The following is a 53,115-nucleotide window of genomic DNA, read 5'->3' on the forward strand; positions in this document are numbered from 1 at the left end:
GGCGTAGCGCACCGGCCGCCGGCTGCGGTCGTCCAGGGCATGCAGGCCCTGTTCCTTGTACCGGTTGAAGATCTTGTAGCCAGTCTTTCGGGAGATGCCGAACTCTCGGCAGACGTCCGACATGGCATCTCCATCGAGAAGCTTGCCAACAAAGCGAATTCGCTCATCCATGACCGAACATTCCTTCCACGGCATAGACACTCCCCCTCGTGAGAGGGGAAAAGTGTTACCCATGTGTCCGGTACGCTATGTCACCTATCTCTCGGGCCGCTCAAAGGGAAGGGCGCTACTAAATCAGTAGCGGTATTTTTCTTGGTGACAGTCTGGTGACTTCTCCCCCACCACTGAGCTACTGTTAGCCCGCAACCAGTCCGTGGCTCGCAGGCTGTCGTAGCGCGCCGTGGGTGAGCAGGACTGTCCCATGCACTCAGGTCATTGCATCGGATTAACATCAAGAAGTCCGACCTATGGAGCTCAAGACCGCGCGGCTCACCGTTCTGATGGATCCCGGAATGAAGTCGGCATTCGAAGGAACCTGTAGGGCGATGGACATGACACCATCTCAGGTAGTGCGGCGGCTCATTCGCGAGTTCAGGGACGTGAACAAGCGAGAGACCCCAAGAAGGCAGGAGCGCAAGTCGAAGCGACAGTGATGCGCGTTATGCCGGAGAGGGGCTTGGTGCGCCTGTCGCTCTCCTTGGCACTGGGTACATCTCGGTGGCCGGCGTCCGCCAGATGTGCTTCCTCGATGAGGCTTAGGGAAGGTCTGAACAAGTTTACCGATCATGCCGCGGCGCGTTGAGTGATGCAAAGGAGCCTGTGCGCGATGAGCCAGATCAGTTTCTCGGACGCGGAGTACGCCCGCAAGCGGAAGGAGACGCGGCGGGAAGTGTTCCTCCAGGAGATGGAGCTGGTGGTGCCGTGGAAGGTGCTGCTCAAGATCATCGAGCCGCATTACCCGGTGGCCGGCCGCGGTCGCCGCCCGTACTCGCTGGATTCGATGCTGCGGGTTCACCTGATGCAGAACTGGTTTGCGCTGAGCGACCCGGCGATGGAGGAGGCGCTCTACGAGATCGCCTCGCTTCGCAGCTTCGCGCGTCTGAACCTGAACGAGCTGATTCCGGACGAGACCACCATCCTGAACTTCCGGCATCTGCTCGAGGCCAACGACCTGGCCGACGACATCTTCAGGCCGGTCAACGCGCTGCTGGCGTGCAAGGGACTGCTCCTCAAGCAAGGCAGCATCGTGGATGCGACGATCATTGCCGCGCCCAGCTCCACGAAGAATGCCGAGGGGGAACGCGACCCTGACATGCACCAGACGAAGAAGGGGGAGCAGTGGTTCTTCGGAATGAAGGCGCACATCGGCGTGGACGCGCTGACAGCGGCCTGGTGCACACGGTCACGACGACCGCAGCCAACGAGTCGGACGTGGAGCAAGTAGCCGATCTGCTGCATGGAAAAGAGGAACAGGTCTGGGCCGACTCCGGCTATCGCGGAGCCCCGAGCCGCGTGGAGCGCAAAGACCTGCAATGGAACATCGCTGCGCGGCCCAGCGACATTGCCAAGATGCCCGAGGGCAGAGCGAAGAAGCGGGTGCAAAAGCAAGAGCACCGCAAGGCCAGCATCCGCGCCAAGGTGGAGCATCCGTTCCGCGTCATCAAGCGCCAGTTCGGATTGGTCAAGGTGCGGTTCCGTGGCCTGGCCAAGAACACGGCGCACGCCGTGACGCTGTTCGCGCTGTCGAATTTGTGGATGGTGCGAAAGCAGCTGATGGCGATGACGGGAGTGGTGCGTCCGAAAGCAGCATGAGGGCGCGGAAGGCGCCCGAAAATCACCTCGGACGGTCGCGAAATCATGAATTCGGCGAGCTTCCGCGAATCGCGCCAGCATGAGCGACCTGCGATCTCGAGTTGTTCAGACCTTCCTTAGGTTGCACTGCAATGCAATGCACTGAAATGCATGCGCGTTTCGGCGCTGCGCGGGCTTGCTTGCGCCGGATCAATCGCATGGCGCGGAGTGCCGGTAAGGTAGGCGGCCGTAGCTGGAGCCTTGAAGTGTCGCATTGGCAGGAATCCCTCCGGACCTGTGTCCCGGACATCGACCAGGAGCATCGCTTCCTGTATGGGCTGCTGGCGCGGCTGGACCTCTCGCGCGCGACGGAGGCGATCGACGCGCTGCACGCTTTCCTGCAGGAGCATTTCGTGCACGAGGAGCGGCTCATGGACGAGAGCAGCTATCCGGACCGGGCGGAACATCGCCACCAGCACGCCCATCTCGCCGCCCGCGTCGAGCAGCTGCGGGCGTCGGCGGCGCCGTGGACCATGGCGCGCCTGCACGCGTTCCGTTCGCTGCTTTCGGATTGGCTGGAGGCCCACATCGCGGTGCACGACAAGGCCCTGGCGCTGTGGCATGCCGCGTGGACCGAGTACACGCGGGGGCCGATGCCTCACAAGGGCGTCATGGAAACCTCCATGGGCCAGCCGTAGGTCCCCGGAACGGCTGCGTCGGAGAGATGCAGGCGCAGCCACAGCTGCACCTCCACCCGCCGCATGCCGCGCCCCGGCGTGGCCGCGATGAAGGTCGCCTGTTCCGCGGCGGCACCGCGCGACCCGAGCAGGGTCACCGAGCGCACGGCCGGCGAGGCCACGTGCACCTGCAGTTGCTGGCCCGCCATGCTGCTGGCGCTGTTGGTGATGATCTCGAGCTTCAGCGGCAGCGGCGCATCGACATACCCCTGCCGGATCGCCGACGCTGCGACCTCCAGCGGTGGCAGCGCGGAGAGCGGCCGCACGTGCACGTATTCCGTGACGGTGATGCTCACCTGCAGGATCGCCTGGGCCTCGCCCGCGGCGGCCGGCGCGCAAGCCAGCAGGGCGGCGCAGCCCGCCGCGCGCAGGACCGGGTGCACCTTCCGCCGGTACCAGGTGCCTTGCATGTCCGTGGTTTCGGCACGCGGGCGCGGAGCTGCAGTGCGGCACGATGGGCGGTCGCTGCAGGCGGTCGGATGGAAACGCCCCCCTACGCGCGGGGTCGCTGCGCCGGCGGCAGGTTGCCGAGCGCCTCGCACGCGACGGCCTGCGCCATCAGCATCGCCCGCTCGAGGTCGGGTGCCAGCGCCGCGCCGCAGCCCTTGAACAGGCACGCCGCTTCCCAGTAGCTTGGCGGCTGCTGGCAACAGATCTTGAAGTAGGCGGCGCAGCCGTCGCTCGACTGGTGGGCGTACAGGGCGATGTAGTAGCCGCGCACGGGCCCGGCGATGTGTTCGCGCACGGAGCCCGGCGCGTAGCGCGCCCTCGTTTCGTTTCGCATCGCAGTCCTCCTCACGCCCGCCTTGCGCGCGGGCCTCTCCAGACGCGGCCGCTGCCCTGCACGCAGCCGGCATGCTCGGGGCGACCATCCCCTGCTTATCGGCAGGTGCGTCGCGGCTTGTAGAAGCAGGACGGCCACGCCGACGGACGGCTGCAGGCGCGGGCACCAGCCGCTTCAGGACTTGCGGCGCGGGCCGATAACCCGGTCATGCCAGCCTCAGCCGACAGCCCGTCCTGGGTGGACCGCCTCGCCGCCTGCAACCCGCCGGTGCTGCGCGCGAGCGCCCACGCCCTGGCCGCGTGGGCGCGGCGGCGCGACGAGGCCGACGCCCACACGATCGCCGAACTCGCGCTGGCCGACCCGCTGCTGGCCGTGCGCATCCTCGCCGCCGCGGGCCGGCGCGGGACCGGCCGCTTCGCCACCCCGGCGCGCACCGTCACGGCGGCGCTGGTGCACCTGGGGATCGAGCCGTTCTTCGCCGCGGTCGAAGGGGCGCCGGTGCTGGAGGAAGGCCTGGCCGACGAACCGCGGGCCCTTGCGGGGGCGCTGCGGGAGCTGGCGCGCTCGCGCCATTCGGCGCGCATCGCCGCCGGCTTCGCGATGCACCGCCAGGACGAGGATGTGGGAGCGCTGCAGCTCGCGGCCCTGGTGCACCGCGTCGGCGCGCTGCAGCTCTGGCACCAGGCGCCCGCGGCAGCCCTGGCCATTCGCGAATTGCAGTCGCAAGGGTTGCCGGCTCAGCGCGCGCAGCAGGAGGTGCTCGGTCTGACGCTGCCGGCGCTGTCGGCGGCGCTGCTGCGGGCCTGGGAGGTCGCGCCGGCGCTGGGCGAACTGGCGTGCGCGCAGCCGGCGCGTTCGGCGGCGCAGCGCACCGTGGCCGTCGCCGTGCGCATGGCCGACCGGCTGGAAAGCGGCTGGAGCCATCCGGCGCTGGTCGCGGACCTGGCCGAAGCCGGGGTGCTGCTGAACGTGGCGCCACGGGCCGTGGCGCAGCTGGTGCGCCACGTGTCGTAGCGCGGCGCGCGCGTCACGAGATCAGGTCGAACAGCGACTTGCGGCCCACCGCGGCATAGCTCTTGAGCGCGGCTTCCAGTCCCGTCTGGCTCGCCTGGAGGTCGGAGATGCCCCGGGCAAGGTCGAGGTCGCGCAGGTCGCTGCGGCGGCCTTGCACGGCCACCTCCTGCTGCGCGTTCGCCTGCGCGCCGTCGTCGGCCAGGCGCAGATCCTCGGCAGCCCGGGTGCGCGCGAGCAGCAGCCCCTCCAGCGCGCCGTCGACGCCGGCCTGCACGCGCGCCAGCCGCTCGGCGTAGGCACCGGAGGCCAGGCCGTCGTCCTCGAGCAGCGCGATGGCGTCGTCCAGGGTCTGGAACACGCTTTGCTGCCCCGCGGGTTGCAACCGGAAGGCATCGCCCGCCGCCGGCGCGCCGGAGATCGCGACGCGCTGCCCCGCGACCTCGATGCCGGCGCCGCTGCGAAAGGGCACCGCCGTCGCCAGCGCCGCGCCGGTGGTGGTGTCGAGGACCGAGTAGCTCAGGGCGCCGGGCGCGCCGCCGATCACGATCGCGTAGTCGTGACCGGTGAGCTGCGTCGCGTCCCTCACGCTGCCGGCGTCGATCCAGCCGCTGCCGCTGTTGGCGGCGGCCGAGGCCGTGACGAACACCCCGTTGCCCTGGGGCAGCGCCAGGAAGGCGGCGCGGCCGTCGAGGGTGGTCGCGAAGCGCGCGTTCTCCCCCACGCGCTGCTCGCCCGCGACGGCAGCCCACGCCGGCGTGCTGCCCGGCATCGGGGCGGTGGCGCTGCCCTGGCCGCCGAAGACGAAGCCGCCGCCGCCATCGGGGGTGTTGGCCACCGCGAGCAGTTCGCTGCGCGCGCTGCGCAGGCGCTCGGCCAGCGCGTGGCGGTCGTCGGCCGTGTAGCCGCCGTTGCCGGCGGCCACCAGCGCCTCGCGCGCGTCCTGCAGCACGTCGACGCCGTGGGCCAGCGCGCCGTCGGCCGTCGCGAGCGTGCCTTGCGCCAGTTGCACCGCGCGCTGCTCCTGCGCGATGCGGGCCAGCCGCGAGCGCGCCAGTTCGCCTTGCGCGGCGGCGACCGGGTCGTCGCCGGGCGAGCGCACGCGCAGGCCGCTGGCCACCTGCTCCTGCAGCCGGGCCTGTTCCGCCTGGCGCTCCCCGAGGGTGGCAAGGGACTGGCGGGCGGTGTGGAGGGTGGGGACGCGCATGGTGTGGTTCCGATCAGCGGCCGGTGGCGGCCAGCAGCGATTCGAACAGGCTCTGGCTGGCCTGGATGACGCGGGCGGAGGCCTGGTAGGCCTGCTGGAAGCGCAGCAGGTTGGCCGCTTCCTCGTCGAGGTTCACGCCCGCCACGGCCTGCTGGCGCGCCACGGCCTCGTCCTGCAGCTGGCCGGAGATCTGCGCGGCAGCCTGGCCGGACTGCACGCGGCTGCCGACGTCGCCGACCAGCGCCGCATACGTTTCGTTGAGCGTGCCGCCCGCTGCCAGCGCCTGTGCGGCCAGGCCGGCCAGCGCCAGCGCGTTGCGGTTGTCGGCAGCGGGTGCCGTCACCGGCTGCACCGCGAAGGTGTCGCCGGCCGCCGGCGCGCCATCGAGCGTGAGCGACCAGCCGTTGTAGTCCGCGGGGCTCACGGGAACGCGCTGGCCCGGCGTGTACGGCACGCCGGCGAGTTCGCCGCCGGCCAGCCCGGTCACGTCGAAGCTCGTGGGTGGATCGTTGAAGCGGATGGTGACGGGCAGGCGGTTGTCCGCGCCCGCGCGCAGCGCCTCGAATGCGCTGGCCCCCGCACCGCCGCGATTGGCCGCCGAGGCCACCACCGTGGCGGGGAAGGCCGTGGCTACCTGGCGGGGTGCCACCTGGCGGGCGGCGAGGCCGCTGGCCGCGGCGGCGAAGGGCTTCACGAGCCAGGTGTCGCCGGCGGCAGGGGCGCCCGTGGCGCTGAAGCGCAGGCCGTCGATCTCCAGCGGCAGGCTGGCCGCGCTGGTCGACTGGCCGTCGGCCAGCCGCGTGACCTGGTAGGCCGCGCCGTCCCAGCGCAGCGCGTAGTCGCTGGCCTGCAGCAGCGAGGGATCGGCGATGCCGGCGGCGAGAGTCGCCGCGCCGGTGTTGCCGCTGTTGGCACGCGCCACCGGCGCCGGCGCGGCGAAGAGGGGGGCGCCCGGCGCGCCGTCCATGTCGACCCCCAGCGCCTGCTGCCGGTTGAAGGCGGCGGCCGCGACCTGCGCGATGCGGCCGACCTGGTTGATCGCGGAGGCCAGGTCGTCGTCGCGCAGCCGCAGCGTGCCGGCCAGGCTACCGCCGCCCAGTCCCGCCGCGTCGAGCCACTGGCTGGTGCTGCCGGTGACCAGCCGCAGCCCGCGGTGCGCGGGGTCGGCCGGATCGGGCGCGGCCTCGAGCCGGGCCTGCTGCTGCCCGACCAGCAGCGGCGCCCCCTCGCGCGTGAAGAGCGCGAGGCTGCCGTCGTCCTGCGCCACGGTGTGCACTTGCAGCAGGCCGCCCAGCCCCTGCACGGCGGCGTCGCGCTGGTCCAGCAGGTCGTTGGGCGGCTGGCCCAGGGCCTGTCCGCGCGCGATCTGCGCGTTCAGCCGCGCGATGTCGGCCAGGCGCGCGTTGACCTGCGCGGCGTCCTGCGCGAGCCGGCCATCGGCCTGCCCGGCGAGGTCCGCGAGCTGCGCGCCGACGCTGCTGGCGCGCTGCGCGAACTGCCCGGCGCGCGCCACGAAGACCTGCCGCGCGGAGAGGTCGGCCGGCCGGTTCGCGAGGTCGCCGGCAGCAGAGAACAGCGCGTCGAGCGCCGCCCCGATGCCCAGTTCGCCATCGCCGAAGACGGCGTCGATGGCCTTCAGGCCGTCGGCGCGCACGCTGTCGGCCGCGGCCACCGAGTTGGCCGATTGCACGGCGCCGGTGAGGAACTGGTCGTACTGGCGCCGCACGGTGGTGAGGTCCACGCCGCGGCCGAAGAAGCCACCGCCGGTGTACAGGCCGCCGGCGGTGGCCAGCACCGCCTCCTGGCGCGAGTAGCCCGGTGTGTTGGCGTTGGCGATGTTGTGCGACACCGTCGCCAGCGAACCCTGGGCGGCGGTGAGAGCGCGGCTTCCGATGTTCAGGAGCGAGGAGGTCATGGTCGCTTCAAGGGGTTGATGGCGGCCTCACGCGGGTGCGGGCGATTCGTTCACGGCTTGTCTAGCCGGTCGCGCGCTGCAGCGCCAGCGCCTGGTTGATGGTGCGCGCGAGCTTGCTCGCGTAGGCCGGGTCGGTGGCGTAGCCGGCGCGCTGCATGCCCTGCGCGAAGGACGCCGGGCTGGACGCGCCGCGCAGCGCGCCGGCGTAGCGCGGCAGGCTGGCCAGCAGGCACGCGTAGTCGGCGAAGGCCTCGGTGTAGGAGGCGTAGCTGCGGAAGGCCTCGCGCCGGCGCACCGGCTGCCCGGTCTCGTACTCGGTCGTGGCGGCGGTGGCGGTGGCGCCGTTCCAGCCGCCCGTGGCCTTGATGCCGAACAGGTTGTGGGAGCCGGTGCCGTCGGCGTTCCTCGCCTCGGCGCGGCCCCAGCCCGATTCGAGCGCGGCCTGGCCGAGGATGAAGGAGGCCGGCACGCCGGTCTGGCGCTCGGCTTCGCGGGCGTGGGGGAGCATGCGGCGCAGGAAGTCGGCCGCGTGGGGGGAGGAGGGTGCGGGGATGGGTGCCGTCGAGGTGGCGGAGGAGGAGCGCCCCCACCCCGGCCCTCCCCCGGAGGGGGAGGGAGAGGGGGCAGGCAGGTTCTGCATGTGACGGGTGAGCTGCTTTTCGAGCATGTCGGCCAGGCCGCCGCGCTGGCCGGCGAACTGCTTCGCGAACTGCGCATCGAGCATGCCCGTGAAGGTGTCGCCGGTGCCCGCGCCTTCGGCCTTGGTCGTCGCTTCGCGCATGCTCTTGAGCATCATCTGCGTGAACAGCGACTCGAACTGCACCGCGGCCTGGCGCGCGGCGCCCTGCGGGTTGCGGGCGGCCTGCGTGCGCAGCGCGTCCAGTGCACGCGCATCGAAGGGCGAGGGGGCGGCGGGCGACTGCATCAGATGATCTCCAGGTCGGCCTTGAGCGCGCCGGCCGCCTTCATCGCCTGCAGGATGCCGATCAGGTCCTGCGCACTCGCGCCCAGCGCGTTGAGCGCCTTCACCACTTCGGCCAGGTCGGCGCTGGCGGGCACTTCCATGAGCGCGCCGGAGCCTTGCTGGATGCGGATGTCGGCCTTCTCGGTCACCACGGTCTGGCCGCCCGAGAGCGGCGCCGGCTGGCTGACCACCGGCGTGCTCGAGACCGTCACCGAGAGGCTGCCATGCGCCACCGCGCTGGCCCCCAGGCGCACCGACTGGTTGATCACCACCGAGCCGGTGCGGGCGTTGACGATCACGCGCGCCGGCGGCGCGGCCAGCGCCACTTCCAGGTTCTCGAGTTCGGCGATGAAGCGCACGCGGCTGCCCTGGCCCGGAAAGCGCACCTGCACCACGCGCGCATCGAGCGGCTGCGCCTGCTCGCCACCGAGGTGACGGTTGATCGCCTCGGCCACCAGCCGCGCGGTGGAGAAGTCGGTCTGGTTCAATTCGAGGTGGATCACGTCGGACTCTAGCGCCGCGTTGGCCACCGCGCGTTCCACCGTGGCGCCGCCGGGAATGCGGCCGGCCAGCAGGTGGTTGATCGCGACCTTGCTGCCGCCCGCGGCCGCGCCGGCGCCGCCGATCACCAGGTTGCCCTGCGCCATGGCGTAGACCTGGCTGTCCGCGCCGCGCAGCGGCGTCAGCAGCAGGGTGCCGCCGCGCAGGCTGCGCGCGTTGCCCAGCGAGGAGACGGTGATGTCGATCTGCTGGCCCGGTTGCGCGTACGCGGGCAGGGCCGCGGTGACCATGACGGCGGCCACGTTCTTCATCTGCGGCGTCACGCCAGGCGGCAGCGTCACGCCGAACTGCGACAGCAGCGACTGCACGCTCTGGCCCGTGAACTGCACCTGCGTGGCCGCGTCGCCGCTGCCATCGAGGCCGACCACCACGCCGTAGCCGATCAACTGGTTCACGCGCACGCCCGCCACGGTGGCGAGGTCGCGGATGCGTTCGCTGCCGCCGCCGGCCGCCGTGGCGGGCAGCGCGCCGAACGCCAGCGCGCAGCCGGCGAGCAGGGAGACGAGGAGGCTGCGCATGGTCACACCGGCGCGATGCTGAGGAAAAAGCGCGTGAGCCATCCCAGCCCCTGCACGCGCCCCACGTCGCCACGCCCGCGCTGCTGCAGCCGCGCCTCGGCGACCTGCGTGGAGCTCACCAGGTTGCCTGCGCGGATCGTCACCGGGTTGACCACGCCGGAGAAGCGCAGCACGTCGACGTTGTCGTTCACGCCGATCTGCTTTTCGCCCGTGACCACCAGGTTGCCATTGGGCAGCACCTGCTGCACGGTGACGGTGATCGTGCCGGTGAAGGTGTTGATGCTGTCCGTCTTGCCGTCGGCCTTGCCGTTCAGGTCGGACTTGGCATCGACGCCCAGGCGACCGAGCACGCGCGCGGAGGCGTAGGGCAGGGCGGAGGTGCTGGCGCCCAGCGCGTTGGCGCGCTCCAGCTTGGTGGTGGATTGCTGGCTGGCGCTGACCGTCTCCTCGATCTGGATGGTCAGCGTATCGCCCACCAGCCGCGCGCGGCGGTCCTCGAACAGCGGCCGGTGCGTGCCGGCGTTGAAGATCGCGCCGGTGGTGGGCGCTGTAGCCGGCGCGGCGGCCGCTGACGTGGCGGGGGCGGCGGGGTGCATGTCGACCGCCGGCGCCTGCACGGTGGCGCAACCGGCCAGCAGGCAGGCCGCAGCGAGGGCGGCGAAGGTCTTCATCGCGGCGCTCACAACTGCGTCAGGCGGGCCAGCATCTGGTCGCTGGTCTGGATCGCCTTGGAGTTGATCTCGTAGGCGCGCTGGGTCTGGATCATGGCGACCAGTTCCTCCACCACGTTGACGTTCGAGGCCTCCACCGCACCCTGGTTGAGGGCGCCGAGGCCGTTGCTGGCGGGGTTGCCCGCCTGCGGCGTGCCGGATGCGGCCGTCTCGGTGTAGAGGTTGCCGCCGCGCGGATCGAGGCCCGCGGGGTTGGCGAAGTTGGCGAGCTGCAACTGGCCCACCTGCTGCGGCGTCGAGGCGCCGGGCAACATCACCGACACCACGCCATCGCGGCCGATGGTGACGCTCTGCGCGTTGGCGGGAACGGTGATCGCCGGGTTGAGCGCGAAGCCGGCGGGCGTCACGAGCTGGCCCTGGGCATCGACCTGGAAAGCGCCATCGCGCGTGTAGGCCGCGCTGCCATCGGGCATCTGCACCTGGAAGAAGCCCTGGCCGTTGATCGCCAGATCGAGCTGGTTGCCGGTCTGCGTAAGGCTGCCCTGGCTGAAGTTGCGCGAGGTGGCGACGGCGCGCGCGCCGCTTCCGAGCTGCAGGCCGGTGGGCAGCTGCGTCTCCTGCGTCGAGGGGCCGCCGGCCTGCCGGACGTTCTGGTACAGCAGGTCCTCGAAGACGGCGCGGCTCCTCTTGTAGCCGTTGGTGCCGACGTTGGCGAGGTTGTGGGTGATGGCATCCAGCTGGGTCTGCTGGGCCTCCAGGCCGGTCTTGGCGGTGGCGAGCGAGCGCAACATCGTGGGTTCTCCTGGCCCGCGTCAGCGGGCGGGGGCCAGCAGCTGCGAGGCCCGCTGGTCGTTCTGCTCCGCGTTCTGCAGGAGCTTCATCTGGGTTTCGTACTGGCGGGCGGCGGCGATCATGCCGACCATCGCCTCGACCACGTTGACGTTGCTGCCCTCCAGCGCGCCGCTTCCCAGGCGCACCGCGGGATCGGCCGGCGCGTCCTCGCCGCTGGCCATGCGCAGCAGGCCGTCGTCGCCCTTGCGCAGGTCGGCGGCGGCCGGGTTCACCAGCTTGATGCGGCCCACCGTCTGGGCGGCGCCCGTCGCGGGCTGCGCGGAAACGGTGCCATCGCGCGCGATGTTCACCGTCGTGCCGACAGGGATGTTGAGCGTGCCGCCTTCGCCCGCCACCGGCAGGCCGGCGGCGGTCACCAGCGTGCCCTCGGCGGACACCTGCAGCGCGCCACCACGCGTGTAAGCCTCGCTGCCGTCGGGCGCCTGCACGGCCACGTAGCCGGGGCCGAGCACGGCCACATCGAGGTTGCGGCCCGTGGTCTCCACCGGACCGGAGCGCTCGTCGAATCCGGCGGTCGCCTCCAGCGCGACGACGCGCGTGGGCGCGCCCTCGCCGCGCACGGGCACCGCGCGGAAGGCGACCAGGTCGGCCCGGAAGCCGGGCGTGCTCGCATTGGCGAGGTTGTTGGTGATTCCGTCCTGCCGCTGCATCAGCGCGCGGGCGGCCGAGGCGGCGGTGTAGATCAGGCGGTCCATGCGTCAGGGCCTCAGCGCAGGTTCACCAGCGTGGAAGTGAGCTGGTCCTGGGTCTTGATCGTCTGCGCGTTGGCCTGGTAGGCGCGCTGCGCGGTGATCATGTCCACCAGCTGCTGCGTGAGGTCGATGTTGGCCTCCTCCAGCGCGCCGCCCTGCAGCACGCCGACGTTGGCGGAGCCCGGCGCGCCGATGGCGGGCTGGCCCGAGGCGGGCGTGGCGCGCCACAGGTTGCCGCCCACCGCGGCGAGCCCCTGCTCGTTGCGGAAGTCCGCCAACGCGATCTGCGCGGCCGGCATCGTGCGGCCGTTGGAGTAGCGCGCCTGCACCATGCCCCCGGCGTCGATGCCGAAGCCGGTGAGCTGGCCGGGCGCATAGCCGTCCTGCGACACGCTCGTCACGCCGAAGGCGCTGCCGAACTGGGTACTGCCGTTGAAGGACAGCGTGACCGGCGCGGTCGTGGTCGAAGCGGACGGCGGAACAGGCAGCGTCGAGGTGGGGAAGGGCAGCGGCAGCGTCAGGCCGCCGGCGCCCAGCACGCCGGCGTTCAGCGTGCCGGACTGCGCCGGATCGAGCCGGCCGTCGGCCCCGAAGGTCAGGCGACCGGCCGCCGACTGCACGCCGGCAGCCACCGCCGGCACCGCGGTACCGTCGAGGGCGCTGTACACGTCCCACTGGTTGTCGGTGGCGGTGCGGCGGAAGTACAGCGAGAGCACGTGTTCGTTGCCCTGCTGGTCGTAGACCGCCATCGAGGTCGCGTTGTTGTAGCTGTCGGCGTTGCCCAGCGCGAAGGCCGGCGTGGTGGCCGTCGGCGCGGGCGTGCGCGCGTCGAGGTTGAGGCCGACGTCGCCGCTGCTGGTGACGTGCGGGTCGATCCCCTGCGACGGCAACTGCACGTCCGCCGTCACGCCGCCGGGCTTGCCGGTGGTGGGGTCGATCGCATAGCCCTGCAGGCGCATGCCCTGGCTGGTGACGACGTAGCCCTGGCGATCGAGCTGGAACTGGCCGTTGCGGGTGTACGCGGCATCGGCGGAGCCGGGCGCCGCCACGCGGAAGAAGCCGCGGCCGTTGATGGCCACGTCCATCGGGTTCTCGGTGGTGCGGATGCTGCCCTGGCTGAACTGCTGCGTGACGGCCGCGACCCGCGTGCCCATGCCGGCGGCGTTATCGAGCTGGTGCTGCGTGGCGTTGGCGTACACGTCGGCGAATTCGGCCCGCGCGACCTTGGCGCCCACCGTGTTCGCGTTGGCGATGTTGTTGCCGATCACGTCGAGGCTGCGCGAGGCAGCGTTGAGGCCGCTGATGCCTTGCTGGAAGCTCATGGGATCTCCGGGTTGGAATTCAGAGGAAGGAGCGGATAGCCGACCAGGGCTGGCTGCCGCCGGCGCCGAGGTCGAGGCGCAGGCCGTCGCTGGCGTTGCTGACCGCGCGCACCTGTTGCGTGGTCAGCGCGGTGGCCTGCACCGGCTGGCCGCCGGCGCTGGCGCTGACGCGGATGCGGTAGCTGCCCTCGGGGGCCGTGCCGCCGTCGGCGGTGCGGCCATCCCAGCGGAAGCTGCGCGCGCCGGCGCCGCTGGCGCCCAGCGCGATCTGCTGCACGACCTGGCCGGCCGCATCGAGGATGTCCACGCTGACGGTGTCGGCGGCGGCGGCGAGCTGCACGCCGCCGGTGGCCTGGCCGGCCGCGAGGCTCAGGGCGCTGCCTTCCACCAGCACGCTTCGCCCCGGCAGCTGCAGGGCGGACTGCACCTGCGCGCCGTTGAAGGCGGCCAGCAGCGATTCGACCGTGGTGTTCAGTTTCTCCAGCCCGCCCACGGTGTTGATCTGCGCGATCTGGCTTGTCATCTGCGCGTTGTCCATGGGATTGAGCGGGTCCTGGTTCTTCATCTGCGCGACCAGCAGCTTCATGAAGCGGTCTTCCTGGTCGGCCGCGCTGGTGAGGCCGCCGGCCTTCGCCGTGCTGGTGGTCATGCTGCCGGTGGCGGTGATGGGTGTCATGCGTGCCTCCTCACTGGCCCATCTGCAGCGTCTTGGCCAGCAGCTGGCGGGCGGTGTTCATCACCTCCACGTTGTTCTGGTAGGAGCGCGAGGCCGAGATCATGTTGACCATCTCGTCGACCGCGTTCACGTTCGAGTGCGTGACGTAACCCTCCGCATCGGCCAGCGGGTTGCCCGGTTCGTGCACGCGGCGCGGGGGCGCCTGCGTCTCCAGGATGCCGCTCACGCGCACGCCGGCGACCTCGCTGCCGGCCAGCGGCTGCGGCTCGAAGTGAATCTGGCGCGCCTTGAAGGGCTGGCCGTCGGGGCCGGCCACCGCGTCGGCGTTGGCCAGGTTGCTGGCCACCACATTGAGGCGCTTGCTCTGCGCCGAGACGGCGCTGCCGGAAATCGCGAACAGGTTGAACAGGGACATGTCGATATCTCCTACTGGCCGGTGATCGCCGACAGCAGCGTGCGCACGTCGTGGTTGATGAAGCGCAGCGTGGCCTCGTAGCGCACCGCGTTGTCGGCGAAGTGCGCGCGCTCGCGATCGAGGTCCACCGTGTTGCCGTCCAGTGCGGGCTGCTCCGGCGTGCGCCATTGCAGTTGCACCGTCGGCGTGGCGTCGGCCGGCGTGCCGGCGGACGACAAGTGCGCGGCGGCGGTGCGCACGACAGCCTCCGCGCCAGCGCCGGCCCGGGCCTGCGCCAGCGCCTGCGCGAAGTCGAAATCGCGGGCCTGGAATCCGGGCGTGTCGGCGTTGGCGATGTTGCCGGCCAGCACCTTCTGGCGTTCGGCCAGCAGCTCCAGGGCCCGGCCCTGGGCCGTGATCCTCGCGGTCAGCGGATTCGTCATGCGGGCCAGTATCGAAGCCGCCCCGGAAAACTTAAGCGCGGATAAGGCGGCCGTTTCGGCTGCTTTTGCGCCGCGCGGGGCCCCGGGCGAGGCCTAGAGTTGCCCCTGTCTCCTTCCCATTGGATGCCGCGATGCGAGCCTTGCTGCTGTTCCTCCTGATGGGCGCCGCCCTGGTGTGGCGTCCGCTGCCGGCCCGCGCGCAGACGCCGGCCATTGACGAAGCGGCGCTGCGGGCCTTCGTGTCGCAGCAGGCCGCCGGCAACGCGCAGGCGAGCCGCTTCGAGGTGCAGGTGGGCAGCGTTGACACCTCGGCGCTGGCGGCGTGCCGCCGCACCGAAGCCTTCCTGCCGCCGGGCGCGCGCGTGTGGGGCCGGACCTCGGTGGGCGTGCGCTGCGCCGAGGGCGCGGCCTGGACGGTGCTGGTGCCGGTGACCGTGCGCGCCTGGGGCCCGGCACTGGTCGCGGCGACCCCGCTGGCCACCGGCAGCACCCCCTCGCCCGATGACGTGCGCGAGCAGGAGGTGGAGCTCACGCGCGAGCCGCCCGGCCTGTTGCGCGACCTGTCCCTGGTGCAAGGCCGCACGCTGGTGCGGCCGCTCGCGCCCGGCCAGACGCTGCGACCGGAGCAGTTCCGCGCCCCCGTGGTGGTGCAGGCGGGCGACCCGGTGCGCCTGCGCATCGCCGGTGCTGGCTTCGCCGTGAGCGCGGCCGGCCAGGCGCTCGGGGCGGCAGCCGAGGGCCAGCCGGTGCGCGTGCGCAGCGAGCTGGGCAAGATCCTCACCGGCGTGGCGCGGGCGGGCAGGGTGGTGGACGTCGCGCTGTGAGCGCCGTCGGGCAAAGCGGGGCAAAGATCCCGCTTTTCGGGCCTTCAGTTTCGCCGCGACCTGCCGAAAATCGGGAAGAGGCCGGAATCCGGCCCGGGAGAACGCCATGAAGATCGGCACCAACCTTGATACCGCGGCCTTGGCCGACGCCGCCCTGCGCACGGCGCGCCCGGCCGCGCCCGCGAGCGCGGTGCCCGCCGCCACCGACCGCATCGACGTGTCCGCCGCCGGCGCGCAGATGAGCGGACTGGTCAGCGCGGACTTCGACCAGGAGAAGGTCGATGCGATCCGCCAGGCCATCCGCGAAGGCCGCTTCCAGGTCAACGCCGGCGCCATCGCCGACCGGCTGATCGCCGACGCGGCGGCGCTGCTGGCACCACGGTCGACCCAATGAACGCCCGCCTGGTCCCTCCGGGGCCGGTGGTGCACCAGCTCCTCGCGCTGCAGCAGCTGCTGCAGCTGCATGCCCAGGCCGTGCACGCCGGCGACGCCGACGCGCTGCCGGCGCTGGCCGAACAGATCCGCCAGGCGGCTGCGGCGCTGCCGGTGGCGAGGCCCGGGGCTGACCGGGCCCTCGTGGCTTCGCTGCTGCGGCTGTGCCGCGAGTCCCTGGCCATGCTGGCGCGCCGCGCGCAGGACACCGACCGCTCCCTGCAGGCGCTGGGCCTGGGCGAGGTCCTCGGCGATGGGCTGTACGGCGAGCGCGGCCGCCGTGTCTCGCAGCGCCGCTGGCGCGGCGTCGCGACGGCCTGATCGAGCACCGCGGGGGCCAGCGCGCGTGCGACTGCCCGGCCAAAGCTGGCGGAAAATGCACCGCTGCGCTCAAAGAGGAATGTGGGGCCGCGTGAATCATGCCGAAGCCGGCTGTCCCCCTGCGCTAAATCGAAGATGAACCCCATCCCGTATCAGGACGCGGTGCCCCTGGAGCTGCGACAGCAACTGCAGTCCACCTGGAGCAACGCGATGTTTTCCAGGAGGGCAGTCGCGGTCCGGGACACCGTCACCCAGAGCTGGGTTCTGCTCGGGTGCGTGCTCAGGCCCGAACGATCAGCGTCGATGCCGCCCGCAGCGCAGTGCTTTGCCTACGAAGACGCACTGCTTTCCGTGGATTGGATGACGGCCGCCGAATGTGAGGCATTCCTGGACAGCCTGGTTACCGGCGTTGTTCGCCTCGCAGGTACGGTCATTGCCATCAACCGCTCGCCGGGCTGCGAGAGTCAGCGGGTTGCCATCCAGAATTCTTGGATGGACGAGCCGGGCGTCGTGTTCACCCTGCGACCGAGAATCCAGCCGAACCCATATTTCCGGCGTCTGCTCCTGCGGGGAGCTCCGTACTACCCCGATCCCTACGAGGCTGCTCGCGACTGGCTGCGCCTGCGGGAGTACCACCGCGAAACTGACGCGCGCAAGGGGCATTTCATGGTGCTGCTGCCTGAAACGCGTGCCTTCATCAAGAGCTTCGAGTGGAGGAATGAACAAGAACTCGCGCTGGAGGTGATCGGGCCGGCGGCGCAGTCCAGCCAGCTATTTGCGAAGGGAGCGTACTGGTGCGGCCACGGCATCGATCAGTTCGAAGTCCCGGTCCAAGGCTCGACCGCCGTGGTGAACCTGCCGCAGGACGTACAGCGACTTGAGTTGTTCCTGCTCGGGGCGGACGGAACCGTGTTCGAGCACCATCTGGAACGCATCGGAGATCCCGGAGCGACGCGCTTTCTTGGAGGGCGACGCGCGGGGGAATCGCATCGTGTGCACCACGCGCTCCGCGAAGGAGAAGGCGTCCGGATCGAATTCAAGGAATTCGTCGATCTCCCGAAGCATAGGGAACCTGTAAAGGACAAGGACAAGTTGCACCAGGTGCTCCGCACGGTTGCGGCCTTCGCGAACACGGAGGGCGGCACGCTGTTCATCGGCATCTCTGACGACTGCAGGGTCGTGGGGGTCGACGAGTTCGCGCGCGTCTGGACACAGGCGCCCTTGGAGCAGGCGCTCGAGGCGTATGCCGGCGCGCTGCGAACCAGGATCAGGGACGCCATGCAGGCGCCGCTGGCGGTAAGTACCTCTTCAATCGGGGTGGACGACCGGGTCGTGCTGGCCCTGGATGTGCCCCGATCTCCTTCGCCTGTTTCGCTGAAATCAGATGGTCGCCTCTACGAGCGCCGGGGCGCGAGCAACATCGCCGTGCCGCCGGCCGAGTGGCGGCGCCGTTGGCCGAGCACTCCCTGAGCAGCCGAAGCCGGCCACGCCAAGATCACTCCGGTATCAGAACGTCTGCCACTCGCCGTCGTCCGTGCCGGTGCGCAGCGACGGCGCGGGGCGTGCCCGGCGCGGGTTGGCGAGCTGCAAGCCGCCGCGGTGCAACGTGGGTGCGTTCGCCGCTGGCGCCGCGGGAGGCGTAGCCGGCTGCGGGGCCGCCGGCAGTGGCACTTCGCTGTCCGACGTCCTGAACACGGCAACCGCGTCCACCAGCTGGCGCGCCTGCCCCTGCAGGCTGGCGGCCGCCGCGGCGCTTTCCTCCACCAGCGCCGCGTTCTGCTGGGTCGCGTGGTCCATCTGGTGCACCGCCGCGCCGACCTGCGCGACGCCGGCGCTCTGCTCGGTGCTGGCGGCGCTGATCTCTGCCATCAGGTCGCTCACGCTGCGGATCGCCTGCACCACGTCCTGCATGGTGGCGCCGGACGACCCGGTCCACGGCTTCCCCGCCGCGCACCGCCACGGCCGACGCGTTCACCGCCAGGGCATTGCCCTCGCGCGCGTTCTCCGCGTTCTGCTGCACCGTGCTGGCCAGCTGCTTCATCGAGGCGGCGGTCTCCTGCAGGGCCGAGGCCTGTTCCTCGGTGCGCGCCGACAGGTCGCCGTTGCCCTGCGCGATCTGGGTGGAGGCCGTGGCCACCTGCTCCGCGTTGCGCCGGACGTCGGCGACGACACGCGCCAGGCTGCCCTGCATGTCGCGCAAGGAGGCCTGGAGCTCGCCCATCTCGTTGCGCCCGGCATCCGTGGCGATCTCCACGCTGAGGTCGCCCGCGGCGACGGCGCGCGTGACTCCGACCGCGCGCTTGAGCGGCGCGGCGATCGAGCGCACGATCCACCATGCAAGCAGCACCGCCGCCGCCAGGCCCAGGGCGGAGGCGCCGAGGATCACGTTGCGCAGTCCGGCGATCTGGCCATTGGCGTCGGTCGCGGCCTGCTTCATGAGGCGCTGCTGGAAAGCGATCAGCGCGTCCAGCCTGCCGAAGTACTCGTCCTGCGCCGGGCGCACTCGGGTGGCCATCATCTTGCGCGGGTCCTGGTCGCGCTGCGATGCGGCGGCCTGCAGCATCTGGTCCTGCAAGGTGATGAAGCGGCTACGCGCGGCGAGCAGCGCAGCCATCTGCCTGCGACCCTCCTCGGTCGTGATCTGCGGATCGAGCGCCTTGACGACGTCGGAGATGCGCGCCCGGGCGGCGCGGACCTGCTCCGTCCCGCGCTGGATCTCGGCCGGATCGGTGGCCAGCAGCACGTCCAGCAGCGCGCGCGCGATCAGGTTCACGTTCACCTTCACGTCGTTCAGGCGCGCGATCTTGTCGTAGCGATCCTCGATCACGAGATCGAAGGCGCTCTCGACCCGCTGCAGCTTCAGCAGCGCGGTGCCGGCGATCAGGCCGATTAGCAGCGCCATGAAGCCGAAGCCGGCGGCCAGGCGGGTGGAAATGCGGGTGTCTTTCAGGTTCACTTGGTACTCCGGGGGGCATGCCGCGCTCTTTCGGCAGGGTTCACCACGCCTTGAGGCGCGAGCGCAGCCGGGCCACGGACTGGCTGTGCAGCTGGCACACGCGCGACTCCGTCACGCCCAGCACCGCCGCGATTTCCTTGAGGTTCATGTCGTGCTCGTAGTACATGCTCATCACGTACTGCTCGCGCTCGGGCAGCTGTTCGATCGCCGCCACCAGCGCCTCGCGGAAGCGCCGGTCGGCGAGCTGCCGCGCGGGGTCCTGCTTCTCGTCGGGCGCGAGGTGCCGATCGAGGTAGTGGGTGTCGCCGTCGGCGGCCTCGTAGTCGTCGGCGTACACGAGCTGCGCGCCGTGCACGTCGACCAGCATCGCGTGGTAGTCCTCCAGCGTCACGCCCAGGTGGCTAGCAATCTCGGCGTCCTGCGGCGGCCGCCGCAGCCGGTGCTCGAGCAGCTGCACCGCCGTGGCGATGTCGCGCTGATTCTTGCGCACCGAGCGGGGGACCCAGTCGGTGCCGCGCAGCTCGTCGAGCATGGCCCCGCGCACGCGCTGCATCGCGAAAGTCTCGAACTGGGCGCCGTGGCCCTGCTCGTAGCGCTGCATGGCGTCCATGAGGCCCAGCACGCCGGCCTGGATCAGGTCGTCCATCTCCACGTTGGCCGGCAGGCGGCCGATCATGTGGGCCGCGGCGCGGCGCACCAGCGGCAGGTAGGGCTCGATGCTGCCTTGCGGGCTGAGCATTCCCTTGGCGTTGTACATGGCGGATCCTCGTTGTCAGGCCGGCACCGCGGCCAGGCGCAGCAGCGCCGTCGCGGTGCGGGCGTCATCGGCGCTGCCGGCGTAGGCGACCTGCGCGCGCAGGAAGCGCCGGGCGGCGGCGGCCAGCCGCGGCGGGCCGTCGCCGCCGCCTTCGCCCGTGCCGACGCAGGCGAAGCGGCGGTAGCCGAAGCCTTCGGCCAGGCCCTTGATCGCTTCGTAGGCCTGCACCAGGCCGACCGCGGTGGGGGCGAGCCCGATCACGGGCACGCTGTGCGGCGGTCCGGCCAGGCAGGCGAGTTCCGCCGGCGGCAGCGCCAGCAGCAGGTCGTCGAAGCCATGCGACAGTCCGGCAAAGGCAGACAGCAGTCTTTGCGCCGGGGCGCCGGACGCAGCGAAGGCCTCGACGCCGCGCTCTGCGCGCAGCACGTGGATGCCCGATGCCGTGGCCTGGGCCACGGCGTCGAAGCCCGCGCGACCTTCCAGCAGGTCCAGCAGGTCGCGCCGCGGACGCAGGCCGAAGCATCCCGCCAGCGTTCCCCGCACGCCATCGAGCACCACCGGCTTGCGTCCGAGGGCGCACAGCGCATGCGCCAGCCGGGCCACCCAGTGCGGCGGCTGCGCGGGCGCGAGCGGGAAGGCGAGCAGCGCCAGCGGCGGCGGCGCCAGCAGGGCGCGCAGGCCGGCCGCCTGGTCCTGGCCGTGTTCAAGCATGCAGCCCCCCGGCCGCGGCCATGGGCGCCGTGAGCATCAGCCCCAGCTCGCCTTCGTCAGGCAGGTAGGCGGAACTGGCCGGCCGCATCAGCGCCTTCTGCACCAGCAGCGGCGCACGTTGCGCATGCCAGTCCTCCGGCACCCGCTGGCCGTTGGCGAAGCCTTCCAGCACGAGCTGGTGACGCACCGCCACGTCCACCGCGGCACCGCAGCGCGCCGCCTCGTCGACCTTGCTGATCACGCAGCGCGTGCCCGGGCCCGCGCTGTAGGCGCGCACCACTTCCTCGAGGGTCTCGCCCTGCGCGCCGGCATTGAGCACCAGCAGGCGCGCGACGCGCTGCGCGGGCAGGGCGGCGAACAGTTCGGCGAGGCGCCGGTCACGCTGGCCGACGCCGACGGTGTCGATCAGCACGAGCTTCTTGCCGGCGAACAGGTCCAGCAGGTCGGCCAGCGCGGCGCCATCGCGCGCCGTATGCACCGGGATGTTCAGCAGCCGCCCGAAGCCGCGCAACTGGTCCGAGGCGGCCATGCGGTAGGTGTCCACCGTGACCAGACCCACGGAGGCAGGACCGTGCTCCATCGCGAAGCGGGCGGCGATCTTGGCGGTGGTGGTGGTCTTGCCGACCCCGGTGGGGCCGACCAGCGCATAGACGCCGCCGCGGCGCTGGATCGCATCGTCACCCACGCAGCGCAGGTTGCGCGTGAGGGCTTCGCGCAGCCAGTGATCGGCCTGCGCGTCGTCGCCCCCGGCCGGCAGGTGTTCCACCAGCTTGCGCGCCAGCGCCGGCGAGAAGCCGTTGCCCAGCATCAGCCGCAGCAGGCGCGTCTGCCCCGGGTTGCGGCGCACGTTGTCGAACCACGAGAGGCCGGCGAGCTGGCTGGCGATCAGCGAGCGCATCTGCTTCATCTCCGCCATCAGCGCGTCGGCCGGGACCGCGGGCGAGGCGGCGAATTCCTGGCGCAGCGCCGCGGGCGCGCTCGCGAGTTCCTGGCGCAGCGCCTCGGCCGCGAAGCGGCCCGGCTCCGCGGGCGCGCGTGGCGCGGTGGGCAGGCGCGCCGGCGGGGCCGGGAGCGGCTGCACCGACGCCGCGTCCTTGCGCTGGCGCTCGCGCAGGAACTCCTCGAACGACAGCGTGCTCATGGGCGCGGCCGGCGCCGGGGACGCCTGCGCCGCTGCGGCGGGCGCGGGGACCTCGCCGCCCGGCATCGCCAGGATCTCGACGCCGCCGGGCACCGGCCGGTTGGCCAGCACCACGGTGTGCTCCCCATAGGCGGCGCGCGCCTGCGCCATGGCTTCGCGCGCGTTCTTGCCGACGAAACGGCGGACGTTCATGCGGTGCCTCCGATGACTCTCTGGATCTGGATGGAATGCGTGCGCGGGATTTCCGAATGCGCGATGACGTGCAGGCGCGGCGCCTTGCGCCGCAGCAGGCGGGCCAGCGGCACGCGGATGCGGTCCGGCACCAGCAGGCAGGCCGGCAGCCCGTCCTGCTCCTGCTGCTGCGCGGCCTGCGCGGCCTGCTCGCACAGCAGCTCCGCCATCGCCGGATCGAGCGGCGCCGCGGCCTGCGGCGCCAGCGCGTGCACCAGCAGCTGCTCGAGGCCGGGTTCGACCGCCAGCACGCCGAGATCGCGCACCGGGCCGTACAGGTGCTGCATGATCGCGGGCGACAGCGCGATGCGCACCCCGCGCGTGAGCTCGCCGGCGTCGGTGACGCCCGCATGCTCCGCCAGCACCTCGAGGATGCCGCGCAGGTCGCGGATGTGGATGGTCTCCTCCAGCAGCTGCCGCAGCACCTTCTGCAGCAGCGGCAGCGGCACCTGCTTGGGCACGGTGTCCTCCACCAGCGCGGGGGCGAACTTGCGCGTGTGCTCCACCAGCTCCTGCACCTCCGCGCGCCCGAGCAGGTCGGCGGCATGGGACTGCATCACGTGGTTCAGGTGGGTGGCGACCACGGTGGAGGCGTCCACCACCGTGTAGCCGGCGGCCTGCGCGTGGTCGCGCGTGCGCGCCTCGATCCAGGTGGCGGGCAGGCCGAAGGCCGGGTCGGTGGTGGCGGTGCCGGCCAGCGGCACCTTGATGTGGCCGGGGTTGATGGCCATGTGCAGCCCCGCGAACGCCTGTCCTTCGCCGACCACCGCGCCCTTGAGCAGGATGCGGTAGGCCGAGGGATGCAGCTCCAGGTTGTCGCGGATGTGCACGGGCGGCGGCAGGAAGCCGACCTCGCCGGCGAACTTCTTGCGCACGCCCTTGATGCGACCGAGCAGGTCGCCACCCCGCTCGCGGTCGACCAGCGCGATGAGGCGGTAGCCGACCTCCAGGCCCAGCACGTCCACCGGCGCCACGTCATCCCAGCTGGCCTCGCCGCCGGCCGGCTGCGCTTGCGCCGGCTCGGGTGCCGGCGGCTGCGCGGTGGCCCGCGTGAGCGCCCAGGCGCCCCAGCCGCAGGCGCCGGCGAGCAGCAGGAAGGGCAGGTGCGGCATGCCGGGCACCAGCCCCAGCAGACCGAGCACGCTGCCGGTGAGGCCCAGCGCGCGGGGGATCGTGAACAGCTGGCTGGCGATCTGCTGGCCGATGTCGTCCTCGCCCACGCGCGAGACGATCAGGCCGGCGGCCACGGAGATGACCAGCGCCGGCACCTGCGCCACCAGCCCGTCGCCGATGGCCAGCAGCACGTAGTTGTTGGCCGCGTCGGCAACCGGGAGGCCATGCTGCAGCGTGCCGATCACCAGCCCGCCGATCATGTTGATGAACAGGATCAGGATGCCGGCGATGGCGTCGCCCCGCACGAACTTGGAGGCGCCGTCCATGGAGCCGTAGAACTCGGCTTCCTGCGTCACCTCGGTGCGACGGCGCCGCGCTTCCTTCTCGTCGATGCTGCCGGCGGCCAGGTCGGCGTCGATCGCCATCTGCTTGCCCGGCATCGCATCGAGGGCGAAGCGCGCCGAGACTTCGGCGATGCGGCCGGCGCCCTTGGTGATCACGACGAAGTTGATGATGGTCAGGATCGCGAACACCACCAGGCCCACGGCCAGGCTGCCGCCGATCAGGAAGTGCGCGAACGACTCGATCACCTGGCCCGCCGCGCCGGTGCCGGTGTGGCCATTGAGCAGCACGGCGCGCGTGGAGGCCACGTTGAGGGCCAGGCGCAGCAGCGTGGTCACCAGCAGCACGCCGGGGAAGCTGGCGAAGTCGAGGGTGCGCCTGGTGTAGCTCGCCACCATCAGCACCACCAGTGCCAGCGCGATGTTGAAGGTGAACAGCAGGTCCAGCAGGAAGGCCGGCAGCGGCACCAGCATCATCGCCAGGATCATCACGATCAGCAGCGGCGCGCCGAGCGCGCGCACGGCGGGCAGCGCCGCCAGCGCGCCGGCGAGGCCGCTGGGCGTGGTGGCGGGAGCGCTCATGCGCCAGCCTCCTGCGGATCCAGGCCGGGCGGCAGGTCGATGACGGGCTCGGGTCCCGGCTGCAGCGCGTCGCGCAGGCGGTACACCCACGCCAGCACCTGGGCGACGGCGGTGTAGAGCGCCACCGGCACCTCGCCGCCCACTTCGCCGTGGCGATGCAGCGCGCGCGCGAGCGGCGGCGCCTCGAGCACCGGCACCTGGGCGGCGCGCGCCACCTCGCGGATCTTCAGCGCCAGCAGGTCGGTGCCCATGGCCACGATGCGCGGCGCGCCCATGCCTTCGCCGTACTGCAGTGCCACGGCGTAGTGCGTCGGGTTGGTGACGACGACGCTGGCCTTCGGCACGTCGGCCAGCATGCGACCGCGCGCGAGCTCGCGGGCGCGCCGGCGGCGCTCGCCCTTGACGTGCGGGTCGCCCTCGGCTTCCTTGTGTTCCTGGCGCGCCTCTTCCTGCGTCATGCGCAGTTCGGCGCGATGCTTGAAGATCTGCAGCGGCACGTCGGCCAGCGCGGAGACGAAGCACACTGCCGCCAGCATCGCCAGGCCAGCCGCCAGCCAGCCGAAGCCGTCCTGCAGGGCGGGCACCAGCGGCATCGAAGCGAGGCGCGCCACTTCCGCGCCGTGGCGCGAGACGTACAGCCAGGCAGCGGCCAGCAGGCCGGCCGCGACGAGCACGAGCCGCAGGTGATCCAGCAGGTGGCGGCGCTCGAACAGGCGCGCCAGGCCCGCCAGCGGGTCCAGCCGGTCGAAGCGGGGCTGCAGCGCCTGCAGGCTCACGTTCCAGCCGCCCACGGCGAGCGTCGCGCCGACGAAGAGCAGGGCGAGCGCGCCGGCCACGGGGGCGACGATCAGCAGTCCGTGCAGGGCCAGCGTGCCCAGGCGCGGGGCGAGCAGGGCGGGCTCGAACGCCGCGCTGCGGTCGAAGCGCAGGCCCTGCGCCAGCAGCGCGAGCGCTTCACGCGCGAGCCAGGGCCCGACGCCGGCGAGCAGCGCGATCAGCGCGAGCGCCGCGGCGAGGTGCGCCAGTTCGCGCGAACGCGGCAACTGCCCCTGTTCGCGCGCCTGCCGCAGGCGCTGCTCCGACGCCGGCAGGTGGCGGTCTTCGCGGCTGGCTTCGGAGGCGGACATCGATCGGGGCGGTCAACGGGGAGGTAGCCCATTGTTCGTGTCCGCCGCCGCGGCCAAGCGGCGATGAAGGGGGGAAATACCGGCCTTCTAACGTGCCCGCCGGTGCGCGGAGAAGGACCTGCTGCTAGAACCCCAGGCTCTCCAGCAGGTCGTCCACCTGCGCCTGGTTCGCCACCACATCCGCGCGGCTGTCGTCGGCCACGGGTCCGTCCAGCGCGCCGCGCGCCGGCGCGGCCGGGGTCGAATCGAGCAGCAGTTGCAGCAGCGCCTCCTCCATGGTGGTGGCCACCTCCACCACCTTGCGCACCGTCTGGCCGGTGAGGTCGTGGAAGTCCTGCGCCAGCATGATGTCGGTGAGCTGCGCGTGGGTGGCGCGGGCGCCGGCCCTGACTTCGTCGGCGAAGCGCGCCACCTCCGCGCCGGCCGCACCCGCGGCGCCACTTTCCGCGAGGGCCGCGATGGCGTCGGCCCGTTCGGCCAGCGCCTGCTGTTGCGCCTGCGCCGCGTCCACGTTGTTCAACACCTTCTCGGCCGCCTCTCCGGTGAGGCGGGCGATGAAGGACAGCCGCTGCTTGGCATCGGGCACGGCGCCCAGCGAAGCCTCGATGCGCTTGTCGTAGCCGAGTTCGCGCAGCGCCTCGTGCAGGCGCCGCGTCAGCTCGCCGACGCGCTGGTAGAGCCGCTGCGTGGCGGGATCCATGCTTTCCTGGAAATCGGTCATGGCGGGTCCTAGTTCGCGAGCGCGTGTTTCTGCAGGATCTTGGCGACCTTTTCCTCCAGCGTCGCCTTGGTGAAGGGCTTGACGATGTAGCCCGAAGCACCCGACTGCGCCGCCAGCACGATGTCCTCCTTGCGCGCTTCCGCGGTGATCATCAGCACCGGCACCGCCTTGAGCTGCGGGTCGGCGCGCATCGCCGTGAGCAGCTCGAAGCCGTTCATGTTCGGCATGTTGATGTCGGCCAGCACGAAGTCGAACTTGCCGTTGCGCAGCTTGTTGAGGGCGACGGCCCCGTCTTCCGCCTCGTCGGCGTGCGCGTAGCCCGCCTCCTTGAGCAGGTTGCGCACGATGCGGCGCATGGTGGAGAAGTCGTCGACGATCAGGAACTTGAGTTCGCTAGCAGAGGTCATGGTGTGGGTCCTGCCTTGGCGGGCGGGTGGTCGGTGGCGGCGGGCGGCACCGCGGCGGCGCCGCGGCCCGCCTCGGCCTCGCGGCGTTCCAGCAGGCGCTCCATGGCCTGCGTCTCGGAAATCGGGACCTCGGCGCCGGCCTGCCAGCGCTCGCGTCCGAGCTGCCCGAGCACCAGCACGGAGATGCGCCGGTTCAGCGGGCTCAGCGGGTCGGCGGCGTCGAAGGGCACGGAGGAGCCGAGCCCCAGCACGCGCACCACACGGTCCTCGCGCAGGCCGCCGGCCAGCAGCTCGCGGCGCGAGGCGTTGGCGCGGTCGGCCGACAGCTCCCAGTTGGAGTAGCCGCGCTCGCCGCCGCTATAGGGTGCCGCGTCGGTGTGGCCGGAGAGCACCACGCGCGCGTCGGCCTCGTCCACCAGCTTGCCGATGTTGCGCAGCAGCTCGCGCATGTAGTCCTTCACGCGCGCGCTGCCGGCGTCGAACATGGGCCGCCCCTGGTCGTCCACGATCTGGATGCGCAGTCCGTCCGCCGTCACGTCCATGCGAAGCTGCTGCTTGAGCCCGGCGAGCGTGGGGTTGTCCTGCATCGCCCGGTCCAGCCGCAGCTGCACCTGGCGCATGCGCGCGGCGTCGGCCGCTTCCACTTCGGCGCGCAGGGCCTGCAGGTTGAAGGTGCGCGTGGGCGCCTCGACCTCGCCGCGCTTGATGCTGCCGTTGGTGCGGGTGAGGATGCTGCCGCCGCCCTTGATGATGCTGGAGCTGTCGCCCGAGCCGGAGCCGCCGCTCAGGGCCACCTTCAGCGGGCTCTGGAAGTACGCGGCGATGCCCTGCAGGTCTCCCTGCGCGGTGGAGCCCAGCAGCCACATCAGCAGGAAGAAGGCCATCATGGCCGTGACGAAGTCGGCGTAGGCGACCTTCCAGTTGCCGCCATGGTGGCCGGCCGCGGCGGTCCTGCGCACGCGCTTGACGATGATCGGCTGCAGCTTGCCGCCGGAGACGGGGGGCATCAGGCGGCCTTCCTTCCCTTGACGTGGCCTTCCAGCTCGCTGAAGCCGGGGCGCTCGGTGGAGTACAGCACCTTGCGCCCGAACTCCAGCGCCACCACGGGCGCATAGCCTTGCACGCTGGCCAGCAGCGTGGCCTTGACGCACTGCAGTTCCTTGGTGCTCTCGTCGACCTTCTGGTTCGCCAGCTGCGCCAGCGGGGTGACGAAGCCGTACGCCAGCAGGATGCCCAGGAAGGTGCCCACGAGCGCGCCGGCGATCATCTGGCCCAGCACCGCCGGCGACGCGCCCACCGAGGCCATCGTCTTCACCACGCCCAGCACCGCGGCGACGATGCCGAAGGCGGGCAGGGCGTCGCCCACCGCCTGGATCGCGTGCACGGGGCCGGCGGCCTCGTGGTGGTGGGTGTCGATCTCGTTGTCCATCAGGTTCTCGATCTCGTGGGCGTTGAGGTTGCCCGAGACCATCATGCGCAGGTAGTCGGTGATGAACTCCATCAGGTGGTGGTCCGCGGCGATCAGCGGGTACTTCTTGAACAGCGCGCTGTCCTGCGGCTTCTCGACGTCGGCCTCGATGGCCATCATCCCGTCCTTGCGGGCCTTCACCAGCACCGCGTACAGCAGCGACATCAGCGCGAGGTAGCGCGCCTTCGTGTACTTGGAGCCGCGCAGCAGCGTGGGCAGGTAGCGCAGGGTGGCCTTGATCGTCTTGGTGCTGTTGCCCACCAGGAAGGCGCCCGTGGCGGCCCCGCCGATGACGAACAGCTCGTGCGGCGCGGCATGCAGCAGCACGCCGAAGTTGCCTCCGGCAAGCGCATACCCGCCCAGCACGCAGCCGATCACGACGAGGTACCCGGCCAGCACGAACATGAAAGAGATCCCTTCCTCACCGGGAGATCCGGTGCATCACGACAGGGATTTCGGCGCGGCGTGCGCGGACTTGAGCCGCGTCTCAGTGGATTGCGCCGCTGCGCTTGCTCTTGCCGGCGCGCGCCGGCGGCTCGCACAGGCCGCAGACGAAAGGCGGAAAGCCCCGTCCGTATTCGTGGCTGTGGGTGATGAAGCGGCCGCCGCAGCGCGTGCACGGCGTCAGGCACAGCATGTCGCTCTCGACGAACTTCACCAGCCGCCAGGCGCGCGTGACGGTCAGGATCGGCTCCGCGTCCATGGCGCGGGCCTCCGCCTGATAAAGCTCCCACGCATTGGCCAGCAGGTCCAGGCATTCCAGCGCGATCGACTTGTCCAGGCTGTCGTGGATGTTCATGTACAGCGACGCATGGATGTTCGGCTGCCAGGACGTGTACCAGTCGGTCGAATAGGGCAGCTGGCCCTTGGACGGCGACTGCCCGGTGATCTCGCGGTACAGGCGCACCAGCCGCTCGTGCGACAGGGTGGTCTCGGATTCGAGCACCGCCAGGCGCGCCCCCAGCCGGATCAGCTGCGCGGCCCGGGTGAGCTGCAGGTTCTCCTGCAGCAGGCTCTTGGTGTTCATGGGGCTTCAGGCGGCCTGCAGGGCGGTGCGGCCGGCCATCAGCACGCTCGCGTGCAGCCGTCCGGCGTTCGCTTCGGGAGCCTGGTGGGGCGCATGGGAGTCGGTCAGGAGGCCCCAGACCACGTCGTCGCCGAAGCGCATCGTGCACAGCATCTGGTTGCGCGAGGCGACACGCAGCAGCTGCTGCGTGGACAGAGACAGCAGGAGTTCGGCGGCCGATTCCGAAATGCCCAGGCGGAACAGGGCCTGGGACTTGTCCTTGCGGATCATGGACTGCGCCAGGACCAGGTAGCTGAGGTTCAGGTCGCGGATTTCTGTGGCGAGCTGCTCGGAGTTCATTCGGACATTCAACTTGTAAGTTCGATGTTGCAAATTGTGTTTGCGGCAGCGCCGTTGCTTGATACGGCAAATGAACGGCGTCTGTAGGTGTTTGTCCTACGCGTTTTGTCAATCTCGTCCTACAGACGACGTGCGGCAGCCTTTCGGGCCTGAACGGAATTTCCTGTAACCGGCCGGGTTTTCCTCAAGTCCCGCGCGGCAGCGCCGAAAGGTGTGGCAACGGGGCGATCCCCCGCCAGTCCCGCGAGAGGCTCGCGGTTGTCCACCCAGGCCGCATCGGCCGCAAGTTCTGAAGGTCTGCACATGACATCCGTCATCAACACCAACATCGCCTCCCTGAACGCCCAGCGCAACCTGGGCACCTCGCAGGCATCCCTCAACACCTCCATCCAGCGCCTGTCCACCGGCCTGCGCGTCAACAGCGCCAAGGACGACGCCGCGGGCCTGGCCATCGCCGAACGCATGAACGCGCAGGTCAAGGGCCTCAACGTCGCGGCGCGCAACGCCAACGACGGCGTGTCGCTGGCGCAGACGGCCGAAGGCGCGCTGGGCAAGATCGGCGACATGGTGCAGCGCATCCGCGAGCTGGCCGTGCAGTCGTCCAACGCCACCAACACCGCCGAAGACCGGGGCGCCCTGCAGAAGGAAGTCGGCGAACTGAAGAACGAGATCGACCGCGTCGCGGGTACCACCAACTTCAACGGCAAGAAGCTGATCGACGGCAGCTTCGCCGCCGCCAACTTCCAGGTCGGCGCCGACGCCGGCCAGACCATCACCATCGCCAGCATCACCGACGCGCAGCTGACCGGCATGGGCAAGGTGAAGACGGCCGAGGCGGGCACCGCGGTCAGCGGCCTGACCGGCTTCGCCACCGCGATCACCGCCGGCACGGTGAAGGTCAACGGCGAGGACATCGGCGCGATCGATGCGGCGGGGAGCGACAGCGAGCGCGCGGCGCAGCTGGTCGAGGCCATCAACCGCGGCACCGGCCGCAGCGGCGTGCACGCGTACATCGAGGCCGACGCCGCCGGGGTCGACCAGCTGAAGCTGACCTCCGCGCAGGACATCGTCGTCTCGGGTGCTGGCGCCTCCGCCACCACCAGCGGCTTTGCCGCCGGCACGACGAGCCTCGCGGACAGCAACACCATGGACAAGCTGGACATCACCTCCTACGGCGGCGCCCAGCTCGCAGTGCGCCAGGCCGACGAGGCGCTCAAGCAGATCAACGGCGCCCGCGCCAAGCTCGGCGCCATCCAGAGCCGCTTCGAGAACGCCGTGGCCAACATCCAGATCGCCTCGGAAAACACGAGTGCCGCGCGCTCGCGGATCATGGACACGGACTTCGCCGCCGAGACCGCCTCGATGACGCGCGCACAGATCCTGCAGCAGGCCGGCAGCGCGATGCTGTCACAGGCCAACCAGTTGCCGCAGCAGGTGCTCAGCCTCCTGCGCTGAGCCCCGCGGGAAGCGGCGGAAAAGGCGCATTTCCTGCCGCTTCTCGACGCTTCGCCAGGCGCGCTCCGGGCCCACAGTCGCCTCATCTGCCGTTCCCGGTTCCGGGGCGGCGGAGTGTCCGGAGGCCTGGGGGCGCCGCTTGCCGCGCGCCAGGACATCCGGTTGAAACATCCGTATTTCGATTGGAGCCCTCATGCCTTCGGTGATCAACACGAACCTGCCCTCGCTCAACACGCAGCGCAACCTGGGGACCTCCCAGACGGCGCTGAACACCGCGATCCAGCGCCTGTCCAGCGGATTGCGCGTCAACAGCGCCAAGGACGACGCCGCCGGCCTGGCGATCTCGGAACGGATGAACGCCCAGGTGAAGGGCCTCAACGTCGCGGCCCGCAACGCCAACGACGGCGTGTCGCTGGCGCAGACGGCCGAAGGCGCGCTGGGCAAGATCGGTGACATGGTGCAGCGCATCCGCGAGCTGGCCGTGCAGTCCTCCAACGACACCAACAGCGCCAGCGACCGCGTCGCGCTGCAGAAGGAAGCGGCGCAACTGAAGGACGAGGTCGACCGCTTGGCCGGCACCACCAACTTCAACGGCCGGAAGCTGCTCGATGGCAGCTTCACGGCCGCGAATTTCCAGGTCGGCGCCGACGCCGCGCAGACGATCACCATCGCGGGCATCACCGACGCCCAGCTCGCCGGGATGGGCAGCGTGAAGACGGCGGACACGGCGGTCGCGGTGAGCGGCCTGAGCGGCTTCGCGACGGCGATCCCCGCCGGCGGCATGACGCTCAACGGCGTGGACATCGGCGCCGTCGATGCCGCCGGCAGCGAGGGGGAGCGCGCGGCGCAACTGGTGGAGGCCATCAACCGCGTCTCGGTGCGCAGCGGCGTGCATGCGTACCTCGAGGCCGACGCGGCCGGGGTCAACCAGCTGAAACTGACTTCGCCCGAGGCCATCACGATCGCCGGCTCCGCCCCTGCGGTGGCCACCACCGGCTTCGCGGCAGGCTCGGTGGCGCTGGCGGACAGCAGCGCCATGGACAAGCTGGACATCGCCAGTTATGGCGGCGCGCAGCTGGCGGTGCGGCAGGCGGACGCGGCGCTCAAGCAGATCAACGGCGCCCGCGCCACGCTCGGCGCGATCCAGACGCGCTTCGAGAACGCGGTGGCCAACATCCAGATCGCGGCGGAGAACACCACGGCCGCGCGCTCGCGCATCGTCGACGCCGACTTCGCCGCCGAGACCGCGGCGATGACGCGCGCGCAGATCCTGCAGCAGGCGGGCACGGCGATGCTGTCGCAGGCCAACCAGCTGCCGCAGCAGGTGCTGTCGCTCCTCAAGGGTTGATGATCCACTGAAAGGAGGTCGCCTTGGCGGCCATCACCAGCACCGGGGTCGGCAGCGGCCTCGACGTGAACACCATCGTCACCTCGCTGATGTCGGTGGAGCAGCGCCCGCTGACGCTGCTGCAGCAGCAGGCCGGCACGCTGCAGGCCCGGCTGTCGGCCTTCGGCACGCTCAAGGGCCAGCTGGCGAGCCTCGGCGACGTGGCCGCGCGGCTGGCCAGTCCCGACAACTGGAACCCGCTGCGCGTGGACAGCAGCAACGCCGCGGCGGCCGACGCCACGGCGGGGACGAAGGCGTCGGCCGGCAAGCACACGCTGGAGGTGTCGCAACTCGCGCGGGCCCAGGTGCTGGCCAGCGGCGCGTATGCGTCGTCGACGTCGGTCGTCGGCACCGGCACGCTGACGCTCGAACTCGGGACCACCGCCGGCGGCGCCTTCACGCCGCGCACCGGCGGCAGCCCGGCGGCGATCGCGATCACCGCCGCCAACCAGACGCTGGCGGGCGTGCGCGACGCCATCAACGCCGCCCAGGCGGGGGTCACCGCGTCGATCGTGACGGGCAGCGGCGGCGCGCAACTGGTGCTGCGCGGGCCCGAGGGCGCCGCCGGCTCGGTGCGCCTGTCCGTCGCCGATGCTGACGGTGCGAACATCGACGGCAGCGGCCTGTCGGCGCTGGCGTGGGACCCGGCAGCGGCAGCCGGCGCCGGCCGCAACCTCACGCAGACGCAGGCGGCGCAGGATGCGAAATTCCGCCTCGACGGCCTGGACCTGAGCGCCGCCACCAACACGCCGGCCGACGTCCTCGAGGGCGTGACGCTGAACTTGAAGCAGGTCACCACCGCGCCGGTGGACCTGGGCATCGCGGTCGACACCGCCGGCGTGCGCAAGAACGTCAACGACTTCGTGACCGCCTACAACGCCCTGAACAAGCTGCTGCAGGCCCAGACCCGCGCCGACCCGGGTGGCACCAATCGGGGGGCGCTGCAGGCGGATTCGACGGCCGTGTCGCTGCTCAATGGCCTGCGCGGGATGCTGCACGGCACGGTGGCTGGCCTGGGCGGCGCCGCCAGCCTGGCAGCCGCCGGCATCGAGCTGCAGCGTGACGGTTCGCTCTCGCTCGTCGAATCGCGCGTGGCACCGCTGCTGCAGCAGCCGGCGCAGCTCTCCGCCCTGTTCGCGCAGTCCGGCACCGGCGATGCGCGCGGCTTCGGCCTGCGCTTCAAGCAGTGGGCGCAGGCGCTCACCGGCGAGGCCGGCCCGCTCGCGTCGCGCGCCGACGGCCTGCAGCGCGGGGTGGACGCCAACCGCAAGCGGCAGGACGCCGAGCAGGCGCGCCTGGACCGCACCGAGCAGCGCCTGCGCGCCCAGTACCAGCGCCTGGACAGCGAAATGACGACGCTGAAGGCGCGCATGCAGCAGATGAGCGCCAGCCTCGGACTGACCACCGGCTGAGCCCCTCAAGTCCGCGCGGAGCCTGCCGAAATGCGGGGCAAGGAAGCGCCGCATGTTCACCAGCACACTCCAGCCCATCGCGCAGTACCGGGAAGTCGGTACGATCACCGCCGTGTCGCAGGCGGATCCCCACCAGCTGGTGCTGCTGCTGTTCGACGGCGCGTTGGCGGCGGTGCTGCAGGCCCGCCACGCCGTCGCCACCGGGGACGCCCCCACCCGGCACACCAGCATCTCCCGGGCGATGCGCATCATCGACGAGGGCCTGAAGGCCTCCGTCATGAGCGAGGCCGATCCGGCGCTGGCCGACAACCTGTGCGGCCTGTACGAGCACATGGTGGCGCGCCTGTTCACGGCCAACCGGCACGGCAGCGACGAACCGCTGGCCGAGGTGCTGAAGCTGCTGGGCGAACTGCGCTCGGCCTGGGCCGAGATCGCACCGGCGCCGGTGGCGCGCGTGGGGGTGCAGGCATGAAGGCGCAGGAAGCATTGGCGGCACCGGCGGCTTCCAGCCTGCTGCTGCGCCACTACGCCATGCTGGAATCGGCCAGCGAGGAGATGCTGCGCGCGGCGCGCTGCGGCGACTGGGACAGCGTCTGCCGGCTGGAAGCCGCCTGCACGGTGGTGATTGCGAAGCTGCGCTCGCTGGCGCAGGAGCAGCCCCTGGCGGTGCACGAGCAGCGCGAGCGGCTGCGCATCCTGTGCGCCATCGTGGAGAACGACGCCGCGATCCGCCGCATCGCCCAGCCCGTGCCGGGCGTGATCGATTTCGCGCCCCGGGCCTGCGGCGCGGCGGGTGTAACCCTGCACTGAAGGGCCGTCGCCGGCAACGCCGCCGGACCCCGCTGCAACGCGTGCCGCGCCCCGGCGTCGCCTGGGGCGCGGGCGAGCGTCACACCTGCATGTTCATGATGTCGCTGTAGGCCGACACCAACCGGTTGCGCACGTGCAGCGCCGACTGGAAGCCGATCTGCGCCTTCTGCATCGCCACCATCGCCTGCTCCAGGCTCACGCTGGAAGGGTCTGCCTGGAAGGCGTCGGCCAGCGCGTTCGCCTGCGCCTGCGTGGCGCTCACTGAACGCAGCGCCTGGTCGAGGGCGCCGGCGAAGGACGCCTGCGGTGCGGCCTCCGCGGCCTGCGTGGCGGGCCGTGCCGCCGCGTTGCGCCGCAGCGCATCGAGCAGGGGCGTGGGCAGGCCGGAGGAGGCGGGGGCAATGGTCATGGTGTCCGGAAGACTGTAGTGCACGCAGCGGCGCGTGGCGCGCCGAAAAGCAGGCGGAATCGGCCCCATATCGCGGCACGGCGGCAACACGCGCGGCACCAGAATCGCTTCGAACCTGCCCGGAGTCCCACCCATGGAGAGCCGATTGCCCGCCACTACCCTCGCCGCCGCACCCGCTGCCGGCGGGCCGCTGCAACGCCTGCTGGCGCTGCCGCAGAAGAGCCGTGTCGTGCTCGCGGGCGCCGCGGTGCTGCTGGCCGGCCTGCTGGCGGTGTCGCTGCTCGCCAGCCGCGAGCCCGAGTGGCGCGTGCTGTACGCGGGGCTGGCCGACAAGGACGGCGGTGCCGTGATCGCCGCGCTGACCCAGTTGAACGTGCCGCACCGCTTTTCCGAAGGCGGCGGCGCCATCCTGGTGCCGGCCGACAAGGTGCACGACGCGCGGCTGAAGCTCGCCTCGCAGGGGCTGCCGCGGGGCGGCACGGTGGGTTTCGAGCTGATGGAGAACCAGAAGTTCGGCGCCACGCAGTTCCAGGAGCGACTGAACTTCCAGCGCGGGCTGGAGGGCGAACTGGCGCGCTCCATCATGGCGTTGGCGGCCGTGCAGTCGGCGCGCGTGCACCTGGCGCTGCCGAACCAGACGGCCTTCCTGCGCGAGCAGCAGAAGCCCTCGGCCTCGGTGCTGCTGACGCTGTACAACGGCCGCACGCTGGAGCGCGCGCAGGTCGCCGGCATCGTGCACCTGGTGGCTTCCAGTGTGCCGGAGCTGCAGGCGAAATCCGTGAGCGTGGTGGACCAGACCGGCGCGCTGCTGTCCCAGGCGGAGGGCGAAGCCGGCGGCGGGCTAGAGGCGCCGCAACTGCAGTACGTGCGGCAGGCGGAGCGCGACCTGTCGCAGCGCATCGTGGGCATCCTGGAGCCGATCGTCGGCGCCGGCAACGTGCGCGCGCAGGTCACCGCGGACATGGATTTCACGCAGAGCGAATCGACGGCGGAACTGTACGCGCCCAACCAAGGCAGTGCGCCGGCCGCCGTGCGCAGCCAGCACCTCTCGGAAGCGCCGAGCGCAGCCGGGGTCGCGGGCGGCGGCGTGCCCGGTGCGCTGTCGAACCAGCCGCCGGCCACGCCCACCTCACCGGTCAACGGCGCGCCGCAGGCGATCGGGCCGCTCGCCGCGGGCGCGGCCACCGGCGCGGGCGCGGGCGTGCGCCGCGACGCGGTGACCAACTACGAGGTCGACAAGACCGTCAAGGTCGTGCGCAACGCCACCGGCACCATCCGTCGCCTCAGCGCCGCCGTGCTGGTGAACCACGTGGCGCCCGCCGGCGCGGACGGCAAGCCGGGCAAGGCGGGCGCGCTGCCGGAGGCGCAGATGCAGCAGCTCAATGCCTTGGTGCGCGAGGCGATCGGCTTCAGCAAGGAACGCGGCGACTCGGTGCAGGTGGTGAACGCCGCCTTCAGCGGCGCCGGCGCCACGCCAGCGGAACTGCCCCTGTGGCGGCAGCCGGAAACGCTGGATGCCGCGGTGCGGCTGGCGCGCTGGCTGGCGGTGCCGCTGGCCGCGCTGATCGTGATCCTCGGCTTCGTGCGTCCGGCCTTGCGCGCGGCGCGCCAGGCCCCGGCGCGCGTGCTGGATGCCACCGTGCAGGACCCGATCGCGCTGGCTGCGCCGCCCGCGGCCGCGCCGCTGGCCGGCCTCACCGCGCCCCCCGCGACGGCCCTGCTGCCCGATGCGCAGGAGCAGCGGCGGCAGGACCGCGCCACGCAGCTCGAAGGCATCCGCCAGCTCGCGCGCCAGGATCCCGCCACCGTGGCGAACGTGGTGCGCAACTGGGCCAGCACGTAGGAACCGACGATGGCTGCCACCCCTTCCGCTGCCGCCACCGAAGAGGACGGCCTGCACGCCGGCGCGATCCTGCTGCTGGCCCTGGGCGAGGACTGCGCCGCCGACGTGTTCCGGCACCTCACGCCCAAGGAGGTGCAGCGCCTGGGCGAGCGCATGGCGCGCCTGACCACCGTCGCCGACGCGCAGTTCGACGAGGTGCTGGCGCGCTTCCACGGCAGCGTGGATTCGCAGCGCTCGCTGGTCAGCGACACCGGGGCCTACGTGAGCAACGTGCTAAAGCTGGCGCTGGGCGAGGACAAGGCCGGGCTGCTGATCGACCGCATCGTGCAGGGCCGCGACGTGAGCGGCATCGAGAGCCTCAAGTGGATGGACGCCAGCGCGATCGCGGAGCTGATCCGCAACGAGCACCCGCAGATCGTCGCCTCCATCCTGGTGCACCTGGACCGCGACCACGCCTCGGGCGTGCTGTCGGCCTTCGACGAGCGCCTGCGCAACGACGTGCTGCTGCGCATCGCCACCCTGGACGGCATCCAGCCGAATGCGCTCAAGGAGCTGAACGACGTGCTGTCCAAGGTGCTGGCCGGCGGCGACCGCGTGCGCAAGGCGCCGCTGGGAGGCACCAAGACCGCAGCTGAAATCCTCAACTTCCTCGGCGCCGGCGTGGAGGCCGCGGCTCTGGCCGCGATCCGCGCCGGCGACCCGGATCTCGCGCAGAAGATCGAGGAGCAGATGTTCACCTTCGCGGACCTGCTCAAGCTGGACAACAAGAGCATGCAGCGACTGTTGCGCGAGGTCGGTGGCGATACGCTGGTCGTGGCGCTCAAGGGCGCCGAGCCGGAGATGCGCGAGAAGGTGTTCGCCAACATGAGCACCCGCGCGGCCGAGACGCTGCGGGAGGACCTGGAGTCGAAGGGGCCGGTGCGGCTGTCGGACGTCGAGGCGCAGCAGAAGGAGATCCTGAAGCTCGCGCGGCGGCTGGCCGACGAGCGCGAGATCATGATCGGAGGCGGCGGTGACGAGAGCTTCGTCTGAGGCGCAGGCTGCGCCGCAGCAGTCCAGCCGCATCATCGCGGCCGAGGCGATGGCGCAGGTGATGCAATTCGACTTGGAGGAACTGCCGGGTGCCGGCAACCTGCCGGCGCGGCCGCTCAGCTCGCGCGACCTGTCGAACGAAACGGCGCGCGCCGCCTTCGCGCTGGGGCGCCGGCGCGGCTACGAGCAGGGCCTGCGCGAAGGGGTGGAGCAGGGCATCGCGCAGGGTTCCAACGAGCTGGCGCGCTTCCAGGCGCAACGCGCCACCGAGGCCGTGCGCCGCATCCAGCCGCTGGTCGATGGCTTTCGCGACGGGCTGGCCCGGCTGGAGGCCGACGTAGCGGCGGACCTGGTCACCCTGGCGATCGACATCGCGCGCCAGGTGCTGCGGCGCGAGCCCGCCACCGACGCCCAGGCGCTGCTGCCGGCCGCGCGCGAGGCGCTGCGCGGCGTCGCCGAGGGCGCATCGCAGCTGCAACTGCACGTGCACCCGGCCGATGCGGCGATCCTGTCCGAACACCTCGAAGCGGTGCGCTCCGGCAACTGCCAGCTGCGGCCCGATCCGGCGCTGCCGGCGGGCAGCTGCCGCGTCGACGCCGACACCGGCATCGCGGAGGCGGGCTTCGCGCAGCGCTGGCAGGCCGTGATGGAGACGCTGGGGCGCGGCTGGGAGGCGCCGCCGTGAGCGCGCCGGCCCTGAACCTGCAGGAACGCCTCGCGCAACACCTGCGCGCGCACACGCAACTGCTGGTGCCCGATGTCCCGCTGCCGGTGACCGGCCGGCTGGTGCGCGTGTCCGGCCTCGTCATGGAAGCCACCGGCCTGCGGCTGCCCCTGGGCAGCGTGTGCCTGGTGCACGACGGCGCGCACATGACCGAGGCGGAGGTGGTCGGCTTCGCCCGCGGCCGCCTGCACCTGATGCCCACCGGCGACATCCAGGGCCTGGCGCCCGGCGCGCGCGTCGAGCCCCTGGAGTATCCCTTTGACGGCGTGCATTACGGCGCCGCGGTGCCGGCCTCAACGCGGCGCAGCTCGCACCTGCGCCGCTTGCCCATGGGCGATGCCTTGCTCGGACGGGTGGTGGATCCGTCCGGCCAGCCGCTGGACCACGGCGGCCCGCTCGCCGGTGCGCGCGGGGAGCCGCTGGCGCGCGAGCCGATCAACGCGATGGAGCGCGACCCAGTGCGCGCTCCGCTGGACGTCGGCGTGCGCGCGATCAACGCGCTGCTGACCGTCGGCCGCGGCCAGCGCCTGGGCCTGTTCGCCGGCTCCGGCGTCGGCAAGAGCGTGCTGATGGGGATGATGGCCCGCTACACGCAGGCCGACGTGACGGTGGTGGGCCTGATCGGCGAGCGCGGGCGCGAGGTCAAGGAGCTCGTGGAGGACATCCTCGGCCCCGAAGGGCTGCGGCGGGCCGTGGTGGTCGCGGCGCCGGCCGACCTGCCGCCGCTGATGCGCATGCAGGGCGCGAGCTATGCCACCGCGCTGGCGGAACACTTCCGCGACCGCGGCCAGCACGTACTGCTGCTGATGGACTCGCTCACGCGCTACGCGATGGCGCACCGCGAGATGGCGCTCGCGCTCGGCGAGCCGCCGGCCACCAAGGGCTATCCGCCATCCGTGTTCGCGCGCCTGCCGCAACTGGTGGAGCGCACGGGGAACGGCCTGAAGGGCTGCGGCTCGATCACCGCCTTCTACACCGTGCTGGCGGAGGGCGATGACCAGCAGGACCCGGTGGCCGACAACGCCCGCGCGATCCTGGACGGGCACATCGTGCTGTCGCGCGCGATCGCGGAGCAGGGCCACTATCCCGCGATCGACATCGAGCAGTCGATCTCGCGGGTGATGCACAACGTGGCGGACGCGGCGCACCTGCGCGAGGCGCGCGCGCTGAAGGCGCTGTACGCGCGCTGGCAGCGCAATCGCGACCTGGTGGCCGTCGGTGCCTACGTGCCCGGCGCCGATCCCGAAACCGACCTGGCCCTGCGGCTGCAGCCGCAGATGGCCGCCTTCCTGCAGCAGGACTTGCGCGAATGCGCGCCGCTGGCGGCCAGCCGCGCCGCGCTGCAGGCCCTGATGGCGCAAGCCCGATGATCCAAGCTCTACCCCTCCTGATCGAAACCGCCGAAGGCGAGCGCGACCACCGGGCCGCCGTGCTCGGGCGCGCGCGGGAGGCGCACGCCCAGGCGCAGGCCACGCTGCAGCGCCTGCTGGAATTCCGGGCCGACTGCCTGGCGCGCTCGGCGACCGGGCGGCTCGGCCGCGGCGACGGCGGCACGCTGGAGACGTACCAGGTGTTCGTCGGCCGGCTCGACGAGGCGATCCGGCTTCAGGAAGGCCAGGCCGCGCAGCGCCTGCGCGAGGCCGAGGCCCAGTTGCGGCTGCTGCAGGCGGCGCAGCAGCGGCTGGCGGCCTTGCAGACCCTGCTGGCGCGCGATGCGCACGCACGGCTGGCGCGCGAGCAGCGGCGCGAGCAGCATGCGGCCGACGAATTCGCGGCCCGCGCCTTCCTGCGCGCGGCGCAGGAGAACCCGGTGTGAGCGGCGCCGTGCAGCCCGCGGCGGCCCCGGGGCCGGCCGCGCAGGGCAGCAGGCCGGCGCACGATGCGGGCACGCAAGGCGCTGGCGCGGCCGACGCCTTCGCGGCACTCCTGGAAGACTTGTTCGCGCCGGTGGCGGCCAGCAGTGAGGCAACGGCGGCGCCTCTGACGGGCGCTGCTGCGACCGGCCCGGAAGGCGATGTGGAGAAGCGGGGCGGGCCGCACGAAGCCGGCACCGTGCCGGCTGCGCTGCCGGCCTGGAGCGTGCCCTTGGCGCTGATGGCGCAGCGCGCCGACGGCCCCGGTGCGCGGCCGCCCGCACTGGATCCCCGCCTGCGCGGGAATGACGGTGGGGCAGCTTCTTCGCCTCCGGTCCTGCATCCGCGCCTGCGCGGGGATGACAGCGGGGCCGCTTCGTCGTTGGAGGTCCTGGATCCGCGCCTGGGCGGGGATGACGATGCGCGAGCTTCCTCGCTTGCGGTCCTGGATGCCCGCCTGCGCGGGGATGACGGTGTGGGAGCTTCCTCGCCTGCGCTCCTGGATCCACGCCTGCGCGGGGACGACGGTAGGGCCGCTTCTTCGCCGATGGAGGCAACGGCTGCCGCAGCTGCGCCGCCTGGTGCCCTGGTGCAGGCGGGCGCCGCGCCCGCAATGCATTCCGCCGCACCCGCGCCCGCAATGCACCACGCGGCCCTGTCTTCGCGGCCGAGCGAGCCGCAGTTCGCCACGGACCTGGGTGCGCAAGTGCGCTGGATGGTGAGCGCGGGTGTCCAGGAGGCGCGGCTGGAGCTGAACCCCGCGGACCTCGGCCCGATCCGCGTGCAGCTCACCCTGACGGCGCAGACCGCCGACATCAGCTTCGCTGCGGTCCACCACGCCACCCGCGAGGGCATCGCGCAGGCCCTGCCGGTGCTGCGCGACATGCTGGCCGCGCAGGGGCTGCAGCTCGGGCAATCGGCGGTGGGGGGAGGCCAGTCCGGCGGCTCCTTCGGGGCGCCGCCGCAGCAGGGCGCCCGTCCCTCATCGGCACCGCGCCCCGGCCCGGCGGGCGGGGCCGGCGTTGCGGCGACAGGCTCCGCGCGGCTGGCCGCCGGGCGCGGCATGCTCGATCTCTACGCCTGAAGCGGCGCCGAAAACCGGGCCCTTTGCACCCCTTATCCGGCCTTCGCCGCGGGGCACGCTGCGGACAATGGCTTCGTGACTGGAGAAACGATGTCCGAAGCCGCCCCCGCCGCACCTGCCCCCACGCGCAAGGCCCGCGCCCCCCGCGTGCTGGCGCTGGCGCTGGCCGGCGCGCTGCTGTGCGGGGGCAGCGCCGCGGCCGCCTGGTTCTACCTGGGGCGCGACCCGGCCGGCGAGGCGAAGTCCGCCAAGGCGCCGAAGAAGGCGAAGAAGCCGCTCTTCACCACCCTGGAGCCCTTCACCGCCAACCTGCAGGATCCGCGCGGCGAACGCTTCGCGCAGATCGGCGTCACGCTGCAGTTCGACGACCCGGAGGTGGAGGTGACGATCAAGGACCGCCTGCCGGCCGTGCGCAACGACATCCTGATGCTGATCTCCTCCAAGCAGGTGGAGGACCTTCTCAGCATGGACGGCAAGCAGGCGCTGGCGCAGGAGATCCGCTGGCGCGCCGGCCGCGCGCTGGGCCTCGCACTTCCCGCACCGGGCCAGCCCGCCCCCGCCAACGCACCGGAGAACCCCATCCACGAGGTGCTGTTCTCCCAGTTCATCGTGCAGTAGGACGGCCATGGCGCAGCATTCCCTGTCGCAGGAAGAAGTCGACGCCCTGCTGGCCGGCGTGACGGGCGAGGCCGCCGACAGCGGGGACCTGCCGGAGGACGACGGCTCGGGCGTGCGGCCCTACGACCTCTCCAGCCAGGAGCGCATCGTACGCGGGCGCATGCCCACGCTGGAGATCGTCAACGAGCGCTTCGCCCGCAACCTGCGCGTCGGCCTGTTCAACTTCATGCGCCGCAACCCGGACGTCTCCATCGGCCCGGTGAAGGTGCAGAAGTTCAGCGCCTTCGTGCGCAACGTGGTGGTGCCGGCCAACATCAACATCATGCACGTGCGGCCGCTGCGCGGCTCAGGCCTGCTGGTGTGCGACCCCACGCTGGTGTTCACCGTGATCGACAACCTGTTCGGCGGCGCCGGGCAGACGCCGGTGCGCATCGAGGGCCGCGAGTTCTCGGCGACCGAGCAGCGCATCATCCTGCGGCTGGTGGAAGTGATCTCCGCCGAGTACGCCAAGGCCTGGTCCACCATCTACCCCATCGAGCTGGAGTACGCGCGCTCGGAACTGCACATGCAGTTCGCCAACATCGCCACGCCCTCGGAGATCGTCGTCACCACCACCTTCCAGGTGGAGTTCGGCGAGACCGGCGGGGCCATGCACATGTGCATCCCATATTCCACCTTCGAGCCGATCCGCGAGATCCTCTATTCGCCGCTGCAGGGCGACCAGGGCGGCCCCGACCGCCGCTGGGTCGCGCTGCTCACGCAGCAGATCCAGGCCGCCACCGTGGAACTGGCGGCGGAGTTCGCGCACAGCCAGGCCACCGTGGGCGAGCTGATGGCGCTGAAGGTGGGCGACTTCATCGAACTGGACCGCCAGCCCACCGTCACCGCCAAGGTCGACGGCGTGCCGGTGTTCGAGTGCGACTACGGCGCGCTGGGCGCGCACTACGGGCTGCGCATCCGCGAGTTCCTCACCCAGGCCGCAGCCCCTGCGCCGCAGCCGGCAGCGCCCGCGCCGGCCCCCGCACAGCCCGCGCTGCCGCGGCCCTGAAGCCGCCACTGACGGAGTTTCCATGAGCACCGAATTCACCCCCGCCGCGGCCGACCAGGCGCATGCCGACGACTGGGCCGCCGCGCTCGCCGAGGCGGAACGCGCCGCGCCGCCGCCGCAGAACGCGGCCCTGTTCGCGCAGCTGGGCGCGGGCGCGCCCGGCACCCCGCGCGAGGACATCGACCTGGTCCTCGACATCCCCGTGCAGCTCACGGTGGAACTGGGCCGCACCCGCATCCCGATCAAGCACATCCTGCAGCTCGCGCAAGGCTCCGTGATCGAGCTCGACGCGCTGGCCGGCGAGCCGATGGACGTGCTGGTCAACGGCTTCCTGATCGCGCAGGGCGAGGTGGTGGTGGTCAACGACCGTTTCGGCATCCGGCTCACCGACATCGTGACGCCCTCCGAGCGCATGCGGCGCCTGAGCCGCTGAGGGGCATGCGCATGGCTTCTCCCGCCTGGTCGCTGCTGATGCTGCTCGTGGTGATGGCGCTGATCCCGCTGGTGCTGTGGGCGCTCAAGCGGCTGCAGAACCTTCGCCCCGCCGGCGCGCCGCGGCCGCTGGAGCTTGCCGGCCAGCTGGCGCTGGGCCCGCGCGAGCGCGTGGTGCTGGTGCGCCTGAACCAGCGCATGCTGGTGCTGGGCGTGACGCCTCAGCAGGTCACGCTGCTGGCCGAGGACGCCGCCGCGGGCTTCCCGGCGTCGGCGTCGGCTGCGGCGGGCCACGCCTTCGCCGGCGTGCTGGGTGCCCTCACGGCGGCCCGGCCGGGAGCGCCGCGATGAGCACCGGTCCCGTCATTCCCGCGCAGGCGGGAATCCAGGTGGGCGCCGCGCGCGCGCTTGTCGCCGCGGGACTTGCGTTTGCCGCCTGCGCCGCCTGCGCGCAGGGCAGCCCCCTCGGCCTGGTCGCGCAGACCAGCGGCAACACCACCACGTATTCGGTCCCGGTGCAGACGCTGCTGGTCTTCGGGGCGCTGTCCTTCCTGCCCGCGGTGCTGCTGCTCATGACCAGCTTCACGCGGCTGATCATCGTGCTGAGCCTGCTGCGCCAGGCGCTCGGCCTGCAGTCCACGCCGCCCAACCAGGTGCTGGTGGGGCTGTCGCTGTTCCTCACCTTCTTCATCATGGCGCCCACGCTGGAGAAGATTCAGACCGACGCCTACACGCCGTTCAACGAGCAGAAGATCGGCTTCGAGGAGGCGGTCGCCCGCGGCAGCGCGCCGCTGCGCGAGTTCATGCTGCGGCAGACGCGCGAACCCGACCTGGCCCTGTTCCAGCGCATCGCCGGCCAGCCGGGCGCCGGCAAGGCCGCCGACACGCCGCTGCGCATCCTGGTGCCGGCCTTCGTCACCAGCGAGCTGAAGACCGCGTTCCAGATCGGCTTCATGGTGTTCATCCCCTTCATCGTGATCGACCTGATCGTCGCCAGCGTGCTGATGTCGATGGGGATGATGATGCTGTCGCCCGTGCTGATCGCGCTGCCCTTCAAGCTGATGCTGTTCGTGCTGGCCGATGGCTGGAACCTGCTGCTCGGATCGCTGGTCGCGAGTTTCGGGGGAGCGGGATGAGCGCCGCCCGGCCGCCCGAAGGCGCTCGCACCGCGGCGCGCAGCGCGGAGGTGCTCCCGTGACCCCCGAAACGGTGCTCGCCTTCGGCCGCACGGCCATGGAGATGCTCGTGACCGTCTGCGCGCCGGTGCTGCTGGTTGCGCTGGTGGTCGGCTTGGCCGTGAGCCTGTTCCAGGCCGTCACGCAGATCAACGAGGCCACGCTGTCCTTCCTGCCCAAGCTGCTGGCCGTGCTGACGGCGCTGGCCATCGCCGGGCCGTGGATGGTGGCGCAGCTGACCGACTGGATCCGGCAGGTGCTGCTGTCGATTCCCGCCGCCATCGGCTGACGCCATGGTCAGCTTCAGCCAGCTGCAGCTGGACGCCTGGCTGGCGGGACTGCTGCTGCCCTTCGTGCGCATCCTCGCGCTCTTCACGGCCGCGCCGCTGCTGTCGCACCGCAGCGTGCCGCGGCGCGTGCGCGTGGCCGCCGCGGCGGCGATCGCGTTCGTCGTCGCGCCCTTCGCCAGCGTGCCGGCGGGCCTGTCGCTGGCGTCGGCGTCGGGCCTGGGCCTCATCGTGCAGCAGGTGCTGATCGGACTGGTGCTGGGATTTGCCGCGCGCCTGCTGTTCGCGGTGTTCGAGGTCGCGGGCGAGTTCATCGGCCTGCAGATGGGGTTCTCGTTCGCCGGCTTCTTCGATCCGCACGGCGGCACCGAGTCCGCGGTGGGCAGCTGGCTGCATACTCTCGCGCTCGCGCTGTTCCTGGCCATGAACGGGCACCTGCTGCTGGTCGATGCGTTGGTGGGCACCTTCCGCACGCTGCCAGTCGCCGGAGATCCCTTCGCCGTGCTCGCGCTGGTGCGGCTGGACCGGCTCGGAGGCGAAGTCTTCCGGCTGGCGCTGGCGCTCGCGCTGCCGGCGGCCATCCTGCTGCTGTTCGTCAACCTGGTGCTGGGCTTCGTCTCGCGCATCGCGCCGCAGCTCAATATCTTCGCCGTGGGCTTTCCCGTGACGCTGCTGGCGGGACTGGCGGCACTGGCGCTGGGCGTGCAGTCACTGCAGCAGCCGCTGCTGGCTGCGCTGGAAGTGTTCCTCGCCCCGCTGCGCTGACCGTCGGTGCGGCAGGCGCCGCGTCCTCAGAACAGCTCGATCTCGCCGCCGCGGTGCCGCCCCAGTTCGGCCCGGTAGCGGTCCTCCTGCGCCACAAGGGCGCGTCTGCCATCCAGCGGCAGCCGGCGGCACAGCACGGTGCCCAGGCGCGGCAGCATGCAGACGCGGCGCGGATGCACGTCCAGCACGTCGCCGCCGCGCAGCGGAATGCCTTCCTGCGCGAGGAAGTTGCGGGCGAAGGCCACGTTCTTCTCGCCGATCTGCGTGGCTGCCAGGCCCTGCACCACCTGGCCGCCGCCGAACAGCCGGGCCTGCAGTCCGGTGCGGCGCGCGCCGCGCCGCAGCAGTTCGTTGACCAGCAGCTCCATCGCATACAAGCCGAAGCGCGCGCCGCCCGTGGCATCGCTGCCCTCGGGAAGCATGAAGTGGTTCATGCCGGCCAGGCCCGTTGCCGGGTCGTGCAGGCAGGCCGCGACGCAGGAGCCCAGCGTGGTGGTGATGACGAGGTCCTTGTCGTGCACGAAGAACTCGCCGGGCAGCACCTTGACCGCCGCACGGCCGAAGGCCGGCTCATGGAAGCACACCGAGGCTTCGTGCGGACGGCGAACGCGCGTCTTCAGGCCGGCCAGCAGCACGCCGGGGCTGGCCGCGGGCGGGGGCAGCTCAGGGTGCCGCATCGCCGAGGCTGGCGCCCAGCAGGCGGCCCATGTCCACCAGCATCAGCATGCGCTGGTCGATGGTGGCGAGGCCGGTGACGAAATCGGGGCCCTGCTCGCCGGCCAGCCCGGGCGGCGGGCGGATCGCATCGGTCGGCAGGTCGATCACCTCGGAGACCGCATCGACCACCACGCCGGCCAGCCGGCCGCGCGCCGAAAGCACGATCACAACCGTCAGCGGCGTGTACTCGGCCCGCTGCGCGCCCAGCTTCAGGCGCAGGTCGGCGATCGGCACGATCGCGCCGCGCAGGTTGACCACGCCCTTGATCCAGGGCGGGGCGGCCGGCACGCGCGTGGGCGGCTCGTAGCAGCGGATCTCCTGCACGGTGTGGATGTCCACGCCGTACTCCTCGTCGCCCAAGCGCCAGGTCAGGTACTCGCCGGCTAGGGGCGATGCGGCCTCGCGGACCGCCTCGTGGCGCGCGATGTGCGCGCCTTCACTCGTCATCTCCATGGCATCAGCCTGCGAAGGCGGCTCGGGTCGCGCCCGTTGCGCTCCCCTGTCCGTCTTGTCGGCGCGTCACGGCGGAACTTGAGGCGGCCTGGTGGGCCCCGCGCACCAGCGCGGCGGCGTCCAGGATCAGCGCCACGCGGCCGTCCCCCATGATGGTGGCGCCTGAGATGCCCGCGATGCGGCGGTAGTGCGTCTCCAGGTTCTTCACCACCACCTGCTGCTGGCCGACCAAGGCGCCCACCTCCAGCGCGATGCGGCGTTCGTCGGCCTGCACCAGTACCAGCATCGGCGTGGCCGCCGGCGCGCACTCCAGCCCCACCACGTCGGCGAGCGGGACCACCGGCAGGTATTCGTTGCGGACCTGCACGACACGCAGGCTCTCGGCCACGGACTTGACCGCGCCGGGGCGGGCCTGGAACGACTCGACCACGCTGGCCAGCGGCAGCACGTACAGCTCCTCGCCGAGGCTGACGGTGATGCCGTCCATGATCGCCAGCGTGAGCGGCAGCCGCACGCGCACGCAGGTGCCGCGTCCGGCTTCCGAGTGCAGCTCCACGGATCCACCGAGGGCCTCGATGTTGCGCCGGACCACGTCCATGCCGACGCCGCGGCCCGAGACGTCGCTCACGGTTTCGGCGGTGGACAGCCCGGGGGCGAAGATCAGTTGCCAGACCTGGTCGTCGCTCGCCGCCTCCGGCAGCGGCAGGCCCGCGGCCCGCCCCTTCTCCAGGATGCGGGAGCGGTCGAGGCCGCGCCCGTCATCGCGCACCTCGATCACGACGCAGCCGCCCTCGTGGCGCGCCGCCAGCGTGAGCGTGCCGTGGGCCGGCTTGCCCGCCGCCACGCGCTGCTGCGGCGGCTCGATGCCGTGGTCCACGGCGTTGCGCACCAGGTGGGTGAGCGGATCGGTGATCTTCTCGATCATGCCCTTGTCCAGCTCGGTGGCCTCGCCGGCGGTGTGCAGTTCCACCTGCTTGCCCAGGCGCGCACCCAGGTCGCGCAGCATGCGCGGGAAGCGCTGGAACACCTCGCCCATGGGTACCATGCGGATGGCCATCACGGAATCCTGCAGCTGCCGCGTGGTGCGTTCCAGGTCCCCAAGCCCGCCTTCGAGGTGCTGCCGCTCGCCGGCGTCGATGCGCGCCGCGCGCTCGGCCAGCATCGCCTGGTTGATCACGAGTTCGCCGACCAGGTTGATCAGCTGGTCGATCTTGGCGACGGCGACGCGCAAGGTCTCGCCGGCTGCGGATGCCCGGTGGGGCACCGGATGCGTCGGCGGTGCAGGGGGCGCCGCGGCTGCTTCGCTCGTCGCCTGCGCAGGGGCGGGCCCGGCTTCGGGCCAGGGCGCCAGCCGCAGGCATTCACGCGGGACGTGGAAGCTGCACAGGTCCAGGACTTCGTCGTCCGTGGCGCCCGTGCGCAGGCGAAAGCGCGCCGTCGTGGCCGGCTGCCCCGGCAGGGCGTCGGCCGGCTGCAGCTCACCGGCGCCGCTGACTTCGCGGAACAGCTCCAGCAGGTCCTGCGCCATGGCGGCATCCGGCAGCGGGCCGGCCAGCACCTCAAGCTCGCGCGCTTCACCCCGGCCCGGCGAGCCGGCCCCCGGCTGCAGCCCTGCCGGATGCGCCCCCTGGCTCGCCAGCGCCGCCAGCCGTGCCAGCAGCGGCGCCGCGTCGGGCGGCGCGTCGGCCGCATCGCGTCGGTGGGCGAGCATGGCGCGCAGCAGGTCGCCGGCCTCCAGCAGCGTGTCGACCATCGCGGCGCTGACGCGCTGCTCGTGCCGGCGCAGCTGGTCCAGCAGCGTTTCCATCGCGTGCGTGAGGCTCGCCACCTCGCCGAAGCCGAAAGCCGCGGCGCCGCCCTTGACCGAGTGGGCGCAGCGGAAGATGGCATGCAGCGTCTCGTCCTGCGGCGCCGCCGGATCGAGGGCCAGCAGCAGCTGCTCGAGGCGGCGCAGGTTGTCCTCGGCCTCGTCGTGGAAGGCCTGGTGCAGGTCGCCCGGACCCATTCCCGTGGCGGGGCCGGCGGAAGAGGGTGCGAAGGGTAATGTCATGGGTCCTCCTGCGCCAGCCGGCGAGGCTGCCGCGATGGACGATTCTGGACCGGCGGCACCCTGCGCGTGGCCGCCGAAAGAGGCACGAGGAGCCCTCTTTTCGCGCGATCAGGCCGCCGTCGCGAGCAGCCCCGCGCGCATGGCATAGCGCGTCAGTGCCGCGACGTTGTGGACGCCCAGGCGCTGCATCACGCGCGCGCGATGGACGTTGACCGTGTTGGCGCTCAGGCCCAGGGCATGGCCAATTTCCTTCGAGCTGCGGCCCTTGGCCGTCAGGGTCAGGATCTCGCGCTGCCGCTCGGTGAGCGTCCCTGCGGGCTGCTCTTCGTCGCTTGCCAGCAGCGCCTGCGTCACCGCGCCGGCGAAATAGGAGCCGGTCGTCGCGACCGCGCGCAGCGCGTATTCGAGTTCCACCGGCGCGGCGTCCTTCATCAGGTAGCCGCTGGCGCCGTTCTGCAGTGCCCGCCGGACGTACGCGGCGCCGTCGTGCATCGACAGCATGACGACCCGCACCGAAGGGTGGCGGGCCCGGAGCTGCTGCAGGGACTGCATGCCGTCCATGCGCGGCATGCTGATGTCGCACAGCACGATGTCCGGTGTCCACGATGCGAGCACGCCCAGGAGCTCCTCGCCATCGCGCGCCTGCGCCAGCACGCGCATTCCGGCCATCCGGGAGATCAGGGCCACCAGGCCGGCGCGGACCATGTCATGGTCGTCGGCGACCACGATCGTGATGGCGGTGGAAGAGGGCGGCGGCGGCGGTGTGCTCATGACTTCAGGTTCGCATCTCGTTCGGCTCGAAGGCGATTTCAGCGAACTCGGCGTGGCAGGGGCTTGAGCGGAATCAAACGGATCAAGGGCAGCGCGCCTGCGCGTCAGCGTCGTGTCGGATTTGCCACGATCGTAGCCGGCTGCATGGATGTCGCCGCGGGGGCACGGTTCTGCGATTTGCCGCTTCGCGCATCAGGGGTGTCTCGCGGCCGCCCGCAACGCGTCCTGGCCTTGGGGACGCAAAACTGCTTGAGCCTGCCTCGGCGAGCACTCGCGCGAACTGCGGCCAACGAGGCGTCGGGCACCCGATTGGGCAGGCTGGCTTCCTCCGGGCTGGGGTGAACCTGATGGGCTCCGGCGCCCGGGGGTCAACGCGCGAGCGTCACCATCCGCGCGATCGGTCCTGTCGATCGTGCACCAAGTCATGCTGAGCAGAAGCGGGCTGCCGTGCGTCTGCATACACGCCGTCGCGGCGGTGCTTTCGTCCCACGAGTTCCGCCTCGGCCGATGAGGTACTTTCATCCGCAGCCATACCGTGTCCCCAAAGGTTGACGTCGCTTCCGCCCTGTGCGCGATCTCGCAATCTCAGGTCAAGGCGATGAAGCGCCGGCCGCACGGGTTGGTCGCACAGGCCGCCCCACCGTGATCAGGCTGCTGTCGGCAGCGGCACCTGCTGCGCCGCGTCAGCAGCGCCGTGAGCGTACAGGTCGTGGGCAGGAAGCCGGATCAGCGCCGCCGCTTCCTCGCGTGTACCTTCCAGCCATTGCTCCAAGTCGTTGCGCTCCAGAGCGACGATCGTGCGCTTGTCCTGCTGCTCCGCCGGCAAAGACTGCTTGTCCGGCCCCACGTCCGGCCGGTGCATCAGGGACAAGACCGGATGCGCATTGCAGTTGATCGTGAGCATGGCGTAACTCGGGATCACTTCTCCGGTCGCTGGGTCGGTCCACTCGTTCCACAGCCCGGCGATCGCGAGTGGAGCGCCGTCTGCCCTCCGGAAGCGCCACCAGATGTTCTTGCCCGTCCCCCAGTACGGCTCGTCGAAGTCCTCCAGCGGAACGATGCAGCGCTGGCCGCGATCCCACGGCCCCCAGAAGCTGCGAGCCTCTGGCTCTCGTCTCTCCGGGTCCCAACGGGCGTTGTTCGTGCTCATTGGTGCCGCAGGCGGTGGAGGTCCACCTCGTGCCGCGTCCAGGCGAACCCTCCCTCGCGTCGGGCGAGGCCGCCCAGGGCCCATGGCCGCAGCTGTGGCCAACCCCGTGGCGGACGCGACCGGTGCGCGCATCCGGCAACTGCCGCTGTCGCGCGAACGCCTGGGCGCGACGCTGGCGTTTAACGGGGCAGGCTGGCGGCGCACCAGGCGTCGCATCCACCAGCTGCTACGGCACCTGAGGCACCTTAGATCGTTGTGCGGCGAGCATGACCCAGCGGTTCAGGGTGTCTCCGGCACCTACAAGCGCCGTTCTCGTGTGCGCTGCAACGACCTTGTCACCCGGGTCGAAGAGGACCACGCAGTCCTGTCCATGCTGCTGTGCGGAGCGATAGATGAGGCCTTCCAGGCCGGCGGCATGCGCATCGCTGGCAAGCTCCTGCGTCTCCCCAAAGCGCAGTGACTGCAGCACTGGCCAGTTCGCCGCGTGCGGACGCAGGTCCCCCAGCTCCAGGTTGCGCCGGACTTGAACCGTCAGCAGTTCTCGCCTGCGCAGCTCGTGGAGCGAGAGCAGCGGAGCCTCGCGGCGGAACAGCGCTTCGTACAACGCGGTGTCCGGCGCCTCTCCGAAATAGGCGCATGGCACGCTGGGCAGATCGAAGCGTCCGGAGAGCAGTCCGACTGGCGCGAGTTTCAGCGGGCCGCGGCGGACGGCGCTGCCGCGGGCGCGCTGCACCCGAAAGAGTGACTGTCCCGACGCCAGGGAGTAGGTGGTGATGACTTCGAGATCGGAAAGCTTCATGGGCGGGGCTTAACTGCCCCGCGCTGCCAGTTCGACGACCCGGGCTCCAGCTCCTCGCTCGATCGCCTCTCTCGGCGTGGTGCCATCGAGGCCACCCAAGGGCGTTTCGAGGAAAGCCAGGAGAGCCCAACCTTCTTCCGTTCCAAGGGCATTCGACAGCTTCGGCAGCACGTCCCACATGGGGCTGTCGAACTGCCACCGGGGCATCCGGTAGCCGCGCTTGGCCTGCGTGAGGCCGATGGCGCGTCCCTTGGCGATCCAGGAGTTCACGGTGACCCGTGTCGTTCCGGTCATTTCGGCGGCTTCATCGGTTGAGATCATGTCGCCCGCCTCCAGGCGCTTCTGGCGCGCCAGCAGACTGCCGGCCAGAAGAGCACGTGATTCGGAAGGCGACGTGAAATCATCGGACGAAAGGGCTTTGGATCGACTCCTGGCATTCGCGCGGGAGTTCGTTGCAATGGAGGGTGAAGGTGACTTCATGGCAACGATTCAGGGCAGGTTGCGCCCATCCACCTTGAGCGCGTGGAAGAAGGCCCCTCCATGACGTTCGACACGCCCCGCCTTGCGCACAGCGCCGTCGACGGCCCGCTGGACACGGTTAACGAACTTGCGCAGCTGCTTCAAGGTCTCAGCCATGCGCCGGCAAGCTTCACGATAGCGGCAGTCGAACCCGTCGTCGTCGTCGAAGGCCAGCAGACCCCTCGCATAGATCTCGTCGACGAGTTCAAGATACCTGTCGAGAAGCCTCTTGCCGGCTGCATCCACCTGCTCATAGGCAAACTGGCCAAGGCCGCCGACCACGACCAGAGCTTTGGCCTTCGATCGCTCCGCCCGCTTCGCGGTGTCCGCCTTCACGAGAGTAATGCGCTTCCGTTCGGCGGTGCTCGTTCCGTGTGCGGCTTGCAGGAAACCCAGCAACTGGCACTTGTCGGCATCAGAGAGGCGGTCGGATGCGGCAGCCTTCTCGACGCCAGCTTGTCGCAATTGCTCCAGCAGGGCGTCCGGTGACTTCCGGAGTTCAGCAGCGAAGGCGCCGACTGTGCCAGGTGCGTACTGGTCTGAAGCGGCATCGACGGCAAGCGATGGCATGTTAATTCGGGTTAGTTCGTTAAGTTGGTAATGTAGAGGGCAAGCATCCGACTGTCAAGGTGCCCCTCCGCAGCAGCAGGTCGAGCGCCTTCCGCTTTTCGGGCAGGTACTCGTGCGCGTCGTAGTGCTGGTCTTGGACGCCCCCGATGCCGTGCGACTGCAGCTGCCCGCGAACGTGCTTGGTGACGCCAGCCGCGGCAAGCATCGTCTCGATGCCGCTGCGGACCCGCTTCAACTGGAAGTCTTCTATGCCCGCGTGCTCAGCGACGTCGCTGGCCCATTTCGAAATGCTGGTGGGGTGCATGGGAGTCTTGCCACCGTCGGTAGAGAACAGGTACCCACCCGCCGGGAGAGCGGCAAGTTCAACGCGCATGCGCTTCGTGACCGGCAGCAGGTGTTCCCGGGCTTCGGTGCGCTTGCCCTTCGGGTCCATCAAGGGCAGGGTGCCTCCGGCCAGCGCAGAGCGCTGTACTCGCACGAGTTGCGCCGCCCGCTGGCCGCCGGTCAATACATGCAGGCGCAAAGCTGCACCGATCACTCCCGGCTCGTCTTGCAGCGCGCCCCAGTACTTCCGCAGCTCCGCAGCCGCCAGCGGGTTCTTGTCGGCTTGCACCTTGCCGGCCGCGATGCTTTCCACAGGGTTTGTGTTGACCTGGAAATCCGCGAACGCCTTGGGCAGGTTCGGATCCGAATCCGCCCTGATGGCGCATGCGTAC

The 53,115-nt window shown here is 71.3% G+C and carries 62 protein-coding genes and 1 pseudogene (2 of these 63 only partly in view); 26 read left to right on the plus strand and 37 right to left on the minus strand.

The window, feature by feature from the left end; all coding sequences use genetic code 11:
* Positions 1–171, minus strand: the start of a protein-coding gene (locus JI746_RS06970) for an IS481 family transposase (protein WP_201688074.1). 990 nt of this gene lie to the left of the window's left edge; 171 of the gene's 1,161 nt are visible here — the first part of the coding sequence; the start codon lies at positions 169–171; the stop codon falls past the left edge of the window.
* A 296-nt stretch (positions 172–467) separates the two neighbouring features.
* Here JI746_RS06970 and JI746_RS27600 point away from each other — a divergent pair, with 296 nt between their 5' ends.
* The 3 genes from JI746_RS27600 (at position 468) to JI746_RS06980 (ending at position 2,489) form a co-directional block, all read left to right on the plus strand.
* Positions 468–653, plus strand: a complete 186-nt coding sequence (locus JI746_RS27600) for a CopG family transcriptional regulator (protein WP_236599621.1) — start codon at positions 468–470, stop codon at positions 651–653.
* Between the two features lie 173 nt (positions 654–826).
* A protein-coding gene (locus tag JI746_RS06975; RefSeq protein ID WP_236599622.1) for an IS5 family transposase occupies positions 827–1,812 on the plus strand; the annotation gives its coding sequence in 2 pieces (ribosomal slippage) (positions 827–1,375 and positions 1,378–1,812; 984 coding nt in all).
* Positions 1,813–2,057: 245 nt separating this feature from the next.
* A complete protein-coding gene (locus tag JI746_RS06980) occupies positions 2,058–2,489 on the plus strand; it encodes a bacteriohemerythrin (protein WP_201688075.1) in 432 nt (143 codons plus the stop codon).
* Here the strand turns inward: JI746_RS06980 and JI746_RS06985 are convergent.
* Together JI746_RS06985 and JI746_RS06990 are read right to left on the minus strand one after the other, a co-directional pair.
* Positions 2,450–2,938, minus strand: a complete 489-nt coding sequence (locus JI746_RS06985) for a hypothetical protein (RefSeq protein WP_201688076.1) — start codon at positions 2,936–2,938, stop codon at positions 2,450–2,452. The genes JI746_RS06980 and JI746_RS06985 overlap by 40 nt on opposite strands.
* A gap of 83 nt (positions 2,939–3,021) precedes the next feature.
* Positions 3,022–3,312: a hypothetical protein gene (locus tag JI746_RS06990; RefSeq protein ID WP_201688077.1), complete on the minus strand. Its 291-nt coding sequence runs from the start codon at positions 3,310–3,312 to the stop codon at positions 3,022–3,024.
* A 207-nt stretch (positions 3,313–3,519) separates the two neighbouring features.
* Between JI746_RS06990 and JI746_RS06995 the strand changes: the two genes are divergently transcribed.
* Positions 3,520–4,326, plus strand: a complete 807-nt coding sequence (locus JI746_RS06995; RefSeq protein WP_201688078.1) for an HDOD domain-containing protein — start codon at positions 3,520–3,522, stop codon at positions 4,324–4,326.
* Between the two features lie 13 nt (positions 4,327–4,339).
* Here JI746_RS06995 and flgL read toward each other — a convergent pair whose 3' ends face one another.
* The 11 genes from flgL to flgB form a co-directional block, all read right to left on the minus strand.
* The gene (flgL, locus tag JI746_RS07000; protein ID WP_201688079.1) at positions 4,340–5,530 is read right to left on the minus strand and encodes a flagellar hook-associated protein FlgL; all 1,191 of its coding nucleotides are present in this window, start codon (positions 5,528–5,530) and stop codon (positions 4,340–4,342) included.
* A gap of 13 nt (positions 5,531–5,543) precedes the next feature.
* A complete protein-coding gene (gene flgK, locus JI746_RS07005; protein ID WP_201688080.1) occupies positions 5,544–7,445 on the minus strand; it encodes a flagellar hook-associated protein FlgK in 1,902 nt (633 codons plus the stop codon).
* 61 nt (positions 7,446–7,506) lie between these two features.
* Positions 7,507–8,370, minus strand: a complete 864-nt coding sequence (flgJ, locus tag JI746_RS07010; protein WP_201688081.1) for a flagellar assembly peptidoglycan hydrolase FlgJ — start codon at positions 8,368–8,370, stop codon at positions 7,507–7,509.
* A complete protein-coding gene (locus tag JI746_RS07015) occupies positions 8,370–9,488 on the minus strand; it encodes a flagellar basal body P-ring protein FlgI (protein WP_201688082.1) in 1,119 nt (372 codons plus the stop codon). Before JI746_RS07015 ends, flgJ begins: the two co-directional genes overlap by 1 nt.
* A gap of 2 nt (positions 9,489–9,490) precedes the next feature.
* Positions 9,491–10,159 (minus strand): flagellar basal body L-ring protein FlgH, encoded by a 669-nt coding sequence (locus JI746_RS07020; protein WP_201688083.1) that lies wholly within the window; start codon positions 10,157–10,159, stop codon positions 9,491–9,493.
* Between the two features lie 8 nt (positions 10,160–10,167).
* Positions 10,168–10,950 carry a flagellar basal-body rod protein FlgG gene (flgG, locus tag JI746_RS07025; RefSeq protein WP_201688084.1) on the minus strand — a complete coding sequence of 261 codons (783 nt, stop codon included), beginning with the start codon at positions 10,948–10,950 and terminating at the stop codon, positions 10,168–10,170.
* A gap of 21 nt (positions 10,951–10,971) precedes the next feature.
* Entirely contained in the window at positions 10,972–11,706 is a 735-nt protein-coding gene (flgF, locus tag JI746_RS07030; protein WP_201688085.1) for a flagellar basal-body rod protein FlgF, read from the minus strand.
* A gap of 11 nt (positions 11,707–11,717) precedes the next feature.
* A complete protein-coding gene (flgE, locus tag JI746_RS07035) occupies positions 11,718–13,025 on the minus strand; it encodes a flagellar hook protein FlgE (protein WP_201688086.1) in 1,308 nt (435 codons plus the stop codon).
* A gap of 19 nt (positions 13,026–13,044) precedes the next feature.
* The gene (locus JI746_RS07040; RefSeq protein WP_201688087.1) at positions 13,045–13,701 is read right to left on the minus strand and encodes a flagellar hook assembly protein FlgD; all 657 of its coding nucleotides are present in this window, start codon (positions 13,699–13,701) and stop codon (positions 13,045–13,047) included.
* A gap of 10 nt (positions 13,702–13,711) precedes the next feature.
* Entirely contained in the window at positions 13,712–14,116 is a 405-nt protein-coding gene (gene flgC / locus JI746_RS07045) for a flagellar basal body rod protein FlgC (RefSeq protein WP_201688088.1), read from the minus strand.
* Between the two features lie 11 nt (positions 14,117–14,127).
* Positions 14,128–14,538, minus strand: a complete 411-nt coding sequence (gene flgB, locus JI746_RS07050) for a flagellar basal body rod protein FlgB (RefSeq protein ID WP_201688089.1) — start codon at positions 14,536–14,538, stop codon at positions 14,128–14,130.
* A 131-nt stretch (positions 14,539–14,669) separates the two neighbouring features.
* On the opposite strand from flgB, the gene flgA reads away from it, so the two are divergent.
* The 4 genes from flgA to JI746_RS07070 all read left to right on the plus strand — a co-directional run bounded on the left by flgA (position 14,670) and on the right by JI746_RS07070 (position 17,585).
* The gene (gene flgA, locus JI746_RS07055; protein WP_201688090.1) at positions 14,670–15,362 is read left to right on the plus strand and encodes a flagellar basal body P-ring formation chaperone FlgA; all 693 of its coding nucleotides are present in this window, start codon (positions 14,670–14,672) and stop codon (positions 15,360–15,362) included.
* Between the two features lie 106 nt (positions 15,363–15,468).
* Positions 15,469–15,756, plus strand: coding sequence for a flagellar biosynthesis anti-sigma factor FlgM (flgM, locus tag JI746_RS07060; RefSeq protein WP_201688091.1), 288 nt, complete (start codon positions 15,469–15,471; stop codon positions 15,754–15,756).
* Positions 15,753–16,115 (plus strand): hypothetical protein, encoded by a 363-nt coding sequence (locus JI746_RS07065; RefSeq protein ID WP_201688092.1) that lies wholly within the window; start codon positions 15,753–15,755, stop codon positions 16,113–16,115. Before flgM ends, JI746_RS07065 begins: the two co-directional genes overlap by 4 nt.
* A gap of 135 nt (positions 16,116–16,250) precedes the next feature.
* Entirely contained in the window at positions 16,251–17,585 is a 1,335-nt protein-coding gene (locus tag JI746_RS07070) for an AlbA family DNA-binding domain-containing protein (RefSeq protein WP_201688093.1), read from the plus strand.
* A 36-nt stretch (positions 17,586–17,621) separates the two neighbouring features.
* On the opposite strand, the gene JI746_RS28165 is transcribed toward JI746_RS07070, so the two are convergent.
* The 13 genes and pseudogenes from JI746_RS28165 to flhD form a co-directional block, all read right to left on the minus strand.
* Entirely contained in the window at positions 17,622–18,026 is a 405-nt protein-coding gene (locus JI746_RS28165) for a hypothetical protein (protein ID WP_330892962.1), read from the minus strand.
* A gap of 325 nt (positions 18,027–18,351) precedes the next feature.
* Positions 18,352–19,071: pseudogene (locus JI746_RS28170) on the minus strand (MCP four helix bundle domain-containing protein); the annotation flags it as partial.
* Between the two features lie 40 nt (positions 19,072–19,111).
* The gene (locus JI746_RS07080; RefSeq protein WP_201688094.1) at positions 19,112–19,828 is read right to left on the minus strand and encodes an RNA polymerase sigma factor FliA; all 717 of its coding nucleotides are present in this window, start codon (positions 19,826–19,828) and stop codon (positions 19,112–19,114) included.
* A gap of 15 nt (positions 19,829–19,843) precedes the next feature.
* Positions 19,844–20,539, minus strand: coding sequence for a MinD/ParA family ATP-binding protein (locus tag JI746_RS07085; protein ID WP_201688095.1), 696 nt, complete (start codon positions 20,537–20,539; stop codon positions 19,844–19,846).
* Positions 20,532–21,872, minus strand: coding sequence for a flagellar biosynthesis protein FlhF (gene flhF / locus JI746_RS07090; RefSeq protein WP_201688096.1), 1,341 nt, complete (start codon positions 21,870–21,872; stop codon positions 20,532–20,534). Before flhF ends, JI746_RS07085 begins: the two co-directional genes overlap by 8 nt.
* The gene (gene flhA / locus JI746_RS07095; protein ID WP_201688097.1) at positions 21,869–23,947 is read right to left on the minus strand and encodes a flagellar biosynthesis protein FlhA; all 2,079 of its coding nucleotides are present in this window, start codon (positions 23,945–23,947) and stop codon (positions 21,869–21,871) included. Before flhA ends, flhF begins: the two co-directional genes overlap by 4 nt.
* Positions 23,944–25,074, minus strand: coding sequence for an EscU/YscU/HrcU family type III secretion system export apparatus switch protein (locus tag JI746_RS07100; protein WP_201688098.1), 1,131 nt, complete (start codon positions 25,072–25,074; stop codon positions 23,944–23,946). Before JI746_RS07100 ends, flhA begins: the two co-directional genes overlap by 4 nt.
* A gap of 124 nt (positions 25,075–25,198) precedes the next feature.
* Complete coding sequence (locus JI746_RS07105) at positions 25,199–25,795, minus strand: protein phosphatase CheZ (protein ID WP_201688099.1); 597 nt, start codon at positions 25,793–25,795, stop codon at positions 25,199–25,201.
* A gap of 8 nt (positions 25,796–25,803) precedes the next feature.
* Positions 25,804–26,202 carry a chemotaxis response regulator CheY gene (gene cheY, locus JI746_RS07110; protein WP_201688100.1) on the minus strand — a complete coding sequence of 133 codons (399 nt, stop codon included), beginning with the start codon at positions 26,200–26,202 and terminating at the stop codon, positions 25,804–25,806.
* Positions 26,199–27,209: a flagellar motor protein MotB gene (motB, locus tag JI746_RS07115; protein ID WP_201688101.1), complete on the minus strand. Its 1,011-nt coding sequence runs from the start codon at positions 27,207–27,209 to the stop codon at positions 26,199–26,201. Before motB ends, cheY begins: the two co-directional genes overlap by 4 nt.
* Positions 27,209–28,075 carry a flagellar motor stator protein MotA gene (gene motA, locus JI746_RS07120; RefSeq protein ID WP_201688102.1) on the minus strand — a complete coding sequence of 289 codons (867 nt, stop codon included), beginning with the start codon at positions 28,073–28,075 and terminating at the stop codon, positions 27,209–27,211. Before motA ends, motB begins: the two co-directional genes overlap by 1 nt.
* Before the next feature lie 82 nt (positions 28,076–28,157).
* Positions 28,158–28,697, minus strand: a complete 540-nt coding sequence (flhC, locus tag JI746_RS07125) for a flagellar transcriptional regulator FlhC (protein WP_201688103.1) — start codon at positions 28,695–28,697, stop codon at positions 28,158–28,160.
* 6 nt (positions 28,698–28,703) lie between these two features.
* Complete coding sequence (gene flhD / locus JI746_RS07130; protein ID WP_201688104.1) at positions 28,704–29,036, minus strand: flagellar transcriptional regulator FlhD; 333 nt, start codon at positions 29,034–29,036, stop codon at positions 28,704–28,706.
* A 303-nt stretch (positions 29,037–29,339) separates the two neighbouring features.
* Here flhD and JI746_RS07135 point away from each other — a divergent pair, with 303 nt between their 5' ends.
* The 5 genes from JI746_RS07135 to JI746_RS07155 all read left to right on the plus strand — a co-directional run bounded on the left by JI746_RS07135 (position 29,340) and on the right by JI746_RS07155 (position 34,100).
* Positions 29,340–30,491, plus strand: a complete 1,152-nt coding sequence (locus JI746_RS07135; RefSeq protein WP_201688105.1) for a flagellin — start codon at positions 29,340–29,342, stop codon at positions 30,489–30,491.
* Positions 30,492–30,684: 193 nt separating this feature from the next.
* Positions 30,685–31,839: a flagellin gene (locus tag JI746_RS07140; RefSeq protein WP_201688106.1), complete on the plus strand. Its 1,155-nt coding sequence runs from the start codon at positions 30,685–30,687 to the stop codon at positions 31,837–31,839.
* Positions 31,840–31,862: 23 nt separating this feature from the next.
* A complete protein-coding gene (gene fliD, locus JI746_RS07145; protein WP_201688107.1) occupies positions 31,863–33,290 on the plus strand; it encodes a flagellar filament capping protein FliD in 1,428 nt (475 codons plus the stop codon).
* 52 nt (positions 33,291–33,342) lie between these two features.
* On the plus strand, positions 33,343–33,762 hold the full coding sequence (gene fliS / locus JI746_RS07150; protein WP_201688108.1) for a flagellar export chaperone FliS: 420 nt from the start codon (positions 33,343–33,345) through the stop codon (positions 33,760–33,762).
* Complete coding sequence (locus JI746_RS07155) at positions 33,759–34,100, plus strand: flagellar protein FliT (RefSeq protein WP_236599623.1); 342 nt, start codon at positions 33,759–33,761, stop codon at positions 34,098–34,100. Before fliS ends, JI746_RS07155 begins: the two co-directional genes overlap by 4 nt.
* A gap of 79 nt (positions 34,101–34,179) precedes the next feature.
* Here JI746_RS07155 and fliE read toward each other — a convergent pair whose 3' ends face one another.
* Complete coding sequence (fliE, locus tag JI746_RS07160; RefSeq protein WP_201688109.1) at positions 34,180–34,509, minus strand: flagellar hook-basal body complex protein FliE; 330 nt, start codon at positions 34,507–34,509, stop codon at positions 34,180–34,182.
* Between the two features lie 133 nt (positions 34,510–34,642).
* On the opposite strand from fliE, the gene fliF reads away from it, so the two are divergent.
* The 13 genes from fliF (at position 34,643) to fliR (ending at position 45,370) form a co-directional block, all read left to right on the plus strand.
* Positions 34,643–36,352, plus strand: a complete 1,710-nt coding sequence (fliF, locus tag JI746_RS07165) for a flagellar basal-body MS-ring/collar protein FliF (protein WP_201688110.1) — start codon at positions 34,643–34,645, stop codon at positions 36,350–36,352.
* Between the two features lie 9 nt (positions 36,353–36,361).
* Positions 36,362–37,384 carry a flagellar motor switch protein FliG gene (gene fliG, locus JI746_RS07170; RefSeq protein ID WP_201688111.1) on the plus strand — a complete coding sequence of 341 codons (1,023 nt, stop codon included), beginning with the start codon at positions 36,362–36,364 and terminating at the stop codon, positions 37,382–37,384.
* On the plus strand, positions 37,365–38,069 hold the full coding sequence (locus tag JI746_RS07175) for a FliH/SctL family protein (protein ID WP_201688112.1): 705 nt from the start codon (positions 37,365–37,367) through the stop codon (positions 38,067–38,069). Before fliG ends, JI746_RS07175 begins: the two co-directional genes overlap by 20 nt.
* Positions 38,066–39,478, plus strand: a complete 1,413-nt coding sequence (gene fliI / locus JI746_RS07180; RefSeq protein ID WP_408004081.1) for a flagellar protein export ATPase FliI — start codon at positions 38,066–38,068, stop codon at positions 39,476–39,478. The genes JI746_RS07175 and fliI overlap by 4 nt, the downstream gene beginning before the upstream one ends.
* Positions 39,475–39,924, plus strand: coding sequence for a flagellar export protein FliJ (locus tag JI746_RS07185; RefSeq protein WP_201688113.1), 450 nt, complete (start codon positions 39,475–39,477; stop codon positions 39,922–39,924). The genes fliI and JI746_RS07185 overlap by 4 nt, the downstream gene beginning before the upstream one ends.
* Before the next feature lie 650 nt (positions 39,925–40,574).
* Positions 40,575–41,045 carry a flagellar hook-length control protein FliK gene (locus tag JI746_RS07190; protein ID WP_236599625.1) on the plus strand — a complete coding sequence of 157 codons (471 nt, stop codon included), beginning with the start codon at positions 40,575–40,577 and terminating at the stop codon, positions 41,043–41,045.
* Between the two features lie 90 nt (positions 41,046–41,135).
* Positions 41,136–41,663, plus strand: a complete 528-nt coding sequence (locus JI746_RS07195) for a flagellar basal body-associated FliL family protein (RefSeq protein WP_201688115.1) — start codon at positions 41,136–41,138, stop codon at positions 41,661–41,663.
* 7 nt (positions 41,664–41,670) lie between these two features.
* Positions 41,671–42,711: a flagellar motor switch protein FliM gene (fliM, locus tag JI746_RS07200; protein WP_201688116.1), complete on the plus strand. Its 1,041-nt coding sequence runs from the start codon at positions 41,671–41,673 to the stop codon at positions 42,709–42,711.
* 22 nt (positions 42,712–42,733) lie between these two features.
* Positions 42,734–43,144: a flagellar motor switch protein FliN gene (gene fliN, locus JI746_RS07205; protein WP_201688117.1), complete on the plus strand. Its 411-nt coding sequence runs from the start codon at positions 42,734–42,736 to the stop codon at positions 43,142–43,144.
* Between the two features lie 11 nt (positions 43,145–43,155).
* Complete coding sequence (gene fliO / locus JI746_RS07210) at positions 43,156–43,494, plus strand: flagellar biosynthetic protein FliO (RefSeq protein ID WP_201688118.1); 339 nt, start codon at positions 43,156–43,158, stop codon at positions 43,492–43,494.
* The gene (gene fliP, locus JI746_RS07215; RefSeq protein ID WP_201688119.1) at positions 43,491–44,279 is read left to right on the plus strand and encodes a flagellar type III secretion system pore protein FliP; all 789 of its coding nucleotides are present in this window, start codon (positions 43,491–43,493) and stop codon (positions 44,277–44,279) included. Before fliO ends, fliP begins: the two co-directional genes overlap by 4 nt.
* A 58-nt stretch (positions 44,280–44,337) precedes the next feature.
* Positions 44,338–44,607, plus strand: a complete 270-nt coding sequence (gene fliQ / locus JI746_RS07220) for a flagellar biosynthesis protein FliQ (RefSeq protein ID WP_201688120.1) — start codon at positions 44,338–44,340, stop codon at positions 44,605–44,607.
* A 4-nt stretch (positions 44,608–44,611) separates the two neighbouring features.
* The gene (fliR, locus tag JI746_RS07225) at positions 44,612–45,370 is read left to right on the plus strand and encodes a flagellar biosynthetic protein FliR (protein WP_201688121.1); all 759 of its coding nucleotides are present in this window, start codon (positions 44,612–44,614) and stop codon (positions 45,368–45,370) included.
* Positions 45,371–45,396: 26 nt separating this feature from the next.
* Here fliR and cheD read toward each other — a convergent pair whose 3' ends face one another.
* The 9 genes from cheD to JI746_RS07270 all read right to left on the minus strand — a co-directional run.
* Entirely contained in the window at positions 45,397–46,047 is a 651-nt protein-coding gene (gene cheD / locus JI746_RS07230) for a chemoreceptor glutamine deamidase CheD (RefSeq protein WP_201688122.1), read from the minus strand.
* Positions 46,034–46,540, minus strand: a complete 507-nt coding sequence (locus JI746_RS07235; protein WP_201688123.1) for a chemotaxis protein CheW — start codon at positions 46,538–46,540, stop codon at positions 46,034–46,036. Before JI746_RS07235 ends, cheD begins: the two co-directional genes overlap by 14 nt.
* A gap of 4 nt (positions 46,541–46,544) precedes the next feature.
* The gene (locus JI746_RS07240; RefSeq protein ID WP_236599626.1) at positions 46,545–48,590 is read right to left on the minus strand and encodes a chemotaxis protein CheA; all 2,046 of its coding nucleotides are present in this window, start codon (positions 48,588–48,590) and stop codon (positions 46,545–46,547) included.
* Between the two features lie 108 nt (positions 48,591–48,698).
* Positions 48,699–49,361 carry a response regulator transcription factor gene (locus tag JI746_RS07245; RefSeq protein WP_201688124.1) on the minus strand — a complete coding sequence of 221 codons (663 nt, stop codon included), beginning with the start codon at positions 49,359–49,361 and terminating at the stop codon, positions 48,699–48,701.
* A 646-nt stretch (positions 49,362–50,007) separates the two neighbouring features.
* Positions 50,008–50,511, minus strand: a complete 504-nt coding sequence (locus JI746_RS07250) for an SOS response-associated peptidase family protein (RefSeq protein WP_201688125.1) — start codon at positions 50,509–50,511, stop codon at positions 50,008–50,010.
* A gap of 226 nt (positions 50,512–50,737) precedes the next feature.
* A complete protein-coding gene (locus JI746_RS07255) occupies positions 50,738–51,310 on the minus strand; it encodes an RES family NAD+ phosphorylase (protein WP_201688126.1) in 573 nt (190 codons plus the stop codon).
* A 9-nt stretch (positions 51,311–51,319) separates the two neighbouring features.
* Positions 51,320–51,790 carry a MerR family transcriptional regulator gene (locus JI746_RS07260; RefSeq protein ID WP_201688127.1) on the minus strand — a complete coding sequence of 157 codons (471 nt, stop codon included), beginning with the start codon at positions 51,788–51,790 and terminating at the stop codon, positions 51,320–51,322.
* A gap of 9 nt (positions 51,791–51,799) precedes the next feature.
* Positions 51,800–52,399 (minus strand): translation initiation factor IF-2 N-terminal domain-containing protein, encoded by a 600-nt coding sequence (locus JI746_RS07265; protein WP_201688128.1) that lies wholly within the window; start codon positions 52,397–52,399, stop codon positions 51,800–51,802.
* Between the two features lie 19 nt (positions 52,400–52,418).
* Positions 52,419–53,115, minus strand: partial view of a site-specific integrase gene (locus tag JI746_RS07270; protein WP_201688129.1) — the 3' portion only. It continues 77 nt past the right edge of the window; 697 of the gene's 774 nt are visible here — the last part of the coding sequence; the start codon falls outside the window, past its right edge; it ends in the stop codon at positions 52,419–52,421.

The organism is Ramlibacter alkalitolerans, assembly GCF_016722765.1.
In the GTDB taxonomy this organism is placed as follows: domain Bacteria; phylum Pseudomonadota; class Gammaproteobacteria; order Burkholderiales; family Burkholderiaceae_C; genus Ramlibacter; species Ramlibacter alkalitolerans.

Bases quoted from the DNA above. Each gene is read 5' to 3' on its own strand.
- JI746_RS27600 (WP_236599621.1), top strand. From the start codon at position 468: ATGGAGCTCAAGACCGCGCGGCTCACCGTTCTGATGGATCCCGGAATG.
- JI746_RS06985 (WP_201688076.1), bottom strand. From the start codon at position 2,938: ATGCAAGGCACCTGGTACCGGCGGAAGGTGCACCCGGTCCTGCGCGCG.
- JI746_RS06990 (WP_201688077.1), bottom strand. From the start codon at position 3,312: ATGCGAAACGAAACGAGGGCGCGCTACGCGCCGGGCTCCGTGCGCGAA.
- JI746_RS06995 (WP_201688078.1), top strand. From the start codon at position 3,520: ATGCCAGCCTCAGCCGACAGCCCGTCCTGGGTGGACCGCCTCGCCGCC.
- flgL (WP_201688079.1), bottom strand. From the start codon at position 5,530: ATGCGCGTCCCCACCCTCCACACCGCCCGCCAGTCCCTTGCCACCCTC.
- flgK (WP_201688080.1), bottom strand. From the start codon at position 7,445: ATGACCTCCTCGCTCCTGAACATCGGAAGCCGCGCTCTCACCGCCGCC.
- flgJ (WP_201688081.1), bottom strand. From the start codon at position 8,370: ATGCAGTCGCCCGCCGCCCCCTCGCCCTTCGATGCGCGTGCACTGGAC.
- JI746_RS07015 (WP_201688082.1), bottom strand. From the start codon at position 9,488: ATGCGCAGCCTCCTCGTCTCCCTGCTCGCCGGCTGCGCGCTGGCGTTC.
- JI746_RS07020 (WP_201688083.1), bottom strand. From the start codon at position 10,159: ATGAAGACCTTCGCCGCCCTCGCTGCGGCCTGCCTGCTGGCCGGTTGC.
- flgG (WP_201688084.1), bottom strand. From the start codon at position 10,950: ATGTTGCGCTCGCTCGCCACCGCCAAGACCGGCCTGGAGGCCCAGCAG.
- flgF (WP_201688085.1), bottom strand. From the start codon at position 11,706: ATGGACCGCCTGATCTACACCGCCGCCTCGGCCGCCCGCGCGCTGATG.
- flgE (WP_201688086.1), bottom strand. From the start codon at position 13,025: ATGAGCTTCCAGCAAGGCATCAGCGGCCTCAACGCTGCCTCGCGCAGC.
- JI746_RS07040 (WP_201688087.1), bottom strand. From the start codon at position 13,701: ATGACACCCATCACCGCCACCGGCAGCATGACCACCAGCACGGCGAAG.
- flgC (WP_201688088.1), bottom strand. From the start codon at position 14,116: ATGTCCCTGTTCAACCTGTTCGCGATTTCCGGCAGCGCCGTCTCGGCG.
- flgB (WP_201688089.1), bottom strand. From the start codon at position 14,538: ATGACGAATCCGCTGACCGCGAGGATCACGGCCCAGGGCCGGGCCCTG.
- flgA (WP_201688090.1), top strand. From the start codon at position 14,670: ATGCGAGCCTTGCTGCTGTTCCTCCTGATGGGCGCCGCCCTGGTGTGG.
- flgM (WP_201688091.1), top strand. From the start codon at position 15,469: ATGAAGATCGGCACCAACCTTGATACCGCGGCCTTGGCCGACGCCGCC.
- JI746_RS07065 (WP_201688092.1), top strand. From the start codon at position 15,753: ATGAACGCCCGCCTGGTCCCTCCGGGGCCGGTGGTGCACCAGCTCCTC.
- JI746_RS07070 (WP_201688093.1), top strand. From the start codon at position 16,251: ATGAACCCCATCCCGTATCAGGACGCGGTGCCCCTGGAGCTGCGACAG.
- JI746_RS28165 (WP_330892962.1), bottom strand. From the start codon at position 18,026: ATGCAGGACGTGGTGCAGGCGATCCGCAGCGTGAGCGACCTGATGGCA.
- JI746_RS07080 (WP_201688094.1), bottom strand. From the start codon at position 19,828: ATGTACAACGCCAAGGGAATGCTCAGCCCGCAAGGCAGCATCGAGCCC.
- JI746_RS07085 (WP_201688095.1), bottom strand. From the start codon at position 20,539: ATGCTTGAACACGGCCAGGACCAGGCGGCCGGCCTGCGCGCCCTGCTG.
- flhF (WP_201688096.1), bottom strand. From the start codon at position 21,872: ATGAACGTCCGCCGTTTCGTCGGCAAGAACGCGCGCGAAGCCATGGCG.
- flhA (WP_201688097.1), bottom strand. From the start codon at position 23,947: ATGAGCGCTCCCGCCACCACGCCCAGCGGCCTCGCCGGCGCGCTGGCG.
- JI746_RS07100 (WP_201688098.1), bottom strand. From the start codon at position 25,074: ATGTCCGCCTCCGAAGCCAGCCGCGAAGACCGCCACCTGCCGGCGTCG.
- JI746_RS07105 (WP_201688099.1), bottom strand. From the start codon at position 25,795: ATGACCGATTTCCAGGAAAGCATGGATCCCGCCACGCAGCGGCTCTAC.
- cheY (WP_201688100.1), bottom strand. From the start codon at position 26,202: ATGACCTCTGCTAGCGAACTCAAGTTCCTGATCGTCGACGACTTCTCC.
- motB (WP_201688101.1), bottom strand. From the start codon at position 27,209: ATGCCCCCCGTCTCCGGCGGCAAGCTGCAGCCGATCATCGTCAAGCGC.
- motA (WP_201688102.1), bottom strand. From the start codon at position 28,075: ATGTTCGTGCTGGCCGGGTACCTCGTCGTGATCGGCTGCGTGCTGGGC.
- flhC (WP_201688103.1), bottom strand. From the start codon at position 28,697: ATGAACACCAAGAGCCTGCTGCAGGAGAACCTGCAGCTCACCCGGGCC.
- flhD (WP_201688104.1), bottom strand. From the start codon at position 29,036: ATGAACTCCGAGCAGCTCGCCACAGAAATCCGCGACCTGAACCTCAGC.
- JI746_RS07135 (WP_201688105.1), top strand. From the start codon at position 29,340: ATGACATCCGTCATCAACACCAACATCGCCTCCCTGAACGCCCAGCGC.
- JI746_RS07140 (WP_201688106.1), top strand. From the start codon at position 30,685: ATGCCTTCGGTGATCAACACGAACCTGCCCTCGCTCAACACGCAGCGC.
- fliS (WP_201688108.1), top strand. From the start codon at position 33,343: ATGTTCACCAGCACACTCCAGCCCATCGCGCAGTACCGGGAAGTCGGT.
- JI746_RS07155 (WP_236599623.1), top strand. From the start codon at position 33,759: ATGAAGGCGCAGGAAGCATTGGCGGCACCGGCGGCTTCCAGCCTGCTG.
- fliE (WP_201688109.1), bottom strand. From the start codon at position 34,509: ATGACCATTGCCCCCGCCTCCTCCGGCCTGCCCACGCCCCTGCTCGAT.
- fliF (WP_201688110.1), top strand. From the start codon at position 34,643: ATGGAGAGCCGATTGCCCGCCACTACCCTCGCCGCCGCACCCGCTGCC.
- fliG (WP_201688111.1), top strand. From the start codon at position 36,362: ATGGCTGCCACCCCTTCCGCTGCCGCCACCGAAGAGGACGGCCTGCAC.
- JI746_RS07185 (WP_201688113.1), top strand. From the start codon at position 39,475: ATGATCCAAGCTCTACCCCTCCTGATCGAAACCGCCGAAGGCGAGCGC.
- JI746_RS07190 (WP_236599625.1), top strand. From the start codon at position 40,575: ATGCATTCCGCCGCACCCGCGCCCGCAATGCACCACGCGGCCCTGTCT.
- JI746_RS07195 (WP_201688115.1), top strand. From the start codon at position 41,136: ATGTCCGAAGCCGCCCCCGCCGCACCTGCCCCCACGCGCAAGGCCCGC.
- fliM (WP_201688116.1), top strand. From the start codon at position 41,671: ATGGCGCAGCATTCCCTGTCGCAGGAAGAAGTCGACGCCCTGCTGGCC.
- fliN (WP_201688117.1), top strand. From the start codon at position 42,734: ATGAGCACCGAATTCACCCCCGCCGCGGCCGACCAGGCGCATGCCGAC.
- fliO (WP_201688118.1), top strand. From the start codon at position 43,156: ATGGCTTCTCCCGCCTGGTCGCTGCTGATGCTGCTCGTGGTGATGGCG.
- fliP (WP_201688119.1), top strand. From the start codon at position 43,491: ATGAGCACCGGTCCCGTCATTCCCGCGCAGGCGGGAATCCAGGTGGGC.
- fliR (WP_201688121.1), top strand. From the start codon at position 44,612: ATGGTCAGCTTCAGCCAGCTGCAGCTGGACGCCTGGCTGGCGGGACTG.
- cheD (WP_201688122.1), bottom strand. From the start codon at position 46,047: ATGCGGCACCCTGAGCTGCCCCCGCCCGCGGCCAGCCCCGGCGTGCTG.
- JI746_RS07235 (WP_201688123.1), bottom strand. From the start codon at position 46,540: ATGGAGATGACGAGTGAAGGCGCGCACATCGCGCGCCACGAGGCGGTC.
- JI746_RS07240 (WP_236599626.1), bottom strand. From the start codon at position 48,590: ATGACATTACCCTTCGCACCCTCTTCCGCCGGCCCCGCCACGGGAATG.
- JI746_RS07245 (WP_201688124.1), bottom strand. From the start codon at position 49,361: ATGAGCACACCGCCGCCGCCGCCCTCTTCCACCGCCATCACGATCGTG.
- JI746_RS07250 (WP_201688125.1), bottom strand. From the start codon at position 50,511: ATGAGCACGAACAACGCCCGTTGGGACCCGGAGAGACGAGAGCCAGAG.
- JI746_RS07255 (WP_201688126.1), bottom strand. From the start codon at position 51,310: ATGAAGCTTTCCGATCTCGAAGTCATCACCACCTACTCCCTGGCGTCG.
- JI746_RS07260 (WP_201688127.1), bottom strand. From the start codon at position 51,790: ATGAAGTCACCTTCACCCTCCATTGCAACGAACTCCCGCGCGAATGCC.
- JI746_RS07265 (WP_201688128.1), bottom strand. From the start codon at position 52,399: ATGCCATCGCTTGCCGTCGATGCCGCTTCAGACCAGTACGCACCTGGC.